The sequence below is a fragment of the Thalassospira lohafexi genome (assembly GCF_002844275.1).
GTDB lineage: Bacteria > Pseudomonadota > Alphaproteobacteria > Rhodospirillales > Thalassospiraceae > Thalassospira > Thalassospira lohafexi.
The window spans coordinates 57,672-104,596 of the sequence record NZ_NXGX01000010.1 but is presented as its reverse complement, the minus strand read 5'-3'; the positions used below and the strand labels follow the sequence as shown (position 1 = coordinate 104,596).

At 54.7% G+C, this 46,925-nt stretch carries 46 protein-coding genes and 1 pseudogene (1 of these 47 only partly in view); 39 read left to right on the top strand and 8 right to left on the bottom strand.

Annotation, left to right across the window (positions count from 1 at the left end; all coding sequences use genetic code 11):
• The 8 genes and pseudogenes from COO92_RS20035 to COO92_RS20000 form a co-directional block, all read left to right on the top strand.
• Window positions 1-642 (top strand): annotated as a pseudogene (locus COO92_RS20035) (DEAD/DEAH box helicase); the annotation flags it as partial.
• 227 nt (window positions 643-869) lie between these two features.
• Window positions 870-1,712, top strand: coding sequence for a substrate-binding periplasmic protein (locus COO92_RS20030; RefSeq protein WP_101304725.1), 843 nt, complete (start codon window positions 870-872; stop codon window positions 1,710-1,712).
• Window positions 1,713-2,076: 364 nt separating this feature from the next.
• A complete protein-coding gene (locus COO92_RS20025) occupies window positions 2,077-2,541 on the top strand; it encodes a PaaI family thioesterase (protein ID WP_101304724.1) in 465 nt (154 codons plus the stop codon).
• Between the two features lie 60 nt (window positions 2,542-2,601).
• Entirely contained in the window at window positions 2,602-3,774 is a 1,173-nt protein-coding gene (locus COO92_RS20020) for an isovaleryl-CoA dehydrogenase (RefSeq protein WP_101304723.1), read from the top strand.
• A 53-nt stretch (window positions 3,775-3,827) separates the two neighbouring features.
• Window positions 3,828-5,015, top strand: a complete 1,188-nt coding sequence (locus COO92_RS20015) for an acetyl-CoA C-acyltransferase (protein ID WP_101304722.1) — start codon at window positions 3,828-3,830, stop codon at window positions 5,013-5,015.
• Between the two features lie 106 nt (window positions 5,016-5,121).
• Window positions 5,122-5,739, top strand: a complete 618-nt coding sequence (locus COO92_RS20010; RefSeq protein ID WP_101304721.1) for a carbonic anhydrase — start codon at window positions 5,122-5,124, stop codon at window positions 5,737-5,739.
• 77 nt (window positions 5,740-5,816) lie between these two features.
• Complete coding sequence (locus COO92_RS20005) at window positions 5,817-6,950, top strand: acyl-CoA dehydrogenase (protein WP_101304720.1); 1,134 nt, start codon at window positions 5,817-5,819, stop codon at window positions 6,948-6,950.
• Between the two features lie 63 nt (window positions 6,951-7,013).
• Window positions 7,014-7,832 (top strand): AbiJ-NTD4 domain-containing protein, encoded by an 819-nt coding sequence (locus COO92_RS20000; protein WP_133125089.1) that lies wholly within the window; start codon window positions 7,014-7,016, stop codon window positions 7,830-7,832.
• Window positions 7,833-7,957: 125 nt separating this feature from the next.
• On the opposite strand, the gene COO92_RS19995 is transcribed toward COO92_RS20000, so the two are convergent.
• The 3 genes from COO92_RS19995 to pspF all read right to left on the bottom strand — a co-directional run bounded on the left by COO92_RS19995 (window position 7,958) and on the right by pspF (window position 10,562).
• Window positions 7,958-8,440: a hypothetical protein gene (locus COO92_RS19995; RefSeq protein ID WP_240626537.1), complete on the bottom strand. Its 483-nt coding sequence runs from the start codon at window positions 8,438-8,440 to the stop codon at window positions 7,958-7,960.
• Between the two features lie 167 nt (window positions 8,441-8,607).
• Entirely contained in the window at window positions 8,608-9,387 is a 780-nt protein-coding gene (locus COO92_RS19990; protein ID WP_101304718.1) for an outer membrane protein, read from the bottom strand.
• Window positions 9,388-9,557: 170 nt separating this feature from the next.
• Window positions 9,558-10,562, bottom strand: coding sequence for a phage shock protein operon transcriptional activator (pspF, locus tag COO92_RS19985; RefSeq protein ID WP_101304717.1), 1,005 nt, complete (start codon window positions 10,560-10,562; stop codon window positions 9,558-9,560).
• 169 nt (window positions 10,563-10,731) lie between these two features.
• On the opposite strand from pspF, the gene pspA reads away from it, so the two are divergent.
• The 21 genes from pspA (at window position 10,732) to COO92_RS19880 (ending at window position 31,093) form a co-directional block, all read left to right on the top strand.
• Window positions 10,732-11,406: a phage shock protein PspA gene (gene pspA / locus COO92_RS19980; protein ID WP_022732633.1), complete on the top strand. Its 675-nt coding sequence runs from the start codon at window positions 10,732-10,734 to the stop codon at window positions 11,404-11,406.
• A gap of 50 nt (window positions 11,407-11,456) precedes the next feature.
• Window positions 11,457-11,705, top strand: coding sequence for an envelope stress response membrane protein PspB (gene pspB / locus COO92_RS19975; RefSeq protein ID WP_101304716.1), 249 nt, complete (start codon window positions 11,457-11,459; stop codon window positions 11,703-11,705).
• Window positions 11,702-12,313: a PspC domain-containing protein gene (locus COO92_RS19970; RefSeq protein ID WP_101304715.1), complete on the top strand. Its 612-nt coding sequence runs from the start codon at window positions 11,702-11,704 to the stop codon at window positions 12,311-12,313. The genes pspB and COO92_RS19970 overlap by 4 nt, the downstream gene beginning before the upstream one ends.
• Window positions 12,314-12,569: 256 nt before the next feature.
• Entirely contained in the window at window positions 12,570-13,946 is a 1,377-nt protein-coding gene (locus tag COO92_RS19965; RefSeq protein WP_101304714.1) for an ATP-binding protein, read from the top strand.
• A 15-nt stretch (window positions 13,947-13,961) separates the two neighbouring features.
• Complete coding sequence (locus COO92_RS19960) at window positions 13,962-14,561, top strand: EndoU domain-containing protein (RefSeq protein WP_101304713.1); 600 nt, start codon at window positions 13,962-13,964, stop codon at window positions 14,559-14,561.
• Between the two features lie 33 nt (window positions 14,562-14,594).
• Window positions 14,595-14,927: a hypothetical protein gene (locus tag COO92_RS19955; RefSeq protein ID WP_101304712.1), complete on the top strand. Its 333-nt coding sequence runs from the start codon at window positions 14,595-14,597 to the stop codon at window positions 14,925-14,927.
• Between the two features lie 10 nt (window positions 14,928-14,937).
• Entirely contained in the window at window positions 14,938-16,158 is a 1,221-nt protein-coding gene (locus COO92_RS19950) for a serine hydrolase domain-containing protein (RefSeq protein WP_240626536.1), read from the top strand.
• 162 nt (window positions 16,159-16,320) lie between these two features.
• Window positions 16,321-16,779, top strand: coding sequence for a MarR family winged helix-turn-helix transcriptional regulator (locus tag COO92_RS19945; protein WP_240626535.1), 459 nt, complete (start codon window positions 16,321-16,323; stop codon window positions 16,777-16,779).
• A 14-nt stretch (window positions 16,780-16,793) separates the two neighbouring features.
• Window positions 16,794-18,902 (top strand): FUSC family protein, encoded by a 2,109-nt coding sequence (locus COO92_RS19940; RefSeq protein WP_101304710.1) that lies wholly within the window; start codon window positions 16,794-16,796, stop codon window positions 18,900-18,902.
• Entirely contained in the window at window positions 18,899-19,102 is a 204-nt protein-coding gene (locus tag COO92_RS19935; protein WP_101304709.1) for a DUF1656 domain-containing protein, read from the top strand. The genes COO92_RS19940 and COO92_RS19935 overlap by 4 nt, the downstream gene beginning before the upstream one ends.
• Before the next feature lie 8 nt (window positions 19,103-19,110).
• Window positions 19,111-20,049: an efflux RND transporter periplasmic adaptor subunit gene (locus tag COO92_RS19930; protein ID WP_101304708.1), complete on the top strand. Its 939-nt coding sequence runs from the start codon at window positions 19,111-19,113 to the stop codon at window positions 20,047-20,049.
• A 113-nt stretch (window positions 20,050-20,162) separates the two neighbouring features.
• Window positions 20,163-21,041 (top strand): HpcH/HpaI aldolase/citrate lyase family protein, encoded by an 879-nt coding sequence (locus COO92_RS19925; protein ID WP_101304707.1) that lies wholly within the window; start codon window positions 20,163-20,165, stop codon window positions 21,039-21,041.
• Between the two features lie 93 nt (window positions 21,042-21,134).
• Window positions 21,135-22,184 (top strand): MaoC family dehydratase, encoded by a 1,050-nt coding sequence (locus COO92_RS19920; RefSeq protein ID WP_101304706.1) that lies wholly within the window; start codon window positions 21,135-21,137, stop codon window positions 22,182-22,184.
• A gap of 119 nt (window positions 22,185-22,303) precedes the next feature.
• Window positions 22,304-23,449, top strand: a complete 1,146-nt coding sequence (locus COO92_RS19915; RefSeq protein ID WP_206186448.1) for an endonuclease/exonuclease/phosphatase family protein — start codon at window positions 22,304-22,306, stop codon at window positions 23,447-23,449.
• A 340-nt stretch (window positions 23,450-23,789) separates the two neighbouring features.
• A complete protein-coding gene (gene sdhC / locus COO92_RS19910; protein WP_022732623.1) occupies window positions 23,790-24,170 on the top strand; it encodes a succinate dehydrogenase, cytochrome b556 subunit in 381 nt (126 codons plus the stop codon).
• Window positions 24,171-24,197: 27 nt separating this feature from the next.
• Window positions 24,198-24,581 carry a succinate dehydrogenase, hydrophobic membrane anchor protein gene (gene sdhD, locus COO92_RS19905; RefSeq protein ID WP_022732622.1) on the top strand — a complete coding sequence of 128 codons (384 nt, stop codon included), beginning with the start codon at window positions 24,198-24,200 and terminating at the stop codon, window positions 24,579-24,581.
• Between the two features lie 4 nt (window positions 24,582-24,585).
• Window positions 24,586-26,382 (top strand): succinate dehydrogenase flavoprotein subunit, encoded by a 1,797-nt coding sequence (gene sdhA, locus COO92_RS19900; protein WP_101304705.1) that lies wholly within the window; start codon window positions 24,586-24,588, stop codon window positions 26,380-26,382.
• A gap of 25 nt (window positions 26,383-26,407) precedes the next feature.
• Window positions 26,408-27,190 (top strand): succinate dehydrogenase iron-sulfur subunit, encoded by a 783-nt coding sequence (locus COO92_RS19895; protein WP_022732620.1) that lies wholly within the window; start codon window positions 26,408-26,410, stop codon window positions 27,188-27,190.
• 157 nt (window positions 27,191-27,347) lie between these two features.
• The gene (locus COO92_RS19890) at window positions 27,348-29,069 is read left to right on the top strand and encodes a DUF4153 domain-containing protein (protein WP_165792412.1); all 1,722 of its coding nucleotides are present in this window, start codon (window positions 27,348-27,350) and stop codon (window positions 29,067-29,069) included.
• Window positions 29,070-29,141: 72 nt separating this feature from the next.
• Window positions 29,142-29,954 (top strand): hypothetical protein, encoded by an 813-nt coding sequence (locus tag COO92_RS19885; RefSeq protein WP_101304703.1) that lies wholly within the window; start codon window positions 29,142-29,144, stop codon window positions 29,952-29,954.
• Window positions 29,955-30,277: 323 nt separating this feature from the next.
• Window positions 30,278-31,093, top strand: a complete 816-nt coding sequence (locus COO92_RS19880) for a delta-class carbonic anhydrase (RefSeq protein ID WP_240626533.1) — start codon at window positions 30,278-30,280, stop codon at window positions 31,091-31,093.
• An 80-nt stretch (window positions 31,094-31,173) separates the two neighbouring features.
• Here the strand turns inward: COO92_RS19880 and COO92_RS19875 are convergent, their stop codons facing one another.
• From COO92_RS19875 to puuE, 4 genes are all read right to left on the bottom strand, one after another.
• On the bottom strand, window positions 31,174-31,686 hold the full coding sequence (locus COO92_RS19875) for an ureidoglycolate lyase (protein ID WP_240626532.1): 513 nt from the start codon (window positions 31,684-31,686) through the stop codon (window positions 31,174-31,176).
• 9 nt (window positions 31,687-31,695) lie between these two features.
• The gene (gene alc / locus COO92_RS19870; protein WP_101304701.1) at window positions 31,696-32,715 is read right to left on the bottom strand and encodes an allantoicase; all 1,020 of its coding nucleotides are present in this window, start codon (window positions 32,713-32,715) and stop codon (window positions 31,696-31,698) included.
• Window positions 32,716-32,782: 67 nt separating this feature from the next.
• On the bottom strand, window positions 32,783-33,310 hold the full coding sequence (gene uraD, locus COO92_RS19865) for a 2-oxo-4-hydroxy-4-carboxy-5-ureidoimidazoline decarboxylase (RefSeq protein ID WP_101304700.1): 528 nt from the start codon (window positions 33,308-33,310) through the stop codon (window positions 32,783-32,785).
• 24 nt (window positions 33,311-33,334) lie between these two features.
• A complete protein-coding gene (gene puuE, locus COO92_RS19860; protein ID WP_022732612.1) occupies window positions 33,335-34,249 on the bottom strand; it encodes an allantoinase PuuE in 915 nt (304 codons plus the stop codon).
• A 467-nt stretch (window positions 34,250-34,716) separates the two neighbouring features.
• On the opposite strand from puuE, the gene uraH reads away from it, so the two are divergent.
• The 10 genes from uraH (at window position 34,717) to COO92_RS19810 (ending at window position 46,567) form a co-directional block, all read left to right on the top strand.
• Window positions 34,717-35,070 (top strand): hydroxyisourate hydrolase, encoded by a 354-nt coding sequence (uraH, locus tag COO92_RS19855; protein WP_022732611.1) that lies wholly within the window; start codon window positions 34,717-34,719, stop codon window positions 35,068-35,070.
• Between the two features lie 8 nt (window positions 35,071-35,078).
• Complete coding sequence (gene xdhA, locus COO92_RS19850; RefSeq protein ID WP_206186447.1) at window positions 35,079-36,575, top strand: xanthine dehydrogenase small subunit; 1,497 nt, start codon at window positions 35,079-35,081, stop codon at window positions 36,573-36,575.
• Window positions 36,568-38,964, top strand: coding sequence for a xanthine dehydrogenase molybdopterin binding subunit (xdhB, locus tag COO92_RS19845; protein WP_101304699.1), 2,397 nt, complete (start codon window positions 36,568-36,570; stop codon window positions 38,962-38,964). The genes xdhA and xdhB overlap by 8 nt, the downstream gene beginning before the upstream one ends.
• A gap of 3 nt (window positions 38,965-38,967) precedes the next feature.
• On the top strand, window positions 38,968-40,020 hold the full coding sequence (xdhC, locus tag COO92_RS19840; protein WP_101304698.1) for a xanthine dehydrogenase accessory protein XdhC: 1,053 nt from the start codon (window positions 38,968-38,970) through the stop codon (window positions 40,018-40,020).
• A gap of 110 nt (window positions 40,021-40,130) precedes the next feature.
• Window positions 40,131-40,607: a nucleoside deaminase gene (locus COO92_RS19835; RefSeq protein ID WP_206186446.1), complete on the top strand. Its 477-nt coding sequence runs from the start codon at window positions 40,131-40,133 to the stop codon at window positions 40,605-40,607.
• 88 nt (window positions 40,608-40,695) lie between these two features.
• Window positions 40,696-42,303: an ABC transporter ATP-binding protein gene (locus COO92_RS19830; RefSeq protein ID WP_165792414.1), complete on the top strand. Its 1,608-nt coding sequence runs from the start codon at window positions 40,696-40,698 to the stop codon at window positions 42,301-42,303.
• Window positions 42,290-43,369: an ABC transporter permease gene (locus tag COO92_RS19825; protein ID WP_101304697.1), complete on the top strand. Its 1,080-nt coding sequence runs from the start codon at window positions 42,290-42,292 to the stop codon at window positions 43,367-43,369. The genes COO92_RS19830 and COO92_RS19825 overlap by 14 nt, the downstream gene beginning before the upstream one ends.
• A complete protein-coding gene (locus COO92_RS19820; RefSeq protein ID WP_101304696.1) occupies window positions 43,369-44,289 on the top strand; it encodes an ABC transporter permease in 921 nt (306 codons plus the stop codon). The genes COO92_RS19825 and COO92_RS19820 overlap by 1 nt, the downstream gene beginning before the upstream one ends.
• 102 nt (window positions 44,290-44,391) lie before the next feature.
• Window positions 44,392-45,477 carry a BMP family ABC transporter substrate-binding protein gene (locus tag COO92_RS19815; RefSeq protein ID WP_101304695.1) on the top strand — a complete coding sequence of 362 codons (1,086 nt, stop codon included), beginning with the start codon at window positions 44,392-44,394 and terminating at the stop codon, window positions 45,475-45,477.
• 169 nt (window positions 45,478-45,646) lie between these two features.
• Window positions 45,647-46,567 carry a hypothetical protein gene (locus COO92_RS19810; protein ID WP_101304694.1) on the top strand — a complete coding sequence of 307 codons (921 nt, stop codon included), beginning with the start codon at window positions 45,647-45,649 and terminating at the stop codon, window positions 46,565-46,567.
• A gap of 16 nt (window positions 46,568-46,583) precedes the next feature.
• Here the strand turns inward: COO92_RS19810 and COO92_RS19805 are convergent, their stop codons facing one another.
• Window positions 46,584-46,925 carry the 3' portion of a hypothetical protein gene (locus tag COO92_RS19805; protein WP_101304693.1) on the bottom strand. Its footprint extends 3 nt past the window's final position, so only the last 342 of its 345 coding nucleotides appear in the window; its start codon lies off the right edge, out of view — the gene reads right to left on this strand; its stop codon occupies window positions 46,584-46,586.

Here is a 46,925-nt window from a genome sequence, read left to right as displayed (position 1 = left end):
GGTCGTGGTCGTGGTGGCTTCGGCGGTGGTCGTGATGCCGGTCGCGGTCGCGGCGGTTTCGGCGGTGGTCGTGATGGTGCTGCCCGTGATGGTGGTCGCGATGGTGGTCGTGATGCCGGTCGTGGTCGCAGCTTCGGCGGCGGTCGTGATGGCGGGCCGCGTGATGGTGTTCAGGGTGAACGCGCAGCACGTGGTTTCGGTGGTCGTGATGGTGCACGCGATGGGGGCCGTGACGGTGCCCGCGATGGCGCACGTCGTGATTTCTCTGATCGTCCGCGCCGTGATGGCGGTGACTTCCGTGCCGATCGCAAACCGCGTTTCGACAATGATGACCGTGCCCCGCGCGGTGACCGTGAAGACCGCAGTGCCGGTCGCGGTGGTAACTTCCGCCCGCGTGGCGAAGGTGCCGGTCGTGATGGTGCGGGTCGTGATGGTGGCGAACGCCGCGGTGCAGACAAGCCGCGTGCTGAACGCGCTGCGAACTTCCGCAATCGTGATGGTGCCGGTCGTGACGGTGCGCGCGGTGATGGCGGCGCCCGCCGTGACTTCAATGATCGTCCGCGCCGTGCCGAAGGTGGTCGCAGCGAAGGCCGCAGCGAAGGTCGCGGTGGCAACCAGGGCATGAAACGTCGTTCAGCCTAAGCTGACATCTTATAGGCGGGATATCCCCCTATAACGACGGACAAAAGATACCAAGGGGCCGGCTGGAAACAGTCGGCCCTTTTCGTGTTTGTGGCCTGTCTGCGATGGCCGGGATGATAAAAATTAGACTTTCGACCTATCCGTAAGGGTGAATTATCCGTAGCGTCATCCCACATAAACAGACAGACTATGTTTTGTATGGTGACTGGGCAGGGAGTTTGCTTCCGATGAAATGGGCGATCACAGTTTTAAGTGCAGTGGTGGCCGGGGTGTTGTTTTCAGCCGCCCCACAGGGACAGGCGCAGGCGCAGGATATGTCGGGGCAGTTTGTTGTAAATGCAGATGGAAGCCGCGACTGCACGCATCTTGTCGCATCGGGAAACCCGGATTATCCGCCGTATCTCTGGCAATCTGAAGACGGCACACATCTTCTTGGTGCGGCTGCCGACATGATCAAACGCGTTGGTGAACTTGCCGGTGTTGAGATCGACGTGATCCATGCAGGCAGTTGGGGGCGGGTTCAGCAATCCATGCGCGAAGGATCAATCGATCTGATTGCGGGTGCATTTCTGACCGTGCCGCGTATGGAGTATATGGATTATTTCTATCCGGCCTTTCAGGGCACGCGCACCGTTATCTGGACACGCGATAACCTTGATCTGAAATATCTCGAATGGTCTGATTTGATCGGGCTCGAAGGATTGACTGTCATTGACAACAGTTTTGGTCAGCGCTTTGACGCCTATGCGGCCGAAAACCTTAACATCCGTGAAGTGCCAACGCTTGAGCAGGGCTTGCAGATGCTTGCCCTTAATCGGGCGGAATATCTGATTTACGAAGAATTCCCCGCCAAGGCGGTTGCCGCGCGTGAGAAAGTCACAGACATCCGAAGCTATACCGTGCCGGTCAGTGCCGAAAACCTCTATCTGACCATGTCGCATAAATCAGAATGCAACACCGGCAAGCTGCGCGGCAAGATTGCGCAGGCATTGTTTAAGCTGGTGTCCGATGATGTCATGGCCGAAATGGTTGATGCCAACGTCGCCCGCTGGGGATCAAGCACCAACTGAGCCGCCGTTTGATGGGGGCTCTTGAGCCCCGCGGGCTTTACTCTGTAACTCCATCGAAAGACCCATGCTGCCCTTGCTCGTGAGCCCCAACCGGCGACCCCCCGTCAACGAACCCTTTGTGGACTCCGCCGCGAACCCGGCAAAGAAGCTCGGCAGAGTGGTCAGCAGAGTGGATCGCAGAGAGTTCAGAATAGAACCCCGCATCGACCTCACCGCAAAACCGGATGATCTTAAAGGCCCTTTGATTAAATCGGCATCCTTATGCGGATTTGATTTGACGTTAACGTAAACGTTAACTACAACAGAGCTGCGTCATATCCCGGTGCGCTTAAAAATGTGCATCGCCTTATCATCAGGATCGCGAATGGCACCGTTTGAACCGCAAAACCCCAATTACGATGCAGAAGTCCGCTATCGTTTTGCCCAGCAGCCCTACAATCTGTCGATTGGTGCGAAAATCACCGACGTCACACCGGGCCGGGTTGAGGTTGTCGTGCCAACCCGTCCTGATCTGGTGCAGCACAATGGCTTTTTCCACGGCGGGCTCATTGCCGGTCTGGCCGATATCGCCGGGGGCTTTGCCGGATGGAGTCTGGTTGAGGCCGATCAGGGGATGTTGACGATTGAATATAAACTCAACATCGTTGCACCCGGTTTGGGCGATCAATTGCGGGCCGTTGGCGAAGTTGTTTCACGCGGTCGGTCGATCATTGTCACCCGTATCGATATCTTTGGTATGAGGAATGAAAAACCGGTGTTGTGCACGACCGCACTTCAGACGCTTAAGGTGATGAAGCTGCCGCCTGAATTATTGCATGAAAATGACTAATTCGGCGCATTCTTCATTTTAAGCGAATAATCAAATCGTACTCAGGGCAGGATAGATACCATGGCATTTTTCGAATTTCCCGGATTGAAATTTGATCTTGGCGAGACCGCAAATGCGATCCGCGAAACCGTTTCCGCCTTTGCCGAGGCCGAAATCGCACCGCGCGCCGCCGAGATCGATGAAACCAACGCATTTCCCAACGATCTCTGGCGCAAATTCGGCGATTTGGGCCTGCTGGGCATGACGGTTTCCGAGGAAGACGGCGGCACGGGCCTTGGATACCTTGAACATGTCATCGCCATGGAAGAAATCAGCCGCGCCTCAGCCTCGGTTGCGCTGTCATACGGCGCGCATTCCAACCTGTGCGTCAATCAGCTCAAACGCAACGGGAACGCCGATCAGAAGGCAAAATACCTGCCAAAATTGATCAGTGGCGAACATGTCGGGGCGCTGGCCATGAGCGAGCCGGGCGCTGGCTCAGACGTGGTGTCGATGAAGCTGCGCGCTGAGAAAAAAGGTGATCGCTATATCCTTAATGGCAACAAGATGTGGATCACCAACGGCCCGGATGCCGATACCTTGGTGGTCTATGCCAAAACCGATCTGGAAGCCGGGCCCAAGGGCATCACCGCCTTCATCATCGAAAAGGGTTTCAAGGGTTTCTCAACCGCGCAAAAGCTTGATAAACTGGGCATGCGCGGCTCAAACACCTGTGAGTTGGTGTTTCAGGACTGCGAAGTCCCCGAAGAAAACATCCTCGGTCAGCTCAATGGCGGGGTTCGCGTTCTCATGAGCGGCCTTGATTACGAACGGGCGGTTCTGGCCGCCGGCCCAACCGGGATCATGCGCGCCTGCATGGATGTGGTGGTGCCCTATATCCATGAACGCAAACAGTTTGGTCAGGCGATTGGCGAGTTCCAGCTGATGCAGGGCAAAATGGCAGATATGTACACCACGATGAATGCCTGTCGGGCGTATGTTTATGAGGTCGCCAAGGCCTGTGATCGCGGGGAAACATCGCGTAAAGATGCGGCGGGTGTGATCCTGTATGCCGCGGAAAAGGCCACATGGATGGCGCTTGAAGCGATCCAGACGCTGGGCGGTAATGGCTATATCAATGAATATCCAACCGGCCGGTTGCTGCGCGATGCCAAGCTTTATGAAATCGGGGCGGGGACCAGCGAAATCCGCCGCATGCTGATTGGCCGCGAACTGTTTGGCGAAACCGCTTAAATCCCCGGTTTTCTGCACAAATCTGACCAAAACACAGATACAGGTTAAAACTCATGAACACGTCTGATCCCATCGTTATCGTTTCCTGTGCCCGCACCCCGATGGGCGGCTTGCAGGGTGATTTTGCATCCGTTACCGCGGCTGAGCTGGGCGGTGTTGCCATCAAGGCCGCCCTTGAACGCGGTGGTGTGACAGGCGGTGACATCGACGAAGTCATCATGGGCAATGTTTTGCCCGCTGGTCAGGGTCAGGCACCCGCACGTCAGGCGGCATGGCATGCCGGTATTCCGCGTGCCGCCGGGGCAACGACGATCAATAAAATGTGCGGATCTGGCATGAAGGCCGTGATGTTTGCCCATGATATTCTGGCCGCAGGCAGTTCCGATGTCATGGTGGTGGGCGGCATGGAAAGCATGACCAATGCGCCATTTTTGCTGCCAAAAATGCGGTCGGGCCATAAATACGGCCATGACATGGTGTATGACCATATGGCGCTGGACGGGCTTGAAGATGCCTATGAAAAGGGCCGGTCGATGGGCACCTTTGCCGAGGCGACCGCCGAAAAATACGGCTTTACCCGCAAAGAGCAGGATGACTACGCCATCACATCGCTGACCCGCGCGCAGGATGCGGCCAAGGCCGGGCATTTTAGTGATGAAATCACCCCGGTGACCTTTGCCACCCGCAAGGGTGACGTGACGATTGACGCTGACGAGCAGCCGCCAAAATCCAAACCGGAAAAAATCCCGACCCTGCGTCCGGCCTTCGCCAAGGACGGCACGGTGACAGCCGCCCATTCGGCATCAATTTCCGACGGGGCGGCGGCCCTTGTCATGATGCGTGCATCCGAGGCCAAAAAGCGCGGGCTTAAACCCCTTGCCAAAATCGTGGGCCAAGCGACCCATGCGCAGGAGCCATGCTGGTTCACGACCGCCCCGATTGATGCAAGTAAAAAGGTTCTGGCCAAGGCTGGCTGGTCGGTCAGTGATGTCGATCTTTGGGAAATCAACGAGGCGTTTGCCGTGGTGGCCATGGCTGCGATCCGCGATCTTGAGCTTGATCATGCCAAGGTCAATGTTCATGGCGGGGCCTGCGCCCTTGGTCATCCGATTGGGGCGACGGGCGCACGTTTGCTGGTGACTTTGATCCATGCGCTTAAAACCCGTGGCGGGACCAAAGGGGTGGCATCGCTGTGCATTGGCGGGGGGGAAGCCACCGCCGTTGCGGTTGAGCTTATTTAACGCAGATTAAATCCGTTCTAAAAAGTTGCGTTTGGGGCTACCAACTTGTGCGAATTCCCCCTATTTTGTCGGCAGAGTGATTGATCAAAACAGGGGAATTCGCGCGATGTCAAAGCCGACCGTTGACCGGATGCTGGCCGGGTTTAAAAGCTTTAAGGCGATGTATTATGAGCAGCGCCCTGAACGTGTCGAAGACTTGGTCAATATGGGCCAGAAGCCCGAAGTGCTCCTGATTGCCTGTTCAGACTCACGCGTTGATCCGGCGATCCTGACCAATGCCGAGCCGGGTGAGATGTTTGTCGTGCGTAACGTCGCCAACCTTGTCCCGCCCTATGAGCCCGATGAAAACTATCACGGGACGTCGGCGGCGATTGAATTTGCGGTCCGCGATCTTAAGGTCAAGGACATCGTGATCCTTGGGCATTCCGGTTGTGGCGGGATGGAAGCACTGGTCGAACACGGCGAAGCAGGCAAGGTGCCCGAACGTGACTTTATCGGCGAATGGGTCAGCATGGCAAAATGCTGCCTGCATCACGGCCCGGACGTGGATGAGGTATCACGCCACTCGATCTGCAACTCGCTTGATAACCTGATGACCTTTCCTTTCATCAAGGATCGGATTGATGCCGGGGACCTTCACCTGCATGGGTGGTGGTACGGCATGAAAGAAGGCATTCTTTGGCAATATGACAGTGCCAAAGGTGAATTTGTTCAGGGCCTGTAAGCCCGGCTGAATGCTTTTTTCTGATCGCATGGCCGGTGCTTCGCCCGACTGGGAAGATGGAAGGGTTAAGTACGACCATGCGATTAGAAGATCATCAGATCATGGTGCGCGATACCGCGCGTGAGTTCGCCGAAAATGAACTCAAACCCAATGCCGCCAAATGGGACATTCACCATACCTTCCCGGCCGAGGCCATTGCCGGTCTGGGCGAACTTGGCTTTCTGGGCATGCTGGTCCCAGATAGTTACGGCGGGGCGGGCATGGATCATGTTGCCTATGCCTTGGCCCTCGAAGAAATTGCGGCAGGCGACGGCGCCACATCCACGATCATGTCGGTGCATAACTCGGTCGGCTGTATGCCGATCCTGAAATTTGGTACCGAAGATCAAAAGCAGAAATTCCTGGTGCCCATGGCGCAGGGCGAAAAGATCGGCGCGTTTTGCCTGACCGAGCCCCAAGCCGGATCAGACGCCAGTGCGCTTCGAACCCGTGCGGTGCGCGATGGGGATCACTGGATCATCAACGGGTCCAAGCAATTCATCACATCGGGCAGTGAGGGCGATATTGCGATTGTCTTTGCCGTCACCGACCCGGATGCAGGCAAACGCGGCATATCGGCCTTTATCGTACCAACCGATACGCCGGGCTACGTAGTGTCCCGGGTCGAGGAAAAGCTTGGCCAGAATGCCTCGGACACCTGCCAGATCACCTTTGTTGAATGCCGGGTTCCTGCGGAAAACATGCTGGGCGACGAGGGCCAAGGATACAAAATCGCCCTTGCCAATCTTGAAGGTGGCCGCATCGGCATTGCCGCGCAATCGGTCGGCATGGCGCGCGCCGCATTTGAGGCTGCCCGCGATTACGCCAATGAGCGCGAAACATTCGGCAAAAAAATCATGGAGCATCAGGCGGTGGCCTTTCGCCTTGCCGATATGGCGACCAAAATCGATGCCGCCCGTTTGCTGGTGCACCGCGCCGCCGAACTGCGCGATGACCATAAACCGTGCCTGACCGAAGCCTGCATGGCCAAGATGTTCGCATCCGAAATTGCCGAGGAAGTGTGCTCCGCCGCCATCCAGATTCACGGCGGCTATGGATACCTAAAGGATTTCCCGGTCGAGCGGATTTATCGCGATGTCCGGGTCTGCCAGATTTACGAAGGCACATCTGACATTCAGCGCATGGTGATTGCGCGGGCATTGGCGGATTGAGCTTGCTGTTAAGGTGATTATACTTCGTAATAAACCCGCTAAATTAATTGTGTGTGGGGTCCTATGAAGAGCTTTGCAGAGCGATATGGCTATGCAGAACCGCCGGGTATGCCAATTCCAGAGCGACTGAAAGTGGAAACAATTCACCGCTTATGGAGTGTTTTGTTTATTTTCAAGTATACTGACCAAGCAAACAACTACAGAGGTATGACGGTCGACTTCTCGAATTATGCGACAAGACTATGGTTTCGGTTTTTCAAGCTTCCGATTGATCAAATTCCTCGTGATGGTGTGGGGGTTGTAGACTTCATCAGGACTAGGTTTTATTCTTATAACTGGTTGAAGGTCATATTGTTTATTGAGTTCCATCTTGAGGAGGAGGACTCTTCCGATAGTAATAATTTCCAAAAGCTGATTAACGCAGTTTTGGAAGAAGAAAACGAAGCTTATCGGATCGTTGATAATATGGTGATTTGTGTCACTGACCAAACAGAGCTTGGTTCTTTAGAACAGGCATTAGGTCACGAAGACGAATTCTCAAATGTATCTGCCCATATTGGTGCAGCATTGAAACTCTTCTCAGATCGCCCCAAACCTGACTTGCGTAATGCAATAAAAGAGGCGATCTCAGCGGTCGAGTCTGCATGTAAAGTAGTTTCAGGGAGTCCAAAGGCTACTCTTGGGCAGGCGCTCAAGCAAATCCCAGATTTGCCGGGGCAGATGCAAGAGGCTTTTACAAAATTGTATGGGTATTCAAGCAATGCGAATGGCATACGACATGCGCTGATGGACGACCCAAAGCTTACGCAAGCCGAGGCGAAATTCATGATCGTGGCCTGTGCGAGCTTCGCAAATTATCTTATCGATAGTTCAAGAAAATAATGGCCTTAGCTCATGTTCTATCTTGATGATTTGGTGCTATCACCTCCTTCGGTGTCGGGTGGTGCGAAACTCCGTTGCTGCACTGAGTGTGAAATCATCCGCAAGCACGGGTGATGGTAGCGCTATCATCCTTGATGCGGCTTGAGGTGAGGATGATTTGTGGGAGGGGGCGTAAAGCGATCAAGAAAACGTTCTGCACGCGGTAGTGCGTCATGCAGAAATTGTTTTGGTTCGCGCAGCCGCAGTCCATCGAACTGCCGCGATTTTTCCTCGGAAATCAGGACGTCGCGCGGGAGTGGTTTAATCTCTGCGTCCCAGCCAGCCCAGCGTTGGCGCGCGCGCAGAAAATAGTGGTCGATGAATTTCTGTCGATGGCAGTAGCCGTGATAGTCGAAAACCCAGCTATCCCAAGCAATGAGGATATGATTGCCGGTAAAGCCTGCGTGCGGATGAAGCCATAAAGGCGTCATGTCGTCGGTGCCATACCGCATGAGAAAGGCATGGGCAAGGATATGACATGCGCCGCAGGCAAAGAAGACACGATCCGGCAAGTTCCAGCGCATCACCGGATCACTCTTGCGGTAGGTTGGCGTTCTTGGCTGATACATCACGCTCAACCCTGATGCTTTGGCAGCACTCCATGTTTCTTAAGTCGTGGGCAGAGCCTGCGCAGTGCGATCATCACAAACAATTCGCCCCGGACCGACGATACGATGATCCGGGGAAGATGAAAAGAATGTGCGATCGGATTTGAAGCCGGTTGCCCGGATCGCGATCAGAATTGATATTGCAACCCGATCATGACTTCGTGGGCCTGTAGATCGAAGCGAGCTTCACGTTCCAACGCTATATGATTGCCATTGGTTTCAACGGCAGTGCTCGTGCTTCTGGCCTCACCCATATCAATGAAGCGATAGGACAGATCGAGTTTCCACTGACTGGTAATGGCGTAATTCACACCGGCACCAACTTGCCATGCAAGGTCATTGTGAGTTTCGCCAGAAACTCTTGTCCCGTCGGCGCCAAAGACGAGATCATCTGTCTTGTTGCGCGCCCAGCCAATACCGCCCTGTAGATAGGGGGAGAACCCGCCAGTGTCAAAGCCAGCGGCACTTAAAGGATCAACATAGAGGTTAAGCATTGTTGACCAGTTGGACGCCTTGAAAGCGTCGCCGTTTAGGCGGTTGGCGGCCTTCACGAGACCATCGGAGTCATAATAAGCTCCGACCTCGGTGAGGTTGTCGCGATATGATAGCGTAATATCTGTGCGCAAATAGTCGTTCAGTTTTAAGCCCGCACCGATCTGATAACGCGCCCCGTCATCGGGTGACATATCAAGAGTGTCGCGCTCTGGGACGTTATCCAGAAGGTCGCCATCATCATCAACCGTGCTGGAATAGCCCAGATCGGCGCGCAGATAAGGGGCGAAAAGCCATCCGTCTTGTGCGTGCGCGACGCTATTCAATCCGGTCAGGCTTAATGCGGCGACAGCCGTGGCGAAAACGGTTTGGCGGTGTGAGCGGAATGGTTTGAGCATCCCCATGAACGCATACATTGCAGTACAATCCTTTTTTGTAAGGGGAGCGTCTGTTTGTATAAACTACTGCGTGTAGGTGCGGCGCAAGAGAAAACCAAAGGGTTGTCGCAATTTGTCAGAATTTGACTGATTTTAACGCGGAACCAAGCTGGTTATTTTCGGGGGGTGTTCCACAGAAAGGATGCCTGTTAGCGCATCGGTAAGAGATCATGTTTATCCAGCAACCGTCGGAGTTGATGGTAATTCAGATCAAGCGCCTTGGCGGCTTCGGTTTGGTTGTTGGCGTGATCCGATAGGGCCCGTTTCAGCAGTTTGATTTCGAAGTCTGCGACCTGTGATTTGAAATCTGTTGTGCCGGTGGGGGCAGGTTCTTCGGGGGTGTTTGTTGCTGCCGGTGTCGCATCACGGTTGGTTTCGGTCCAGATGCCTTCGAACGGGTCGAGCACGATATGGCTAAGCGGGGCTTCGTCGTCTTCGGACAGGTAAAGGCTGCGTTCAACCGCATTGCGCAACTCGCGCACATTGCCGGGCCATGAATGGCTGAGAAGTAGGCGGGCGGCGGTTGGGGTGAAACCTGCGAAAACCTGCCGCGACAGGCGTTTGGTCATTTCCAGCGCGAACTGTTCTGCAAGGGGCAGGATATCATCAGACCTTTGGCGCAGCGGCGGGACAGCCACGACGTCAAAGGCGAGGCGGTCGAGGAGATCGGCGCGGAACTTGCCGGTTTTGGCCAGTTCGCGCAGATTTTCATTTGTCACACCAATGACGCGGGTGTCGATTTCGATTACCTCGGAGCCGCCAACCCGTTCGATTTCACCATATTCGACAACACGCAGCAGCTTTTCCTGTACCACCGGGCTGGCAGTGGCGATTTCATCCAAGATGATGGTGCCGCCGTGGGCACGTTCAAACCGGCCAATATGGCGCTTTGCCGCCCCGGTAAAGGCCCCGGCTTCGTGGCCGAAAAGCTCGGTATCCAGCAGGGTTTCAGAAAGGGCCGCGCAATTGACCTTAACCAGTGGCCCGCCCCAGCGTTTGGACAGGTAATGCAGGCGTGCAGCAATCAGCTCCTTGCCCGATCCACGTTCACCAATGACAAGGCACGGGCGCTCAATCGGTGCCAGACGGGAGACATGCTCAAGGGCGGCCAGAAAAATGGGGTCTTCGCCCAATATCGGTTGCAAACTGTCCATTTCGCGAAAAACGATATCGAAAATCGCGATTAATGTCGCGATAAAAGTTAATTTAATAGTCTGATGATTGGTTAAATCATTGAAATAGATGGATACTTAAAGCTGGCACGGAATTTGAAATAGTGATGTCAGAATTTTTGCGTCCCCGTATTTTGAAGGAGATCTGACAATGGGCGTGTTTTCGCGTTTGTCCGATATCGTAAATGCCAACATCAACTCGCTTCTGGATCGTGCCGAAGATCCGGAAAAAATGGTTCGGTTGATGATCCAGGAAATGGAAGACACTCTGGTTGAGGTCCGCTCCAGCGCGGTCAAGGCGATTGCCGACAAGAAAGAAGTCGAGCGTAAGCTTAAAAAACTGCATGACGGTCAGGTCGAGTGGGACACCAAGGCGGAATTTGCCGTGTCCAAAGGCCGTGATGATCTGGCCAAGGGTGCGCTGATGGCGCGCCGCCGGTTGGCTGATCAGAGCCTTGTTCTGGAGCGTGAGCTTGAAGTGATTGAAGAGACCCTTGGCAAGTTTGACGAGGATCTGAACAAGTTGCAGAACAAGCTTAATGAAGCCAAGGGCAAGCAACGTGCGGTGGAAATCCGTATGCAGACGGCTGAAAAGCGTGTCAAAATGCGTGAAAAGATCCATTCTGGTCAGATTGATGACGCGCTTCTGCGCTATGAGCAGATGGAACGCCGGATTGACGAGCTTGAAGCGGGTGCGGATTCCTGGGACCTTGGTCGCGGGCAGAGCCTTGAAGAACAGTTTGAAGACCTTGAGGGCGAAATTGGGATTGAAGATGATCTCAAGGAGCTTAAATCGCGCGTGAAGAACGTCAAGAAAGACAAATAATCAGCGTGCCGAGGGTTTCGTGCACCTGAACAAGGAATGAGCTGACAGACATGTGGGCGTTTGCTGTACCTCTTATCGTATTTATTACCGTTGTTGGCCCGGTCTGGGTTGTGTTTCATTATATAACGGTCTGGAAACGGATGAAGACGGCACAGCGCGCCCAAAGCCCGGAGCAAACCGCACACGAAAAGGAACTCGTGGCGGGTTTGAAAAAACGGGCCGAACGTCTGGAAGGCCGTGTCGAAACACTTGAACGCCTGTTGGATGCCGAGGTTGTCGAATGGAGGAACAGGATATGAGTGCCCAGCAAGCGACTGCTGATGGCGGTGGGTATCGGTGTGGTCACAAAAGGCGCGATCGCGGCGGATGCCGTGCGCGCAAGCGTGACCAGAACGGCGAGAAATGCCACGGTGTGATTGGTCGCACCACGTGCGGGATTGCGGAAAGCTTTGGCATTCCACGTAAGGGCGTTTTGATTGCCTTTATCCTGATCCTTGTGTTCAGTTTCCCGGTGGGCGTGATGCTGTTTGGCATTGCATGGGCCTTTGTCCATCATCCGTCATGGTTTGACGGATTGCGCGGCAAGTTTGGCGGCGCATCGCGTGGCAATGCATCACATCAAGCGCGCCATAACGCCAAAGCAAGCAGCACGACATCAAGCAGCACAGCCCCGGAAGATCGTCCGACCATGGGCGTTGATTTTGAAGAGCCGTGGATGGAAGAGCTGCGTGAGAAGTTTGACGACCTTGAAAGCCGGACCGGCTCGATGGAAGGGTTTGTTGCTTCTGGCGATTACCGGTTGGCGTCCGAATTAGAGAAAATGAAAAAGGATGATGCAGCGTCCGACGATGATGCACATTCAACGGATCCGAAAAACGATCCTTCCTCCCCCAACGATAAAACGTAACGCGACAAACGCGATACGGGTGGCGATTTCAAATCCCCGATTTCCCTTGCAACCGATCCCCCTTGCGTCTGCAATGTGAAATCGCCACCAGCCTTTTTTGCCGGATCTGCTTTGCGGGTCCGGTTTTTCTTTTGTTTGCAGGGAATTGCGAAATAATTGTCAAATAGCGTTTATCACTATACCTAATTTAAAGGTTTTCCTTGGCACTATCGCCAAAGACGCGCGATGGGCGGCGGAATATTTTGGGTAGGTGACAATGGCGACCATGATCGAACATCCCGGTGAGCAGGACTTTCTGCACCGTTTGATGCAAGATAACCCGTGGTGGGACGGGGTGACGGACGATCTGGTCCATGATTTGCCGCAGCGCGCCTTTTTCAAGCGGTTCTGGGCGGCAATTGAAAAGCATGACGGGCAAAAGGCGGTTGTCCTGACCGGGCCGCGCGGGGTGGGCAAAACCGTGATGATGCGCCAGGCGATTGCAGGCTTGCTGAATGCCGACACGCCGCGCCGCCATGTTTGCTATATCTCGCTTGAACATCCGCTGTTTTTGGAAATTGATCTGCCGCGCCTGCCCAAATTACTGCGCTCCATGCGCGGTATTTCGGCCGATCATCCATTGTGGATTTTCGTCGATGAGGTGTCTTATCAACGCGACTGGGAAGACCGTTTGGCGCAATTGCTGGTAGCGGATCCGCTGTTGCGTGTGGTGGCAGTCAGTGCGCTGGCCCCAAGTGCGGACAGTGCCGGACATATCCAGAGCCTGTTTTTACCCCCGTTCAGTTTTGCCGAATATCTTGAACAAAATGGCGTTTCGCCAACTGACGTTTTGCCCGAAACACCAAATGTCGGGCGTTATACGTCCGATGTGCCGGGGGGCTTGGTTGAGCTGAACGAGATGTTCGAGGCCTATATCAACGAAGGCGGTTTTCATGACCGCAACGGCGAAGCGCGCGCCATTCATCGGTCGCTGCATTCCGATTTGCCGGGGTTGCACGGGATATCAAGCCCGTCGGATTTGCACCGGTTGTTTGCGCTTCTGGCCTATAACACCGGCTCGGAATTTTCGATCGAGACGCTGGCGCGTGAGCTTGATATCGCCAAAAACACGCTGCGCCGTTATCTGGAATATCTTGAAAGTGCGTGGCTGGTGCGCCGTCTTGAGCGGGTTGATCAGGATGCCAAGCCGTTCCAGCGTGCGGTGGCCTTTAAGGTCCATCTGATCCATCCGGGTTTGCGCACCGGGCTTATTGGCGCGCGAACGTCCGACAGTGCGACGATCACCCGGTTGGCGGAAACCGCGATCCAGACACAGTTTTTGACATCGAGTGTCGGGATGGAAAGCCTCTATTACGCGCGCTGGGGGCATTATGAGGTGCCATTTGTGTTTTTGGATCGCCGGTCGGGGACGCCGCTTTTTGCCTATCACTGTCTGTGGCGTGATGAAGCGATCCGCAAGCCCAAGGAAATCCGTGCGTTGGTTAATTTCCGGGGCAGTCATGCCTTGCCGCTGGGTGCGTTTGTTTTGACCAAGGCGCAATGGCACGGTGGGAAAATTGGCGGGGTGCCGATGCGGTTTGAACCGGCCAGTGTGCTGGCGCTTCGCATCGGGCTTGAGTTTTCGCAGCTTTAAGGACAGGTGTGAGGCATGACAGGTCGCCGGAATTTGGGGCTGTTGGGCATTGGTGGTGGTATTACGGGTCTCGCCGTTATCATCATTGTCGGGGTGTTTGCGCTGATTTTGCCGGCGCGCGCACAGGTGGCCTGCCCGGCAGACCCGGCATGGAGCAAAAGCACGCCTCCGATCAACCTTGATCATGTGTTTTGCGGTGAAATCCGGTCCAACGGATCGGCAACCGGGTTTCATGCCCGGCCAGATGCGATCAATCCGGCCACGGTGGCCAGTGTTGAGGTGACGCAAAGCCCCAATGCCAACGGGATTTATGCCGGGACCGTGCGTTTGCGCAATCGGAATGGGGATGATCCACAAAAGTTTTCCAGCCTGTTTCCTGATGCGTGCAGCATGGGACAGGTGACGGCATCGATCCTGTATGCGTTTGAACATCGCCAAGCCTGTCCGGCGGGATCGCCCGGCTGGTGGCAATGCGGGGCCAATCGGCCGGAGGACGGCGGATTGGCCGGGGATGATGTGAAATTCTGTGTCGGGGCGGCCCCGCAATCACGGTTTTTGATCGCGATGGGGTTGCTCAAAGACGGCCGGATCAATACGGCCTTTCCGCTGCGTTAAGTGCGTAGCAGGCTGTTTTTAAGGACAAAACCAATGACCGCATCGAACGACAATGAAGCATTTGTTCCCGACTGGCCGGGGCGGATTGTCGGCAACGCCGGGCATGATCAGATTTGTGCCGTGCTGGTGTTTGATGTTCAGGCTGTGCCCGATTGGGCCGGGCAGGTTCTGGCCAAGGTGGAAGATGTGATTTCGGGAAAATCAACGGGTTGGGAAATGGCGATGAATGCCCATATCCTCAATGTGGGGATGGAGGTTTCCGATATATCACCGGTCTATGACGACGCAGGCGAGCCGTCGGTGCAGGTTAAAACGCAAGAATTGCGGGCTGCACTGGTGGCCTGGTGCAAGCAGATCGACCGATGAACTCCACAAAATGGCAGGTTCGCAAGGCCGGGCAGATGGTCGCCATTGGATAATGGGCAACGAGATTATGGGGCGTATGATAAAGCTGCATCGGGTTTTTGGGGTTTTTGCGGTGCTGGTGCTGGGGGCATATGTGTTCCCGGCCATGCTGTGTTCGACCGTGGCGATGGCACAGACTGCCAAGGGGGAGACACAACCCGATGCCGATCCGCTTGAAATTTTCCTGAAGCAATATGTCGACCATGCCGGGTTGCCCGGTGCGGTTGTTGGCATTGGGTATGGCAACGGGACGCTGCGCACGGCGGCGAGCGGCTATGCCTCGGTCAAGCCTGATACGGCGATGACGGCCGACCGGCAGTTTTATATCGGGTCGCTGACCAAGATGATGACATCTGTGGTGACATTGCAGCTGGCGTCGGAAAAACGCATCAATCTGTCAGATAAAATCGGTAAATTCCTGCCCGAGGAATACAAGGGCCGTATTGCCAACGGCGAGACTGCGACCATTCGCGATCTTTTGCGCAACAGTTCGGGGATCCCCGATTATCTTGATGGGGAGTTTTTCTTTCAACTGGTCGGCAGCGATCCGCAGCATGGCTGGCGCAATATTGAGTTGCTGCCGCTGATTGCCGATCATGATGCCTATTTTGAGCCCGGTTCGACCTATGCGCCCTCCAACAGCAATTTCATCTTGCTGGGTATCATGATTGAGGCGGTTGAGGGCGACGTTATTGAAGCGGTGTTTAACCGCCGGATTTTTGAACCCGCCGACATGCGCAACACATCCTTTGGCCGGTTTCCGCGCCCGGACCTTTTGGCGCGCGGGTTTGATGATGCCGATGATGACGGGCAGCTTGAAGACGTTACCGATTATGATGTGGGGGATCAGCTTGCCGATGGCGGGGTGATGTCCACGGTCGAAGACATGGTGAAATTTGCCCGGGCCCTGTTTGTTAACGGGGTGTTATTGGGCCCCAATGCAATTGAGCGCGCGACCAGCGATACGATTTTCGCCGGGGATGGGTCTTATGGCTATGGGTTTGTGATCGGCAATAGTGCGTGGGGCCCGGTGTGGGGGCATGACGGGATTTACTTTGGTTATTCCGCCGAATTTTCATGGTTCCCCGATCAGGACACCGTGGTGGTGTTTCTGTCAAACGGGCGGGCGTTAAACGACGTTCCGACCGTTACAAGCATGCTGATGACCGGGATTTTTGGGAAACCGGAATAAGGTGGGGTGTTCTCCAGCATCAGCATGAATCCAAAAAACCCGTTTGAAATCAAGGAAATATTGGACGCGTGCGGATCGTCCGGGGTGGTCTATGCAGGCAGGGCATAACAGATAGTATATTAACAGTTAGAATCCTATCTAATTTCTATGCTATGTTCGGGCATGGAAAAAATTGATGTTGAGCCCGCATATCTGACCCTTGGCAGTGCCTTGATGCGTGTTGCCCGTTGCTGGCAACGCGAGGTTAATCGCACGCTTCAGTCACAGGGTCTTTCCCAAACCATGGTCATGCCGTTGATCGTGTTGCATCGCGGTGGCGGTGCGGTGCGTCAGGGGCTGATTGCCGATGAAATCGGGGTTGAGGGACCGTCACTTGTGCGGGTGATTGATACGCTTGAACGTGACGGGTTGGTCACACGGGTCTGCGATCCGACTGACCGCCGGGCGAAAATGGTTGCCCTGACCGATGCCGGTAAAAGCAAGGCCGCCGAGATTGAAGTCATTCTTGGCACATTGCGCGGGGAGCTTACGGCCGATATCGCGCCAGAGCATCTTGATGTCACACTTGATGTCATGCACGCGTTGCTGGGTAAGCTGGCTGCGCGTGATGATGCCCAATAGGGCGGGGGGATGTGATGTTAAAATCCATTCTTACCCTGCGCCCGACGACGTCTGACTGGATCTTTTCGCTCAAGACCTTTGGTGCGTCGATCCTGGCCCTTTATATCGCATTGATGTTTGACCTTGATCGTCCGGTCTGGGCGATGGCAACCGTGTATATCGTTGCCCATCCGTTATCGGGTGTGTTGGGGTCAAAGGCGATTTACCGTGTTCTTGGTACCGTGTTTGGCGCGATTGCGGCTGTGGTGCTTGTTCCCAATCTGGTGAATGCGCCGGTTCTGCTGTCGATGGCATTGGCGCTTTGGGTGGGGGGATGTCTTTTCCTGTCGCGGCTTGATCGCACCCCGCGCAGCTATGTGTTCATGCTGGCCGGATATACCGCCGCGATTGTTGGTTTTCCCTGTGTCACGGATCCGGGCAATGTTTTTGCCACCGCGATTGCGCGTTGTCAGGAAATCAGTCTTGGCATTGTCTGTGCGACGTTGGTCAGCCACATCATCCTGCCGCGCCATATCGGGCCGGTGATTGCAACGCGCGTTGATGGCTGGATGGCCGATATTGCTAAGCTGGCGGCACAAAGTTTTGATCCGGCAAGTGATGGTGATGCCATTCAGAATGACCGTGCACGGATTGCTGCCGACCTTGGTGAATTGCATGGGTTGGCGTTGCATCTGGGATACGAAAAATCCCGGTTTGCCGGACGGACCCGCCAATTGCAGGCCTTGCAAAGTGCGATGGCGGCCTTGTTGCCGGTGTTTTATGCCATCTATGATCGTCTGACCGCACTTAAGGCGCAGACCGGGGCGGTGCCGGACGCACTTTCCGCCCTGCTGGGGCGGATTTCCGACTTTATCCTTGCCCAGCATCACGACCCGAAACAGACCGCTGATCTGCATCGCGACATCACGGCATATGCCAAGACCCTTGGCGGTGGGGATGATTGGGCGGCGTTACTACAGCTTAATCTGTGTGATCGCTTGCATCGGTTGCTTGATTTTCATGAGGACTGTCATGCGCTGTGGGCCGGTATTCGTGCCGGTGACGTGCCAGATGATGTGATTGATCGTTGGCAGGAAAGTGGCGGTGACCGGGCATTACACCGTGATTACGGGGTGGCGTTTCGCTGTGGCCTGACCGCGTTCATCGCGACCATGATGGTGTGCGGCTTCTGGATGATGTCGGCTTGGCCAAATGGGGCAACCGCCGCGATGATGGCAGCCGTTGGGGCAAGCCTCATGTCGTTCCTTGATAACCCGGTCCCGGCGTTGAAGGGCTTTATCCGCTATACCGCGATGGCGGTGGGTGTAGTGCTGATTTACAGCCTTGTCATTTTGCCCGGTATTGACGGGTTTCCGCTTCTGGCGATGGTATTTGCGCCCTATTTCATCTTGCTGGGTGTTTTGATCACGTCGCCGCAAACCTATGGCTTTGCGTTGGCGATGCTGGTCAATGTTGTGATGATCCTTAATGTCGGTACGGCCTATAGCAGCAATGTTGCCGGGGTGATTGGCGGCGGGATTGCATCGCTGGCAGGATTTGGTGTGGCGGCGATTGTCACGGCCTTTATCCGGGTGATGCCGGTTGACCGACACATTCGTCGTCTGGTGCGGGCCAACTGGCGTGATATTGCCGCGATTGGCAAAGGCAAATTGAAGCTGGGCCGGATGATCATGATCCGCCGTCTTTTGGATCGGCAGGGCTTGATCCTGCCGCGTCTGGCGATGGCACCAGAACACCATGAAACGTTCCTGCGGGTGATGCCGGAAGTCTCAATCGCGTCGGTTCTTTATGATCTGCAGCGGTTGCGCATGGTGGCAGAACCGGCTTTGGCGACAAAGCTTGATCGGTTGTTGGCAAATATCGCGCAGCATTTCGAAGCCCGGCTCGATGATTTCACCCGCGCACCGGATGCGGTGATCCTTCGTGATGTCGATCATATCCTGCGCGATGTGATGGGTATGCCCAAAGGGGCGGCGCGTGAAAAATTGTTAATCCCGCTCGTGGCGTTGCGTCGGACCTTATCAAAGGATGACGCGCCCGATCTGGGCCGTTACCACGAACCCACTGCGCGAAACGGGCAGAACGGCATTATGCCCGTCGCCCTGATCGGAGAAACAGCATGATCAATCCGACCCTTAATCTTTATGGCCTGTTTGTACCGGCCTTTCTGGTGATGGCACTGGCGGCATGGGGATGTTTGAAAATCGCCCATGCTGGTCTGGCGCGGATCGGTTTTTACAAGATAACCGTGCACCCCGCCCTGACAGACCTGGCCCTTTATGTCCTGATCCTGACCGGGCTTTCGGCCCTGTTTATTCAATAGGTGATGTTATGAAATCCTTGTTTGCAAAAATCGCGCGTGTTGGTTTCACGCTTGTTCTGGTGGGGGCGGCGGTTGCCGGTGGCGTCCATCTTTATGATTATTACATGAACGAACCCTGGACCCGCGATGGGCGCATCAGTGCCGATGTGGTGTCGGTGGCCCCGGATATCGCCGGGCTGGTGCGCGATGTGAACGTTCAGGACAACCAGATCGTCAAGGCGGGTGATCTTTTGTTCACCCTTGATCCGGCGCGCTATCAGGTTGCGGTTGATCAGGCACAGGCCAAACTTTCAAGTGCCGTGGCTGCACGCGATCAGGCCGCGCGTGAAGTCAAACGCTACAAAGGGCTTAACAGCGACGTTGTATCGCGCCAGAAAAAGGAACAGGTGACGACCACCCTTCAAACCGCGCAGGCGGCGATGGAATTGGCACAGGCCGATCTTGATCTGGCGCGCCTGAACCTTGAGCGGACCCGTGTTGTCGCCTCGGTCGATGGTATCGTGACCAACTTTTCGCTGCGTCCGGGCAATTATGTTGGTGCCGGGTCGGCAGTGGCCGCCCTTGTCGACAGTACGTCGTTCTATGTCGCGGGGTATTTTGAGGAAAACAAACTGCCGCGCATCGCGATTAACGATCCGGTCGAAATCCGCCTGATGGGTGAGGACCGATCCCTGTTCGGGCATGTCGTCAGCATCGCGGGCGGCATTCAGGACAGCGAACGGTCGGGCAGCTCGGCCGGTTTGGCCGTCATCAAGCCAACCTTTAGCTGGGTGCGTCTGGCCCAGCGTGTTCCGGTCCGTATTGCGATTGACGATGTACCAGACGACATCCGCCTTGTCGCGGGGCGCAGTGCCAGTGTGATTGTGTTGCAACCTGATGAGGACGGAAGCCTTGCCAAACTTGGGGGTCAGTTAACAGATCACCTTAATGCGGGGCTGGTTTTCTAGGGTTTTTCATGCCGCAGTGCAAAAAGTGACTTGCGGTGCAAAACAAGTTTGGGTAATTTTCGTAAAAATAAAACGTCAATTTTGAACAAATATTATCAAACGGGAGATGTCTGATGGCTGCTGCCCCACGTCCGCGCCGGTCTGTTTTGTATATGCCGGGATCCAACGCCCGCGCGCTGGAAAAGGGTCGGAGCCTGCCCGCTGATGGGTTGATCCTTGATCTGGAAGACGCGGTTGCGCCCGATGCCAAGGATAGCGCACGCGATCAGATTGTCTCGGCCTTGGCCGAGGGCGGGTATGGCAAGCGTGAAATTCAGATCCGGACCAATGGGCTCAATACCCCGTGGGGCTATGCCGACATTGTCGCAGCGGCAAAAACCTCGGCCGATGCGATTTTGCTGCCCAAGGTCGAAAGTGCCGATACCGTGCGTCAGGTGGCAAACATCATGGCGGCCGAAGGCGCGCATGAGGACATGCGCATCTGGTGCATGATGGAAACGCCGCTTGCGATGCTGGGTGCCAAGGAAATCGCCGGTGCCCATCCCAAGCTTGGCGGGTTTGTCATGGGGACGTCAGATTTGGCGAAGGACCTCAATTGCGCCCATACCCCGGATCGTTTGCCGATGATCACAAGCCTTGGTCTGTGCATTTTGGCGGCGCGGGCCTTTGGTTTGGCGATTTTGGACGGGGTGCATCTTGATCTGTCCGATGACGATGGATTTGCCGCATCCTGCCAGCAGGGCCGCGAGATGGGCTTTGACGGTAAAACCCTTATTCATCCCAAAACAATTGGCGCGGCCAATACCGCCTTTGCACCAAGTGAGGCGGATGTTGCCTGGGCGCGTAAGATCATTGCGGCCTTTGAACAGGCCGCGTCCGAGGGCAAGGGCGTTGTCGTTGTGGATGGCAAGCTGATTGAAAACCTGCATGTGGTGTCAGCCCAGAAACTGGTGACCATGGCCGACTTGATCGGCGAAATGGACGGGGCCTGAACAGCCAACCGATGACACCGGTTCGGATAAGAGAGACATAAAATCCGACTGAACCGGACGTTTGCAGAGTTTTGCCTTTAGGGAGGCCATCGAATGTCAAAGACCAATCCGGGGAACTATTTTGAGGATTTCCGCATCGGGCAGGAAATCCGCCACGCGACGCCGCGCACCATCACATCGGGCGATGTCGCCCTTTATACCGGGCTGTATGGTCCGCGTTTTGCCGTGCAATCGTCAGACGTTTATGCCCATCGGATCGGGTTTAAATCCGCCCCCGTCGATGATCTTTTGGCGTTTCACATGGTGTTTGGCAAAACGGTACCCGATGTGTCGCTAAATGCGGTGGCCAACCTTGGCTATGCCGGGGGTGTTTTTGGCGTTCCGGTCTATCCCGGTGATACGGTAAGTTCGGTCTCGACCGTGACGGGGCTCAAGCAAAATTCAAACGGCAAAACCGGGGTTGTTTACGTCAATACTGTCGGGCGCAATCAGCGCGGCGAGATGGTGCTTGATTACAATCGCTGGGTGATGGTGGTCAAAAAAGACCAATCCGCCCCAGCCCCCGAAACGGTTTTGCCCGAACTGCCAACGGTTGTCTCCCCCGAGGCGCTTCAGGTGCCCATTGGGTTGGATGCGTCTGATTATGATACCGAACTTTCAGGATCGCCCGATCTTTGGGATGACTATTATGTCGGGGAAAAGATCGACCATATTGATGGCATGACCCTTGAAGAAGCCGAACATCAGATCGCAACCCGGCTGTATCAAAATACCGCCAAGGTCCATTTTGATCAGGTGGCCGCCAGTGCCGGACGGTTTGGCAAGCGGCTTATTTATGGCGGGCATGTCATATCGCTGGCCCGCGCCCTGTCGTTTAACGGGCTGGGCAATGCGTTTAAAATTGCCGCAATCAATGCCGGGGCACATGCCAATCCGGCCTTTGCCGGGGATACGGTTTTTGCCTGGTCAGAAGTTCTGGACAAATTTGAACTGCCCGGTCGGCGTGATCTTGGCGCGCTTCGTTTGCGGCTTGTGGCGGTGCGAGATCGCCGGGAAAGCGATTTTCCGTTGCGGACGGAGGACGGAAAATATCACGCCGATGTTCTTTTGGACTTTGATTACACGGTTCTGATCCCACGCTAACGCCGTGCCTGATTTCTTATGGGCATGATCGTTTTGGTTGCTTTTGAAATTGTAACTTTAATTTATGGTTGAATTACGTAGAATGACGCATTCACCATAAATTGCAGTGTGAGGGTGCCGTGACCAATGTCAAACCCATCCGCGATATTGAAAACCCGATCCATCGTCGGTTTGTCGCCAGTGCGCTTTTGCGGCTTAAGGAGCGTTTGAAATCAGACATTCTTGCCGGGGCGGAGGCCGAGACACAAAGCCTGCGTCTGGCGTCATGGAACCTGATGCATTTTGGCAATGGCGGGGCTTATACCCGTGAGGCCGAGTCGATGATGTATATCGCCGAAATCATCGATCATTTCGATCTGGTGGCGATCCAGGAAGTAAATGAAAACCTTGCGGCCCTTGAAACGCTGTTTCGCGATCATTTGGGCAGTGGCTGGGACTATATCGTCACCGACACCACCGAAGGCAGCAAAGGCAATAGCGAACGGCTTGCCTTTGCCTTTCGGAAATCCAAGGTGTGGTTTCGCCGGGAGGCCGGTGAAATTGTCCTGCCGACCGGGCAGAAGATCGTCGAGCCGGGGCGCGCCAGTGATGCCGGTGATGCTGCCGTCGGTCGAGACGATGACCACGCGGACGGTGTGCAGTTTGCCCGAACGCCTTTTTCCGTGGCCTTTCAGTCCGGCTGGTTCAAATTCAAGCTGTGTACGGTGCATATCTTTTATGGCAATGCATCTGAAACCAGTCCGGAAATGGCGCATCGGCGTGAAGAAATACGCCGCATAGCCGATTTTCTTGCCGCACGTCAAAGCAAGGAACAGAAGGTGCAGGGCAAGGCCGCCAATTTTGTCCTGCTGGGCGATTTCAACATTGTGTCGCCCGAACATCACACCATGCAGGCGCTTGAAGGTGCGGGGTTTGTCATCCCCGAGGCGATCAAGAACGCCCCGACCAGCCTGTCGGGAAAGCATCATTATGATCAGATTGCGTTCCGGTTGGCCGATGACCGGTTCAGCTTGCTGCGATCGGGCGTATTTAGCATGTTTGATGTGATTTATCGCAACGAGGACAGCGACCATTACCTTGATCACGTCTGGGGGACGGTGTTTGATCGCAACAGTGACGGCAATTTGCGCACCCGCGATCAGAAGGAAAATTATTATCGGCGATATTATCGCAAGCATCAAATGTCGGACCATAAACTTCTCTGGTGCGAAATTCAGACCGATTTTTCCAAAGATTATCTCAATGCGGTGCTTGCCGGCGGTTGATTGCCAGCACATTCATCCTCATCTTTGACGAATATTAGCCATTATTAGCCATTGATCGCATTGCTGTTGTCTTGCGTAAGAAGGTCTAATTGTGCAATTGCTAAGTCCACGTTATGCCGTATGCACTTCAGGAGTTTGACGCCGAGTCTTACTTTGGGCCCTTCCCGCGGGTCGTTTACGGTGTCTGAGAGGTCAACCTACGTAGTTAAACGGAAGCTAAAACCCGATTTGATCACTGATTTCTTTGGTTTACAGAGGGGTTCAGATTGACTCAAACGGCTCGCATGGGTAAATAAACCCTGCTTTCCCGCCAGCTACTTTGAGAAGAGGCAATTCCGTTATGAGCAAAGCCAATCGGCCGCTGTCTCCGCATTTACAGGTGTACCGGCTTCCGATGGCAGCAGTGATGTCCATTACTTTCCGCGTGATGGGTGTCGGCCTTGCCGTTGGTTTCGTATTTTTAGCGTCCTGGCTGATTGGTGCCGGCGCTGGCCGTGATGCCTTTGAAGGCTATCAGGCATTTTTCACCTCGTGGTTTGGTCTTTTGTTGCTGTTCGGTTGGACGGTGGCATTTTATTTCCACGCTTGCAACGGTGTCCGGCATCTTGTCTGGGACACTGGTCGCGGCCTGTCGAATGAGGGTGCCGCAAAAAGCAACCCCATCGTCCTTGGCGCGGCAGTTGTGCTGACCATTATCACCTGGATCATCGGTCTGGCCTAAGGCCGGGCAAGAGGGGACAAACTTGTCATGAAGATGCAATCCGATCTTGGCCGTGTGCGCGGTCTTGGTTCTGCCAAAAGTGGCGCATCGCACTGGTGGACCCAGCGCGTTACAGCTATGGCGAACCTTCCGCTCGGCATCTGGTTCATAATTTCGATTCTTGCCGGACATACAGCCAACTATGACGCGGTCCATGCGTGGTTGAGCTCGTACTTCCATTCGACGATGATGATCCTGATGATTGTCAGCGTTGCTGTGCACACCACGCACGGCCTGCAAGTTGTGATCGAAGATTATGTGCATAACCGTAAAGCAGAAATGATTTCGTTGATGCTGATCAAGGCTGTGGCGGCGTTCCTGTCCGTTGCTGCCATTGTATCGGTCTTGCGTATCGTTTTTGCCGGAGCCTGAGCCAATGAGTGAATCTTATAAAATCATCGACCATAACTACGACGTTGTTGTTATGGGTGCGGGCGGCGCGGGACTTCGCGCGACGCTGGGTACGGTTGAGGCCGGGCTTAAAACCGCATGTATCACCAAGGTCTTCCCGACCCGTTCGCACACTGTTGCGGCACAGGGTGGCATTGGTGCGTCGCTTGGCAACATGTCCGAAGATCACTGGCAGTGGCATATGTATGACACCGTAAAGGGGTCAGACTGGCTGGGCGATCAGGACGCGATCGAATATATGTGCCGCAATGCGGTGCCGGCTGTTCATGAACTTGAACATTACGGCATGCCGTTTTCGCGTACCGAAGATGGCAAAATCTATCAGCGCCCGTTCGGTGGTCACACCCGTGATCACGGTAAGGCGCCGGTTGAACGGGCCTGTGCCGCGGCTGACCGTACCGGTCACGCGATGCTCCATACCCTGTATCAACAGTGCCTGAAGCACAAAGCCGAGTTCTTTGTCGAATATATCGCCCTTGATCTGATCATGGATGATGACGGCACGTGCCGCGGTTTGGTGGCCTGGGACCTTGATAGCGGTGAAATGCACCGTTTCAATGCCAAGATGGTCATTCTGGCATCGGGCGGTTATGGCCGTGCATTCTTTAGCTGCACCTCGGCCCATACATGCACCGGTGACGGTCATGGCATGGTCGCACGTGCAGGCCTTGGTTTGCAGGACATGGAATTTGTTCAGTTCCACCCGACCGGCATTTACGGTTCGGGTTGCCTGATCACTGAGGGTGCGCGCGGCGAAGGCGGGTATCTGACCAACTCCGAAGGCGAACGTTTCATGGAACGTTATGCGCCGACTGTGAAGGACCTTGCATCGCGTGACGTTGTGTCGCGTGGCATGTCACAGGAAATCCGCGATGGTCGTGGTGTTGGCGAGCACGGCGAATATATCCACCTGCATCTTGAACATCTTGGTTCGGAAGTGCTGTGGGAACGTCTGCCGGGCATTACCGAAACCGCAAAAATCTTTGCCGGTGTTGATGCGACCAAGGAGCCGATCCCGGTTCTTCCGACGGTCCATTACAACATGGGCGGCATTCCGACCAACTATAAGGGCGAAGTTCTGCGCCCGACCGTCAAAGACCCCAACGCAATTGTTAAGGGTCTGATGGCCGCAGGCGAAGCCGCCTGTGTGTCGGTCCATGGTGCAAACCGTTTGGGTACCAACTCGCTGCTTGATCTGGTGGTGTTTGGCCGTGCATGTGGCATGCATGCCGCCGAAGTGGTTGATCCGAAATCATCGTTCAAGGAACTTAAAACCACCGACGGCGACGAAGCGATTGCCCGTTTTGATCGTCTGCGCTGGGCAAAAGGTTCGCGTCCGACGGCGGATATCCGTTTGGAAATGCAGCGCGTGATGCAGGGCAACTGCGGCGTGTTCCGGACGGCTGAAATCCTGAAAGAAGGTAAGGACAAATTGTCTGAAACCGCCAAAACACTTCCCGATGTTGGCGTTTCGGATCGGTCCCTTATCTGGAACTCGGACCTGGTCGAGACTCTCGAACTTGAGAACCTGATGACCTGTGCCGCAGCGACAATGAATTCGGCAGAAGCGCGTCACGAATCACGTGGGGCACATGCCCACGAAGATTATCCAAAACGTGATGACGAAGTCTGGATGAAGCACACCATTGCCAAGGTGGATGACGCCAAGGGGTATGCTGTTGATCTGACGTATCGTCCGGTTAACAACTTCACCCTGACTGATGAAGTGTCATACATCGAGCCGAAAGAGCGCGTCTATTAAGGCGCGGCAAGAGAGGATTTGAGAGATGGTAGAATTCAATCTTCCCGCCAATTCGGTCGTTAAAGAGGGCAAGTCGTTCTCTGCTCCGGCTGACGCGAAGAACACACGTAGCTTCAAGATCTATCGTTTTGATCCTGACAGCGGCGACAACCCGCGGACCGACACTTACGATATTGATCTCGATAAGTGTGGTCCGATGGTGCTCGATGCGCTGATCAAGATTAAAAACGAGATCGATGCGACCCTGACATTCCGACGTTCATGCCGTGAAGGCATTTGCGGTTCGTGCGCGATGAACATTGATGGCCGCAACACGCTTGCGTGTCTTAAGCCGATTGATGACATCAAGGGTGAGGTCAAAATCTATCCGCTGCCGCATATGCCGGTGGTGAAGGATTTGGTGCCTGACCTGTCGCAGCCTTATGCGCAGTTGGCCTCGATCGAGCCGTGGCTTAAGGCCGATAGCCCGACACCGCCGGATGGGGAGCGTTTGCAGTCGCGTGAAGAACGTGCGCAGCTCGACGGTTTGTGGGAATGCATTTTGTGCTTCTCGTGTTCGACCGCGTGCCCATCTTATTGGTGGAACTCCGACCGATTCCTCGGCCCGGCAGTTTTGCTTCAGGCGTATCGCTGGTTGGCAGACTCGCGTGACGAATATACCGGTGAACGTCTCGATGCACTCGAAGATCCGTTCCGCCTGTATCGTTGCCACACGATCATGAACTGCACCAATACCTGCCCGAAAGGCCTGAACCCGTCGCTTGCGATTACTGAAATCAAAAAGATGATTGCAGAACGCCGCGCTTAATTGCGCATCGGGTTGCCCTGAAATAGGCGTTTTACGCCAACATGTTAAAGCCGCCAGTGATCTGATGATCCTGGCGGCTTTTTCTGTTCTAATGCAAACTTCGCGGCGATAAGACCGCATGTGGGTTCAGACCCTAGGCACAAGCATGAGTACATCAATGAACAACAGGCACTGGATGTTTCCGCTGAGCGGGGCGGCATATGGATTGGCGTTCTGGTATCTAAGCAGCTACGCGCCGTTGGATGAATACGCCCTGACAAGTCTGATGACATTTGTCGCAAGCCTTGCCTTTTGTAGCTGGTTTGCGGTTGGCGTGCGCAACCTGCGCGATGATGTGCTTTTTACCCTTGGCGTTGCGGGTCTTGCCGCCCTTCAGGTTTTAAGCTTTCAGGTGTTTGTCGGGTTTGATTTTGTGACCGATATTCCAACAACCGGGCTTTTGGCCTGTCAGGCGATTTGGGTTGGTATTGCGGTGGCGGCCTGGCGGATATGGGCCCGCCCGCAAACAACGGTTTTGCCAAACCATCGCGACCGTGCCGCCCTGGTGCCGGAAATCTGGTCGATCAAGCTTTCGCTGGCCTTCGGGCTTTTGGCGATTGGTATTCTTTGGCCGCTTTTATATGCGCTGACCGCCCTGCTTGAGCTGGTCGGGCTTTATCAGATTTGGGACTTCATTGCCGAAGGATATATTGGCGCCCCCTTGTCGGGGGTTGCGTTTGCGACGGGTGTTTTGATTGCGCAGGAAAAAGCCAATCTTTTGATCCCGGTGCGACAAGTCATTGGCGTGATGTTCCGTGTGCTCTATCCCATTCAGGCTTGTGGGCTGTTGGTGTTTTTGGCCGTTGCCGTGTTTGGCGGCTGGGAAATCCTGATTGCGCAGGACTTTGGTGTGTGGTGGACGGTGATGGCCGCCGCCGCGGGGCTTAGTTACTTGTTGTTCGGGGCGGTTCAGGCCGGTGAGGCATCGACCCTGTTTGGCAAGATTGGTGATCGCATATTTCGGGTGACCTTGTGGATGGCACCGGTTTTTGCCGCGATTGCGATCTATACCATCTGGCTTCGGGTGGCCGATTACGGCCTTACACCGTCGCGGACCTATGGCATTTGGGCAGCACTGTTTGTGCTGTTTGCGACCATTTGGCTATCGGTTGCGGCCTTTGGCCGTCGCCAATCAGCCCCCAATGCCCTGCGCGCGACATTTGGCCATATCGCGATCTGTCTGGCGGTAACGGCGTTTATCGTGCATCTGCCGTTGCTTGATCCTGTGACCATGTCGGCCCGCAGTCAGGAGGCCCGCCTGACGGAGAAGCTTGGGGCCGAAGCATCCTCTTCTGAACTGTCAACCCGCACGCTGAATGATCTGTCCTTTATGGCCACCCGATTAGGCGACCCTGGCATCGCGGCCATTGCCAAATTTACGGCAAGCTATCCAGATGCCATGCCCGATCTGACTGCTTTGCGTGACCGCAATCCCAATGACCGGGGCGATATGATTGCGGCTGATCGCATTCCGATCTTTCCCGAAACCCATAAAGTGCCCAGTGATCTTGTCGATGAGCTTCTGACCGGGCCGCTTGAATTTTATCGCCGGTTTTGCCGGGATGATACCGGGGTGAACCTGTGTTCGATTTTACTGATTGATCTTGATGGCGATGGCCGCGAAGAAGCCGTGTTTTTCATCGATGAAGATTACGCCCCGGTCTATCGGTATGCGGCCGAAGACAGTGAATGGGTGTCGGTTGCGACCTTGCAGCTTGATCCCAACGACAGAGACCGGGCCCAGATGCAACGCGATTTGGAAGCCGGGGCGGTTGATGTGATTGCGCCGCGTTATTCCGACCTTAAGATCGGTGGGCAACGATGGCGCCAAACCCGGTAAAAACCATGCTGTTAATGTCTGAAAAACCGATTTGCGCTATGATACGTCTGGCTTTTTTCATCAACACAGGGAATGACTGCCGTGCCTGATTTTCGTCCCCTTAACATTCGATCCATGCGCCCGTTTGTGGCGGTTGCCATGCTGCTTGGCCTTGCGGCCTGTGGGGATACCAGTTCGAACTGGGAACCGCAGGACATGATGGCGGCACCGACACAGGCCAAGGTCGATGACCGATACCGGGCGATGATTGATTTTAAGGCGCTGTCGCGTGATGACGCGGGCAAGGAATATGCGGCGGGTCCGTCGGCCACCGTTCTGGGCGCGGTCGAAGAGGCCGTTGCACTTTGTCAGGATCAGGGCGGGCAGGGCTGCAAGGCGGTGCGGGTTGGTTTAACGTGGGTCGATGGGCTGGATCAGCAAACCATCGAAGGGGTGATTTCATCGTACCGCGATACCATGACCGCAGAAGCCTATCAGGCGGCCCGTCAGGGCAATATGGGGGCGGCCAACTGGCTGGCGTTTCATTATGCGGTGCGCGGCGAGAACCTTAAGGAAGCCGAGCATCTTTCCAAGCAGGCGCTGCAAGTCGCCCCGGATGATCCCGGTGCACTCGATACCTATGGCTTGATCCTGTACAAACAGGAACGCTACGCCGAGGCCGAAGACGTGTTTGTTGCGGTTAATAAGGCAATGCCGACGGCTGAGCACCTTGCGCATTTTGCTGATAATGCGCTTGCGATGGGTAAAACCGATATGGCGCGCGCGGCCTATCAACGTGCGATGCAGGCCGATCCCAGCCCGGTGCTGTCACAAACCATCCAGAAACGGTTGCTCGCACTTGATCTGGGCGGGGCATCGAATGGTCAGCAAGCCCCGGCGCAATGATTCCCAACATCATTTTTGATTGTGATGGTGTTCTGATCGACAGTGAGATTTTGTCTTTTGCGGTCGTTTGAATTTTTGGGCTGGACGCATCGCCATGCGCAGGATGTCAAAACGAGGATAATGGCGTGTGGTGCGATGACATGACTGACCTGCCGAATTGGAGCCAGATGCCATTGGTCAGAGAAGGGTGCGCGGATTTCTAATCGGCGACGTCGGGTTTGGTGTTATAAATAGGAGGGCGTATCGCGATCCTCGTCCAATTTGGCGTTATTTTCTGGGGAAAGAAAATGTTTAAAACGTTCTTTTGGACAAGCGTTACGGCCATGTTTGTTTCTTCTTGTGTCTTTGCGGCATCCGATGAACATGCGGTTTCGGACCAGATCATTGCCGAGCAGCGCAGTGCTTTGGCGGCTGCCACTAACGGCAAGGGGTATGGCCCGCAGTCGCCGCGTGACATTAATGCGCCTGCCGGTGCCAACCACCGTGCGTTCAATACGGCACCGGTCGTGAATAAAATGGCACTATGTGACATTCATTTCCATGAGAATGCCGAGCATAAAGGTGGCCTGTTTACGACCTTTGCCGGCAATGGTGATGGACACGGGTATGGCACTGGTTTCAAGTACGATGGTGTGCTGGCTGAAGCCGAACTTGCCCCTATTCCCATGACAGTCGGGGGCAGCGAGCATGGCGACCTTGAGCCGGGCGATACCATCGAAATTCACTTCGTATATTCGACCGCGCAAGCGACCCTTGGCAATGGCCTTGGCACTTGTCTGAGCGATGCGACAGGTAATCCACAGCTTCGCGTTGAGGCAGTTGTTGCCGTACTGGTGTCGCAGGGCGGAGCAGACTTCACCAAGATGGCTCATATCGAAGAGATCAACGGGCTGAACCAAGTGCCCAACCTGCCCGCCGATCTGGGTGAGCCGGTTGTGTATGGCGGGTCAACCACAGGTCCAGGCTATAACGAAAAAGGTTCGCCGTTTCAGGTGACCTGGAGTGTGCGTCCCGATGTCGTTAAGTTAAACATCGTATCGGTCGATGCGTGGTTAAAAGATAACCCGTTCAAGGAAGATCACGCCCATGGTGTGCGAAACCTTGTAACGAACCCGGACTTGTTATCGCAAATCAACTGATCGTACATTCTTATGGCGGATATCATCGTTTGTATTTATGCGCCATGCTGTAAGTGCCCGGCGGGCCGCAAAGATATGCATTACACCCAATCGAGCGTAATAACCGCGCCATTCACCAGTGGCAGATCGACTTCGTTGAGGTTTTCCCCCGGTCCACTGCGATCCACAACCAGAAAATCACTGTCGGGTTCAAGGACCAACAGCGGATGATGCCAGACGTTTTTGGCGTAAGTCACCCCCTGTGTGCCGTCCGAGATAAACGCGCGTAGGGTGTCTGGTGTCGGGGTATCCGTACCCGATGCCACCACGATCAGGAATTTCTGACCGGCCAAAGGCATGAAAGCCTGCGATCCGAGCGGGTGACGTTCCATCATTTTGATTTCAATCGGCTTGGCGCGTGGCGTGCCGCGAAAAATGCTGATGATAGGCTGGCCACCCTGATCCCCGACATCGACGCGCGAGATGTCGTGAAACCGGGTGGTGGTGCCCAGATTGATTTTGTAAGTGTCGCGCGCAGTGGCGGTTGAAATGACCTCGCCAAATGGGGCAAAGGCATCCGCTGTGAGCGGTTCGACCTTAAGTTTCATCGACATGCATCCGCCCTATTTGCTGGTCGGTTTGCCAAGAATGCGCAAACGGCTAATACCGCCATCGGGGATCGAATTGACCCGCAAATGCGTGACCGGGCCACTGATGGTCAGGGCTGATGCATCAAATTCGTGGATATGATCGGCCTGCATTTTGCTTTCGGGCAGGATGGTCGACCAGAACATCGAACGTGCGGTCAGCGACTTGTCCTTTTCCCCATCCACATATGCGCCCTGAATGGAAACGCGGTCGGGATAGTTGCCCTTGAAGTGGCAAGTATCGACGATGATTTTTTCAATCTCGCCCGGATTGCCAAGCTCAATGATCAGCCATTCATTGCCCGGTTCGCGCCTGCGGCGGGTTTCCCAACCATCACCCATATTAACCCCACGACCGGGGGACAAAATGGCATTCGGGTTGCCGTAATGGGAATCAGACCAGCCAACGACAACACCACCATTGATCATGGAGGCCAGATCAACCTGTTCGCCGCGGGCGGCCATGTCGGTCCAGTCACGGTTCGGGCGGCCATAGACGCGCAGGCGTGCCACCCCACCATCGGGATAGATGTGCAGGCGGACATGGGTGTAAATGGCGTCCGAGGTCACATCGGCATAGTGATGCGCGCTGGCCCCAAGGCCCATGGGGGCGACAATTTCCGTCCATGTGGCATCGTCACCCGGATCGCCCGCCGGGCAATAGCAGCCTTCGAGTGAGCCTGCAGGCGGGAAGTTGCCGGTAAAGTGGCTGGTGTCGATATCCACCCCGTGAATGCGGCCCGATGTTGCCAGCCGGACAACACAGTAATCGTGGCCTTCGACGCGTTTGCGGCGGCTTTCCCAGCCATCCATCCATTTGCCGTTATCGTCATATCGGTCGGGATAGAAAATGGCGTCGCCCGATTGCAGCATGCGCTGTTTGTCGGCAAAGAAATCATCGGTCGCGAAAATGGCTTCTGCGCCCAGACGTTCATCGGCCAGATTAACAAAGCGCCGTGTAAATTCCGGTGCATCATGGTTTTCAGTATGGCTCATAACAGTTCATTCCTGATTTTATCGTTTGTTATTCGGTCCGGGCATGATCGCGCGGATATTTTTATGCTTATAGATCTTCAAGCCGCAGCTTGGCGATGCGATGGACCTGACCAATGGCCTCGTTAAACTCGGCCTCAGCATCGTTTTTTACGCGGCGTTCAAAGGCGGCCAGAATATCGGCGCGGTCAAAACCCTTTACGGCAAAGATAAACGGGAAGCCAAATTTTTGCTTATAGGCGTCATTAAGCTCGGTAAAGCGGGCCAGTTCATTGGGGCTGCATTGATCAAGCCCGGCCCCTTTTTGCTCGCTTTGTGAGGAGGCGGTCAAATCGGCCAAGGCCAGTTTTCCGGCCAGATCGGGATGAGCGCGCAGCAAGGATAGCTTATCGTCATCAACCGCGCCATTGACCACGGCAGCCATCGCATCGGCAAGGGCTGTGGGGGTATCAAGCGCGCTGGTAATGCCGCGCTCATACAATTTATGGGCGACCCACGGCGAATGTTCATAGACCCAGCCATAGCGCGAGACAAAGGCGCTTTCGGCCAATGTGCTGGGCGGGCGGGTTTCAAAAAGAGATGGTGTGGTACTTGTCATGGTGACCTTTACTTTTTTGTTTTCTTAGCCGCCAAACGGGTGATGTTCGCGCCAATGGCGTGCGATATCAATGCGGCGGGCAAACCAGACATTGTCGTGGCTTTGGACATAATCGACAAAACGTTTGAGCGCGGCAAAACGGCCCGGACGGCCAACCAAGCGGCAATGCAACCCGATGGACAGCATGCGCGGCGTTTCGGCCCCTTCTTCATACAGCGTGTCAAAGCTGTCTTTGAGGTACTGGAAATACTGTTCGCCGGAATTAAACCCCTGCATGGCGGCAAAGCGCATGTCATTGGCATCAAGCGTGTAAGGCACGATCAGATGCGGGGTTTCGGTCTGGGTGCTCCAGAACGGGAGTTCATCGCTGTAATCATCCGCATCATAGAGGAACCCGCCTTCTTCGGCGACCAAGCGGCGTGTATTGGGGCTGGTGCGCCCGGTGTACCACCCCAGCGGGCGTTCGCCGGTGATGCCTTTGATAATCTCAATCGCCTTATGAAGATGGTCGCGTTCGACGTCTTCGGACAGATATTGGTAATCAATCCAGCGATAGCCGTGCGAGCAAATTTCGTGGCCATCCTTCATTGCGGTTTCGCCAACCTTGGGGTTGCGCGCCAGCGCCATGGCAACGGCAAAGACCGTGATCGGGATTTGGCGTTCACGAAATAGGTTCAGTATCCGCCAGACACCAACACGCGATCCGTATTCATAGATCGACTCCATGCTCATGTGGCGGACACCTTCGCGCATGTCCGCGCCAACGATTTCCGACAGAAACGCCTCGGACGCCTTATCGCCATGCAGGATGCAGTTTTCGCCACCTTCCTCATAGTTCAGGACGAACTGAACCGCGACGCGGGCCTTATTCGGCCAGTTGGCCTTGGGCGGGGTATCGCCATAGCCAATCAGATCGCGCGCATAATTCTGGTCGCTCATTTCTGCCTCTCCTGCCTTCTTTGTATCCCTTGCTTTGTCTGCCGGGATGTTTGGTGTAGCATCTATGGGTATAGCATTAACCATAGGTCGCAGTGCAGCAAGGAAGAACTCCGTTGCTGTAGCGCCGCACTATCAAGACGACTTTGATAATGTTCCTGGACGGGATCAGCGGTTTGCCACGTTTTTGTGGTCGTTATGTCTTGGCCCTTGGGCTTTTGACCATTGTTTCGTACCATTCTGCACGAAGTGACGGAATTCGTTTTTCAAAGAATTATTGATATAGTTTCACTTTATCGCCTCTTTCCGAGAACGGGTCGTAATGCGACCCTTTTGAAAATTGCCCTAAACGGGAAGGGCTTAAAAGAACATCGCTCAAAATTGGTACGGCACAAAATCACCAAATAGAATGCCGACCTGGGGAGAAGCGATCGACCACCATATAAGAGTTTGAGAGAGGGAGGCCCGCCATGGGACGACTGACGACGCATGTACTCGACACGGCAAAAGGCTGCCCGGCGGGCGGTATCCGGATTGAGCTGCATCGTTTTGGCAATGGCCATGATGACCTTGTCGCCGAGGCGGTGACCAATGTTGATGGTCGGACCGATGCACCGATGCTCGACGGGGCCTCATTCAAGCCCGGTAAGTATCAGATGGTTTTCCATGCGGGCGATTATTTTGACGCCTGTGGCACAGAGCTTCCTGACCCGAAGTTCCTTGATCAGGTTGTCATCCGGTTTGGCATTTCAGACGGGCAGTCGCACTATCATGTGCCGCTTTTGCTGTCGCCATTCGGCTATTCGACCTATCGCGGAAGCTGAGGCCGGGCATGACGCAACACACCGACATCACTCTGCGCCCTGACATCCGTTTCCTTTTGGGGGACGAAGAACGCAGCCTGCGCAATATTGATCCGCAGATGACGGTTCTTGATTACCTGCGTCTTGAAGAACGCAAATCAGGTACGAAAGAAGGCTGTGCGGAGGGGGATTGCGGGGCCTGCACCGTCATTATTGGTGAGCCAAATGGCGATGAGGGCATGGCCTATCGCACGGTGAACGCCTGTATCCAGTTTGTCCCGACCCTTGATGGCAAACAGCTTTTAACGGTCGAACACCTGAAATCCAAGGACGGCAGCCTGCACCCAGTGCAGCAGGCGATGGTCGAGACCCATGGATCGCAATGTGGTTTCTGCACACCCGGTTTTGTCATGAGCCTGTATCAGCTGTGGCTGGATGGTGGCGAGGAGGATCGGGGGGCGATCAATGATGCACTGGCCGGGAACCTGTGCCGGTGTACCGGCTATGGCCCGATTATCGAGGCGGCGCGGAATGCTGGCGGTGTTGCCGCCAATGATACAGCTGAACAAAAACGCCGGACTGATCTTGCGATCCGTTTGACCAATATGGTCAAGGATGGCGGGACTTTGGCGGTGGAACATGCTGCTGGCCGCTATTACGCGCCGCGCACATCTGATGAACTAGCCGCCCTTTTGGTTTCGCATCCTGATGCGACCGTGTTGGCGGGCGGAACCGATGTTGGGCTTTGGGTGACCAAGATGCTCAAACGGCTGGATCCGATCATTTACATTGGTGACGTTGCTGATCTGAAATCGGTGAGCGAAACCGAGACGTCCGTGACCATCGGGGCCGGAGTGACCTATAGCCGCGCGCATGATGCGCTGGGCCGGGTGGCGGCCGATGTGGGCGAGCTGGTCCGACGTATCGGATCGCGGCAAATCCGCAATGCCGGAACTGTCGGTGGTAATATCGCCAACGGATCACCGATTGGTGACATGCCGCCGGCCCTGATTGCGCTGGGGGCGAAAATTGTCCTTCGCATGGGCGATGTAACGCGCGACGTGCCGTTGGAAGAATTCTTTGTCAGTTATGGCAAACAGGACCGGATGCCCGGCGAGTTTGTGCAAAGCGTGATTGTGCCCAAACCGGCATCGGGCATGACATTTAAGGCCTATAAAATTTCTAAACGTTTTGATCAGGATATCACGGCGGTTCTGGGGGCCTTTGCGATCCGGGTTGCGGATGGCAAGGTGGCGGAATTCCGGGCCGCCTTTGGTGGCATGGCGGGCACCCCGATGCGGGCCAAGAAATGCGAGGCGGCCCTGATCGGGCAGGACTGGAATGAGGCCAGCCTCAGTGCGGCACAGCTTGCCCTTGCCAGTGATTTTGCGCCGATGACCGATATGCGGGCATCGAAGGAATACCGCATGCTGGTCGCGCAGAACCTTTTGACCAAGCTGTTTATCGAAACCAGCGCGCCCGATATTGCCACCCGCCTTGTTGGGAAGGAGGCAGCCCTTGTCTGATCAGATTGCAAACAGCCAAACCGATGATCTTATTGCCCCAACTGCTGGACTGTCGGGTGGGGTGCGCACCGCGTCCAAGCATGATAGCGGCCCGAAACATGTCGCGGGCGAAGCGGTTTATATTGATGACATTATCGAGCCATTCGGCACGTTGCATATGGCCCCCGGTGCCGCGACCATTGCACATGGCAAAATCACCAAAATGGATTTGTCCAAGGTCCGTTCAGCACCCGGTGTGGTCTGTGTTTTGACCGCCGATGACGTGCCCGGTGTTAATGACGTGTCCCCGGCCCATACCCATGATGAGCCGGTTTTGCCCGACGGATTGGTGCAGTTTTATGGTCAGCCGGTGTTTTGTGTGGCGGCCGAAACCCGCGCACAGGCCCGTGCCGCCGCAAAACTGGCGGATATCGAATACGAAGAATTGCCTGCGGTTTTGTCGGTGGATGAAGCCCTTGAAAAGCAGCTTTTTGTCGCCCCGCCGCATGTGATGAAACAGGGGGATGCTGCGTCGGCATTGGCCAAAGCCAAACACCGCCGGTCGGCCCGAATGGAAATTGGCGGGCAGGATCACTTTTATCTGGAAGGGCAAATCACGTTTGCCATCCCGCAGGAAGACGGTGATGTGTTGCTGCATTGCTCAACCCAGCATCCGTCTGAAGTGCAGCACAATATCGCCAATGTGCTGGGCCGTCCGGCCAATGCGGTAACGGTCGAAGTACGGCGTATGGGCGGTGGGTTTGGCGGCAAGGAAACGCAGGCATCGCAATGGGCGGCACTGGCCGCGATTGTGGCGGTGAAAACCGGACGACCGGCGAAATTCCGGCTGGATCGGGATGACGATATGGTCATGACCGGCAAGCGTCATGATTTCATTGTCGATTATGATGTCGGCTTTGACGATGACGGGCGGATTTGCGGGCTTGATATCCAATATGCCGCCAATTGCGGTTTTTCGGCCGATTTGTCGGCTGCGATTGCTGACCGGGCGATGTTCCATACCGACAATGCCTATTACCTTGGCGATGTTGAAATCAGATCGTACCGCTGTAAAACCAATCTGGTGTCCAATACCGCCTTTCGCGGGTTTGGTGGGCCACAGGGCATGGTGGCGATTGAACGCATCATTGATGAAATTGCGATGACCATTGGCCGCGATCCGCTGGATGTGCGGATTGCCAATTATTACGGGACTGATGATCGCAATACGACGCCCTATCACATGGTGGTCGAAGACAATGTTCTGGGTGATCTGACCGATGATATTCTGGCGGCCAGCGATTATCGCAAACGCCGGGCGGAGGTTGAGGCGTTTAACGCGCAAAGCCCGGTTTTGAAAAAGGGGCTGTCGTTAACCCCGGTCAAGTTTGGCATTTCCTTTACCACGTCATTCCTGAACCAGGCAGGGGCGTTGATCCATGTTTATCAGGACGGGTCGGTGCATTTGAACCATGGCGGGACGGAAATGGGGCAGGGGCTTTTTATCAAGGTCGCCCAGGTCGTGGCCGAAGAATTCCAGATCGACCTTGATCAGATCAAGATCACCGCGACCAATACCGGCAAAGTGCCCAATACATCGGCGACTGCCGCTTCAAGCGGGGCGGATATGAACGGCATGGCGGCCCGAGATGCGGCGATGACGATCAAAAACCGACTGATCACGTTTGTGGCGGAAAAATACGGTGTGGCCGAGGCGGCGGTGCGGTTTGTGCCCGGTAAGGTGATTGTCGGTGATCAGGCGGAGCTGAGCTTTGCCGATGTGATCAAGCAGGCCTATCTCGCACGGGTGTCATTGTCGGCTACGGGTTATTACGCGACGCCGAAAATCCATTACGACCGCGAAAACGCATCAGGCCGACCGTTTTATTATTTTGCCTATGGCATGGCGTGCTCGGAAGTTTTGATCGATACCCTGACTGGCGAAAACAAGGTCACGCGGGTGGATATCATTCATGATGTCGGGCGGTCGCTTAATCCGGCGATTGACCGTGGGCAGATCGAAGGTGGCTTTATTCAAGGCATGGGGTGGCTGACCACCGAGGAACTTTGGTGGGATGATAAGGGCAATCTGCGCACCCACGCGCCATCAACCTATAAAATCCCGGCCTGTTCAGATCGACCAGAAGATTTCCGCATGGAATTGTGGTCATCGGGACGCAACGTTGAAAAAACCATTCACCGGTCCAAGGCGGTTGGAGAGCCGCCGTTGATGTTGGCGATTTCGGTTCATCGCGCAATTGCCGATGCGATTGCCTCGGTCGCCGATCATAAGGTGATCCCGCAACTTAATACCCCGGCAACGCCCGAGGCGGTTTTGTATGCAGTCGCCGATGTGGCCAAGCGGATGATGCAAAATGTCGGGCAATCCATGCCCGCGGCGGGGGAATAAGGCATGACCCTGTCGCATGGTGTGCATATTGATCTGCTGTCGTCACCGGGGCCGGTGATGCTGGTCAGTGTTGCGGCCATTCGTGGATCAACCCCGCGTGAAGCCGGTGCCTTCATGCTGATCGGGCCTGACGGCATTTCCGGTACGATTGGCGGCGGTAATCTTGAACATCAGGTGACGCGCCGCGTGCGCGATGCATTTGCCGCAGCAGAGGATGTTAGCGCTAACATCCCTGATATCGCCAATTCGGAAATCGTGCGGTTCCCGCTGGGGCCGGGCTTGGGCCAATGTTGTGGTGGATCGGTTGAGGTCGGGCTTCATCTGCTTGGGCCGTCGCAAAAGACCATACTTTCAAACGCCTTCAAGCAGCTTGTTAGCGGTGGCGGGCATAAGGATGGTCACTGGATCATGCTGCCGACCAGCGACAATCACCTCGGCGTGGCCGATGCCGAACAATCTGCGGTGTTGATGCGGACCTTTGGTGCATTGCGTGGCGGGATGGTGAGCCATAACGGGGTGGATATGCTGTGTTTGCGTCTGGATGACGCGGCGACACCGGTGTGGATTTTCGGGGCCGGGCATGTGGGCACGGCACTGGTAAATGCCTTGGCACCCTTGCCGTTTGACATTCATCTTGTCGATCCGCGTGAGGACTATCTGACTGGACTGAGCGGGGCGAAACTTCAGGTGTGTCACAGTGATAAACCGCAAGATGAAGTCGCCGATATTCCAGCTGGTGCGCATGTTCTGATCCTGACCCACAACCACGCGCTTGATTTTGACATCTGTCGGGCGGCTTTGGTGCGCGGTGATCTTGGCTTTGTCGGCATGATTGGCAGTCAGACGAAACGCGCACGTTTTATCCGGCGGCTTACCGATCGGGGTTTAAGCGCAGCGGCGATTGATCGTTTGACCTGCCCGATTGGCGTTGGTGGGATTACCGGCAAACAGCCGGCCGTGATTGCGGCGTCAGTTGCCGTGCAATTGCTGTCTGTGCGCGAAGCACAGATGGCGCAAAATCAGCCGATTAAAACCGCATCAGACGGGGCGGGTTGATTTTACGACCTTCATTGAAGGTGTTTTTAATGATAAAGGGCCGCGTTAATGACGGCCTGATCAGGTGATCTGGTTTGCCAGATCAAGGGTTTCGCAAAGGAGAACTGGCAGTGTGTGATGCCAAAAAGGGCCATATGCGCCATGCCGTGGATTTGTCCCGGCAAAAAATGGACGAGGGATGTGGTGGACCGTTCGGGGCAATCATTGTGCGCAATGGCGAAGTGATTGCCGAAGGATGGAACAATGTCACATCGACAAACGATCCAACCGCGCATGCCGAGGTCAGCGCCATTCGTGCGGCGTGCGAAAAACTTGGCAGTTTTGACCTTGCCGGGTGTGAGATTTACACCAGTTGCGAACCCTGCCCGATGTGTCTTTCGGCGATCTATTGGGCCCGTCTTGACAAGATCTATTATGCCAATGGCCGCGATGATGCCGCCGCCATCGGTTTTGATGATCAGTTCCTGTATGATGAAGTGGCAAAGCCGATCAATGACCGGTCCTTGCCCATTGAACATGTCGATGTGCCCGAAGCGCGCGAGGTTTTCGCCGCATGGGATACCAAAACCGACAAGATCGCATATTGAGACCGTTTGATTGCAGCACAGAATGCGGTAAAACCGCCGATGGTGTGCAAAATCATATTGCTAAATAGGGGTGGTAGCAGTGACGTCAATGACCGGTGATGCCGGGGCAGAAGCCATGACGGGGGCAGGTCACGCGCAACTTGAAGTGCGCGGTGTGACCAAGGCCTTTCCGGGCTGTCTGGCCAATGACGATATCAGTTTCCGTATCGAACCGGGCGAGATCCATGCGCTGCTTGGGGAAAATGGGGCTGGCAAAAGTACGCTTGTGAAAATCATTTACGGTGTCTTGCAGGCCGATCAGGGCGAGGTTCTTTGGGACGGCAAGCCTGTGACCATTCACAGCCCGCATGATGCGCGTGAAATGGGTGTCGGTCTGGTGTTCCAGCATTTCTCGCTGTTTGAAACCATGACGGTGCTTGAAAACATTGCCCTTGCGATGAATGACGTGCGCGACATGGAGGTGCTGCGCAAGCAGGTGGTCGAGGTCGAAAAGACCTATGGCCTGCCGCTTGATCCGGACCGCCATGTTTACACCCTGTCGGTGGGCGAACGTCAGCGCATCGAAATCGTGCGCTGTTTGCTGCAAAATCCCAAATTGCTGATTTTGGATGAGCCGACCTCGGTTCTGACCCCGCAAGAAGTCGAAAAGCTGTTTGAAACGCTGCGCCGACTGGCTGATGAGGGCTGTGCGATCCTGTATATCAGTCACAAGCTGCATGAGGTCAAAGCGCTGTGTCAGAAGGCGACTGTGTTGCGCGGTGGCAAGGTCGTGGGTGGCTGTGACCCGCGGGAAGAAACCGCAAAATCGATGGCCGAAATGATGATCGGTCAGAAACTGACCGCACCGGACAGGGGCAATGACCGGACCTTTGGAGATGTTCGTCTTGAGGTCAGCAATTTGTCACTGGCCAGCGAAGAACAGTTCGGCACCGACCTGAAAGACGTCAATCTGACCGTGCGTGGCGGTGAAATCCTCGGCGTTGCCGGGGTTGCCGGGAACGGTCAGAACGAGTTGTTTCAGGCGCTGGCCGGGGAAACCGAACAGTTTGCCGCCCCCGATAACATCAAGATTGATGGCACATCGGTCGCGCATTTCGGGCCGCGTCGCCGCCGTCGTCTGGGGGCGACGTTTGTTCCCGAAGAACGCAACGGGCATGGTGCCATTCCTGATATGAGTTTGGCAGAAAACGGGTTCCTGACGGCATTTCGCCGGATGGCCTTGACGGCACGTGGTTTGATCCGCGAAGTCCCGACGAGGTCCTTTGCCGATACCATCATCAAGACGTTTGATGTCCGGACCACCGGGGCCGCGGCCGATGCCGGATCGCTTTCGGGCGGGAACCTTCAAAAATTCATCGTCGGGCGTGAAATCCTGCAAGACCCCGGTGTGCTGGTGATTTCCCAGCCGACCTGGGGGGTTGATGCCGGGGCGGCCACTGCCATTCATCAGGCGTTGCTTGATCTGGCGGCCAAGGGTACGGCGGTTCTGGTGATTTCGCAGGATCTCGACGAGATTTTCGCGATCTGTGACTCTGTTGTTGTGATGGCGGAAGGCAAATTGTCCAAGCCGCGTCCGATGGCCGATGTCAGCATCGAAGAAATTGGTCTGTTGATGGGGGGGCTCCATGATCTGGATGGTGACGCGACCCCGGCGAACGGCACGTTAAGCACAGGAGGCCGCGTTGATCAGGCTTGAACCCCGCCGTTCACATTCACAGGCGATGGTGTATCTGTCGCCGGTTCTGGCAATTGTCATGACGCTGATTGTCGGCGGGATCATTTTTGCCTTTATGGGCAAAAACCCGCTTGAGGCGCTTTATACCTTCTTTATCCTGCCGATCAGCGACAGTTACGGCGTGTCCGAACTGTTTGTGAAAGCCACACCGCTTGTGATTATTGCGGTCGGTCTTGCCATGGGGTTCCGGGCAAATGTTTGGAACATTGGTGCCGAAGGGCAACTGACCATGGGGGCGATCTTTGGCGGGGGGCTGGCCCTTTATTTCTATGACAGTCAAAGCGTGTTTTTGCTGCCGGCCATGCTGGTGTTTGGCGCAATTGGCGGGGCGCTATGGGGCGCTATTCCTGCCCTGTTGCGCACGCGCTTTAACGCCAATGAAATCCTGACCAGCCTGATGCTGACCTATGTTGCGACCCTGTTTTTAAGTTATCTGGTGCATGGTCCGTGGCGTAATCCCGAAGGATTTAACTTCCCGGAATCGCGCCCATTCCCCGATGCCGGACTGTTGCCGATCATTTATGACGGCACGCGCGTTCATCTGGGCACTGCGATTGCCGTGTTTGTGGTGATTGCCGGGTGGTTGTTGCTGTCAAAATCCTTGATCGGGTTCCAGTTACGTGTGGTTGGCAAGGCCCCGCAGGCCGCCCGCCATGTCGGGTTCCGTCAAAAACGCATGGTCTGGTTTACCCTGCTGTTGAGCGGCGGGCTTTCGGGTTTGGCAGGTTTGTTTGAGGTTGCCGGTCCGATTGGGCAGCTCCAACCGTCCATTTCGCCCGGATATGGCTTTACCGCGATCATTGTTGCCTTTTTGGGGCGGTTGCATCCGGTTGGTGTGCTGTTTGCCGGGCTGATCATGGCGTTGACCTATCTTGGCGGTGAGCTGGCGCAAATTTCGCTGGGGTTGCCCAGTGCCGTGACCGGTTTATTTCAGGGGATTTTACTTTTCTTCCTGCTGGCCTGTGATGTTTTGACCAAGTACCGTATCCGGGTTGGATCGGTTGCCACCAAAGGGGGGGCTGTATAATGGATTGGATTGTTCCTCTGATCTTGACCGTGATTACCGCCTCGACCCCGCTGTTGCTGGCGGCGACTGGTGAATTGATTACCGAGAAATCCGGGGTGTTGAACCTTGGCGTCGAAGGCATGATGCTGGTTGGGGCTATCTCTGGCTTTGCTGTGACGGTGTCTAGTGGCTCGGCGATTTTGGGCATTCTGGCGGCGATTGTTGCCGGGATGCTGATGTCACTGATCTTTGCGTTTTTGACCCTGACGCTGATGGCCAATCAGGTGGCGACGGGGCTGGCACTGACAATTTTTGGGGTCGGATTTTCAGCCCTTGTCGGATCGGGCTTTGTTGGGTTTCCTCTTGATCCGCTGCCGTCGCTTTCGATTCCGGTGATCAGTACGATTCCGGTGATTGGCCCGATCCTGTTTTCGCAGGATTTTCTTGTCTATGCCTCGATCGCGATTGTGATTGCCACTGGCTGGTTTTTGACCAGAACCCGGGCCGGACTGATTTTAAAGGCGGTGGGTGATTCCCATGATTCCGCCCACGCCATTGGCTATCGGGTGATCCGCATTCGCTACATGGCGACGTTGTTTGGCGGCGCAATGTCGGGTTTGGGTGGGGCTTATCTGTCGCTATCCTATACCCCGATGTGGGCCGAAAACATGACAGCGGGACGGGGCTGGATTGCGCTGGCGCTGGTGGTGTTTGCCACATGGCGTCCGGGAAGGTTGCTGGCAGGGGCCTATATGTTTGGGTGTATTTCGGTTTTACAGCTTCACGCCCAAAGTGCCGGTGTTAATGTACCGTCGCAATTTATGTCGATGTTGCCCTATCTGGCGACGGTGATTGTGCTGGTGATTATTTCCAGCGACTATACAAAGATCAGATTGAATGCGCCGGCCTGTATTGGCAAGGCGTTCCGACCGGCGCAATAACGCTGGCGATATAAGAGGGAGGCGCGTTAATTTGCGCGCAATGTTGATTGCACAAGGGATCAGGTATAATCCTGTCTGGATGGTTCAAAGGGAGACAACCGTATGAAGTCACGTATTTTTAAACGCACTGCCGCAGCGCTTGCGACGGTCGGTGCGATGGCACTTGGCATGGGGGCTGCACAGGCAGACGATCCGCTCAAGGTCGGTTTCGTTTATGTCGGACCGGTCGGCGATTTCGGCTATTCCTATCAGCATGATCAGGGACGTAAGGCTGTCGATGAAAAATTCGGTAACAAGGTGAAAACCACCTATGTTGAAAATGTTGCTGAAGGTGCTGATGCGGAACGTGTGATCCGTCAGCTGGCGCAGACCGGTAATGATCTGATCTTTACGACCTCGTTCGGCTTCATGAATCCGACGATTAAGGTGGCCAAGCAGTTCCCGGATGTGAAATTCGAACATGCGACCGGGTTCAAGCGGGCTGAGAATTCGGCGACCTATGCCGCTCGTTTCTATGAAGGCCGTTATGTTGCTGGTGTGATCGCCGGTAAAATGACCAAAAGCAACACCATCGGGTATGTCGGTTCGTTCCCGATCCCCGAAGTTGTGCGTGGTATCAACTCGTTCATGCTCGGTGCATGGTCGGTGAACCCGGATGTGAAAGTTAAAATCGTCTGGGTCAACAGCTGGTATGATCCGGGCAAGGAAGGCGACGCTGCCAAGGCCCTGATCGATCAGGGTGCAGACATCATGGTTCAGCACACCGATAGCCCGGCACCGCTTCAGGTTGCTGAAAACCGCGGTGTTCTTGGCTTTGGTCAGGCATCCGACATGATCAAATTTGCGCCCAAGGCACAGCTTAGTGCAATCGTTGACCGCTGGGATGATTATTATATCGAGCGTGTTCAGGCGGTAATGGACGGCACTTGGAAGGCTGATGATACCTGGGGTGGGATCAAGGCCGACATGGTTCACATGGCACCGTTCACCAACATGCCTGATGACGTAAAAGCATTGGCCGAAGAAACCGAAGCCAAAATTGCATCGGGTGAAATCCACCCGTTCGCAGGCCCGATCTATGATCAGGCTGGCGAGTTGCGCGTCAAGGACGGTGAAAACGCTGACGATGGCATGCTTCTTGGCATGGACTGGTACATCAAAGGCATCGACGCTGAATTGCCGAAATAATCGAGATTGCCGATCCAACAACCGGATCGGTTAAATGACAAGGCCCCGTGCATTAATTTGCGCGGGGCTTTTCTTTGTCTTGGTGGCTTGTTTCAGATAGGCTGCGTTCAATTACCCAACATTCTAGCATTAGGTTGAATCATTGGTCGAAAAATGCGCGGAAAATGAATTGGTAGCCGAGGACCAGATAGAATCAGTTTCAGGTAAAAGCGGCTCAACTGATTTTGCTGTGCCACAGTTCCGTCGCAACCTCTTTCCAAGAAACTTGGTTCTTTCTGTCGATGACTTGTGTGAGTTGTCAGAGATTCTAAGTGCTCTCAATGACAGGGCAAAGGAAATTGAAATAGCGGCTTTGAAGAAAAACCCCGATGAGAAGAACCCGGAGGAAGTTGTCAACTCTCTTATGTTGCTTGATTATCAGTTTGTGGAGGAGAATGACAATAACGTAATTGGTACTTATTCGACCTTAATTGATAGCAAGATTATTCCCAAAAAAATAAGTAGCGTATTCTTTTCCAATTTCTCCCATTGTAAGAATGTAGTTAAGCAAGAGCCTTTAAATTGTATTGGCATATTCATAGACTTTCAAAGACCATCCATGTTGATGGACCTGAGCCATATTCCATCGTCAGCTACAAATAATAGAACCGTTGTGAACGTTTACGGAAGAGATGAGGGATTTGTTGTATGGGTGGAAATGAAACTAAAAGAGTTTTTTGAGTCTAAAAAAAGATTTCAGCCGATTGTTCATCTTCCAGTCGTGTACGACAATTTTTTGTATTTGATATTTTTGCCGCTCATTTTTTACTCGATCAAGTTCTTCAATATCGACCATCACGTCAGTGATTTTACTGGAGGGTCTGTATTACTTGATGTGTTGATCGGGATATGGATTCTGCTTGTTTCAATTATAGCGGCAAGGTTCTGTTTCCAGTACCTCCGATGGGTTTTTCCACCTACTGAATTTTATCAAAAAAGCAGAGTAGGCCCACGGCTTCATCGAGCAGCGTTAACAGCGATACTAGCTATTTTCCTCTACCCTGCTCTTTATGATGTTTCTAAACTTATTTACGTAAAGTTCTTCCCGTAGATATGGGATTCCGAACTTATTTTGATTTGGGTGGGTAAGTATTTTCATAGGCCACCATTTCGGTTTTTGGATGGCGTAACGCATACAAGGCGGCCCGCAGCCCACGCAGTTTGACCTTATGTTCACGGGTTTTTCCTGCCCAACGTTCGCGAAACAGATCCATGTCATCCCGGCGGGCAAAATAGATCACCATATCAACGAACGGTGCAGATTGCCCGGACCGAGGGATTTCGATGTTGCGAATGCCCATGGTCCAGCGATCACTGCGGATATTTTTATCAAGCCAGTCCAAAACGTTTTGCGCAGACTGCTTTTCGTGAATGACAACGCGGAACGGAAAATTACGAAGGTCTTGTTG

Bases quoted from the DNA above. Each gene is read 5' to 3' on its own strand.
- COO92_RS20030 (WP_101304725.1), top strand. From the start codon at position 870: ATGAAATGGGCGATCACAGTTTTAAGTGCAGTGGTGGCCGGGGTGTTG.
- COO92_RS20025 (WP_101304724.1), top strand. From the start codon at position 2,077: ATGGCACCGTTTGAACCGCAAAACCCCAATTACGATGCAGAAGTCCGC.
- COO92_RS20020 (WP_101304723.1), top strand. From the start codon at position 2,602: ATGGCATTTTTCGAATTTCCCGGATTGAAATTTGATCTTGGCGAGACC.
- COO92_RS20015 (WP_101304722.1), top strand. From the start codon at position 3,828: ATGAACACGTCTGATCCCATCGTTATCGTTTCCTGTGCCCGCACCCCG.
- COO92_RS20010 (WP_101304721.1), top strand. From the start codon at position 5,122: ATGTCAAAGCCGACCGTTGACCGGATGCTGGCCGGGTTTAAAAGCTTT.
- COO92_RS20005 (WP_101304720.1), top strand. From the start codon at position 5,817: ATGCGATTAGAAGATCATCAGATCATGGTGCGCGATACCGCGCGTGAG.
- COO92_RS20000 (WP_133125089.1), top strand. From the start codon at position 7,014: ATGAAGAGCTTTGCAGAGCGATATGGCTATGCAGAACCGCCGGGTATG.
- COO92_RS19995 (WP_240626537.1), bottom strand. From the start codon at position 8,440: ATGTATCAGCCAAGAACGCCAACCTACCGCAAGAGTGATCCGGTGATG.
- COO92_RS19990 (WP_101304718.1), bottom strand. From the start codon at position 9,387: ATGTATGCGTTCATGGGGATGCTCAAACCATTCCGCTCACACCGCCAA.
- pspF (WP_101304717.1), bottom strand. From the start codon at position 10,562: ATGGACAGTTTGCAACCGATATTGGGCGAAGACCCCATTTTTCTGGCC.
- pspA (WP_022732633.1), top strand. From the start codon at position 10,732: ATGGGCGTGTTTTCGCGTTTGTCCGATATCGTAAATGCCAACATCAAC.
- pspB (WP_101304716.1), top strand. From the start codon at position 11,457: ATGTGGGCGTTTGCTGTACCTCTTATCGTATTTATTACCGTTGTTGGC.
- COO92_RS19970 (WP_101304715.1), top strand. From the start codon at position 11,702: ATGAGTGCCCAGCAAGCGACTGCTGATGGCGGTGGGTATCGGTGTGGT.
- COO92_RS19965 (WP_101304714.1), top strand. From the start codon at position 12,570: ATGGCGACCATGATCGAACATCCCGGTGAGCAGGACTTTCTGCACCGT.
- COO92_RS19960 (WP_101304713.1), top strand. From the start codon at position 13,962: ATGACAGGTCGCCGGAATTTGGGGCTGTTGGGCATTGGTGGTGGTATT.
- COO92_RS19955 (WP_101304712.1), top strand. From the start codon at position 14,595: ATGACCGCATCGAACGACAATGAAGCATTTGTTCCCGACTGGCCGGGG.
- COO92_RS19950 (WP_240626536.1), top strand. From the start codon at position 14,938: ATGGCAGGTTCGCAAGGCCGGGCAGATGGTCGCCATTGGATAATGGGC.
- COO92_RS19945 (WP_240626535.1), top strand. From the start codon at position 16,321: ATGGAAAAAATTGATGTTGAGCCCGCATATCTGACCCTTGGCAGTGCC.
- COO92_RS19940 (WP_101304710.1), top strand. From the start codon at position 16,794: ATGTTAAAATCCATTCTTACCCTGCGCCCGACGACGTCTGACTGGATC.
- COO92_RS19935 (WP_101304709.1), top strand. From the start codon at position 18,899: ATGATCAATCCGACCCTTAATCTTTATGGCCTGTTTGTACCGGCCTTT.
- COO92_RS19930 (WP_101304708.1), top strand. From the start codon at position 19,111: ATGAAATCCTTGTTTGCAAAAATCGCGCGTGTTGGTTTCACGCTTGTT.
- COO92_RS19925 (WP_101304707.1), top strand. From the start codon at position 20,163: ATGGCTGCTGCCCCACGTCCGCGCCGGTCTGTTTTGTATATGCCGGGA.
- COO92_RS19920 (WP_101304706.1), top strand. From the start codon at position 21,135: ATGTCAAAGACCAATCCGGGGAACTATTTTGAGGATTTCCGCATCGGG.
- sdhC (WP_022732623.1), top strand. From the start codon at position 23,790: ATGAGCAAAGCCAATCGGCCGCTGTCTCCGCATTTACAGGTGTACCGG.
- sdhD (WP_022732622.1), top strand. From the start codon at position 24,198: ATGAAGATGCAATCCGATCTTGGCCGTGTGCGCGGTCTTGGTTCTGCC.
- sdhA (WP_101304705.1), top strand. From the start codon at position 24,586: ATGAGTGAATCTTATAAAATCATCGACCATAACTACGACGTTGTTGTT.
- COO92_RS19895 (WP_022732620.1), top strand. From the start codon at position 26,408: ATGGTAGAATTCAATCTTCCCGCCAATTCGGTCGTTAAAGAGGGCAAG.
- COO92_RS19890 (WP_165792412.1), top strand. From the start codon at position 27,348: ATGAACAACAGGCACTGGATGTTTCCGCTGAGCGGGGCGGCATATGGA.
- COO92_RS19885 (WP_101304703.1), top strand. From the start codon at position 29,142: ATGACTGCCGTGCCTGATTTTCGTCCCCTTAACATTCGATCCATGCGC.
- COO92_RS19880 (WP_240626533.1), top strand. From the start codon at position 30,278: ATGTTTGTTTCTTCTTGTGTCTTTGCGGCATCCGATGAACATGCGGTT.
- COO92_RS19875 (WP_240626532.1), bottom strand. From the start codon at position 31,686: ATGTCGATGAAACTTAAGGTCGAACCGCTCACAGCGGATGCCTTTGCC.
- alc (WP_101304701.1), bottom strand. From the start codon at position 32,715: ATGAGCCATACTGAAAACCATGATGCACCGGAATTTACACGGCGCTTT.
- uraD (WP_101304700.1), bottom strand. From the start codon at position 33,310: ATGACAAGTACCACACCATCTCTTTTTGAAACCCGCCCGCCCAGCACA.
- puuE (WP_022732612.1), bottom strand. From the start codon at position 34,249: ATGAGCGACCAGAATTATGCGCGCGATCTGATTGGCTATGGCGATACC.
- uraH (WP_022732611.1), top strand. From the start codon at position 34,717: ATGGGACGACTGACGACGCATGTACTCGACACGGCAAAAGGCTGCCCG.
- xdhA (WP_206186447.1), top strand. From the start codon at position 35,079: ATGACGCAACACACCGACATCACTCTGCGCCCTGACATCCGTTTCCTT.
- xdhC (WP_101304698.1), top strand. From the start codon at position 38,968: ATGACCCTGTCGCATGGTGTGCATATTGATCTGCTGTCGTCACCGGGG.
- COO92_RS19830 (WP_165792414.1), top strand. From the start codon at position 40,696: ATGACCGGTGATGCCGGGGCAGAAGCCATGACGGGGGCAGGTCACGCG.
- COO92_RS19820 (WP_101304696.1), top strand. From the start codon at position 43,369: ATGGATTGGATTGTTCCTCTGATCTTGACCGTGATTACCGCCTCGACC.
- COO92_RS19815 (WP_101304695.1), top strand. From the start codon at position 44,392: ATGAAGTCACGTATTTTTAAACGCACTGCCGCAGCGCTTGCGACGGTC.